Below are 41483 nucleotides of genomic sequence, written 5' to 3'. Positions count from 1 at the left end.
CTCCCAGGTTCCTGATGTGTGGTCGGCGCGTCGTTGGTTCATGTCGCCGAACAGTGACCACCGTCCGCCTCGTCTCAGCAGGGTGCTGAGAATCCACCACTCGGCAGGGCGAATGTCCTGCACTTCGTCGACGATCAGATGCTGGTATCTCCCCTTGTTGCCGCAGAGGTCGATAGACATGCCGATTCCAGCGAGGAAGAGTAGGTACGACTTGTCGCGGCGGGCGCCGACGTAGTTCCGGGCCTCTGCCAACCACGCTCGGTGCTGTTCGTCGTCGAGTCGGTCCGCGACAGATCGATCCGTTCGGCAGGCGTCGATGATGCCCTCGGCGACGATCTGCATCCGTCGTTTCCTGTCAGACACACGGGAGAGGTCTGCCTTGAGGCGGCGAGCTGTCTCGTTGGCGAGAACCACGTTCTTGGCGTCGCTGTGGAAATAGCGCTCGTCCTTGTGGTGCAGTGGGTGGTCGAGCCTGCCGGAGAGTTCCCGGATGAGCCTTTGCATGCTGATGACTTCGACGCCGTGGGCGCCGATGTCGTCGAGCACCTGTCGCACGTACGACGCCCAGGCGTCGGTGGGTCCGACCAGCCCGACACTGGTCAGTCGAACGTGGGCCTGGCTCGGGTCGCGATCGTGGTCGAGGTGTGTGAGATATGCAGCCCGGTGGGTGGCGACGATCGTCTTGCCGGTGCCGGGGTGGCCTTGCACGGCGAGGTGTTCGGTCGCGGGCGAGGTGACGAGGCGGTGTTGGTCGGGCTGGAGTGTTCGCAGGACTGAGTGCAGGCGATCCGAGCGCGGCTTCGCGATCTCCTCCATCACGAGGCCACGAGCCCGCAGGCGATCCGCGGCGGGCGGAGTCGGGGCGGTGGGCGCTCCCACAGGCGGCGGCTCGTTCCTTGGCGGTTCGGCCTCGATCGGTTTGTGTGGGGGTTCGGGCACGTCCTCAGTTCGGCGCTGGCTCGGCGGTGCTGCAGACGTGATCGTAGGCTCCTCGGGTCTCGGCGGATCGCCTGCAGGGTCGACGTCGGGGGTATGAATGGGGGGAGTCGGCTCGGTTGTGGTCGCCGGATCGCCGTCTGGGGCGCGGCGCGCGGGGGGTCGGGCGACATCGAGAGTCCGGGATCGTGACGCGAACACAGTCGCCGCGTCGGCGCTCGGTTCGACGTCATCGCGGAAGTCGACGATGACGTCGCCGTCGTGTCGGAACCTTCGCCCGGCGAGTCGGCGGCGCGGGTCGGGGTCGTGCCAGGACGAGTCGCGTCCCGCGAAGAGCAGCCTGGCCGACTTGGCAATCCAACTGATCACCACTGCTTGATCCAACTCGGTGTAGTAGTCACCGACGTAGAAGCTCGCCCCGAGATCGGGGTCCTCGTAGTCGAGCGCCACGCGCCCGGTCAGCGGCCCGATTGAGGCCCGAGCCGACCCTGGGATCCTGGGAGTGGACGCTGACCAGATGGTGTTCCTCGGTGTCGACACGCCGTGGGCCCTGTCGAGGAAGGATCTTTGTTGGCGCTTGGCCTTGTGGAGGTATTCCTCGTTGACAGCCTGCTCGGAGTTGACTTGGTCTTGCCGCCATTGTGAGGAGGTCACGGTGACACCTCCAGTGCACAGAGCGCGACGTATTCCAGTTCAAGTGATCCCGTCCGCGCCTCTTCGAGTCTCTGCAGGGCTTGGCTGCGGCGGTAGTCCTGGGTGCGGCGCTGGCTCTCGAACAGGTGGATGGTCGCCGGTTGCCCCTCGGCTCGAAGGGTCTGGATGCGCTTGTCGATGTCGGCGACCCTCCGGTCGAAGGACTCTTCGATGCTGATCCGTCGCGCCGAGATCATTCTCTCGTTGTCGGCTCTGCGCCGTTCGTCCTCAGCGGTGTGGCGTCTCTCCAGTTGGCTGCGGCACACGAGCACGTGACGTTCCCCCCAACCGTTGGCGGGTCGGCTTGAGGGGTTGAGTGCCGCCTCGGCGAGCGCGGCGAGCAGCGCGTCGCCGGGTGCGGCGCCGATCGAATGCCCGGCGCGGTCGGTGGCTGCGGTCCAGAGTTCGGCTGCGGGGCGGACGCCGTTCCAGCGAGCAAGCGCGACGAGGACCAGGTAGTCGCCCGCCTCAATGTCAGATGTCTCGATCCCGAGCGCGCCGAACCGGGTCTGCCCGCTGGCGGGTGTGCGCAGCGCGGCGCGCACGAGCGGGTGGTTGGCGTTGAGCAGGTCGGCCCCTCGGCGCCGAGCCGTCTCCTGGTCGAGGCAGAGCGGAATGTCCATCTCGTTCTGCAGGAGGGTGCACAGCGTCGCGATCTCCGACGCCGATCGCTCGCCTCCTGCCTGGACGCCGAGCAGATTCTCCGCAAGTTCAGCGTTGCCGCGGACGTGGAGCCACAGGGGCCTTCCAGCTTCGTCGGTCCGGCGACAGGCCGCCCCGGGTGCGGTTGCCGCCCAGTCCTCCAGGAGCCAGACGAGTTCCGGCTGTCCGACATATCGTCCGCTGCGGATCACGTCTTCGGCGAATCCGTCCACCTCGGCGTTGTCGAGCACATTGAGGGAATCCGCCGCGTCCTCGACCTCGGCGCGGATCCTGGCTTTGTGCTCGAACGCCGCGAGAGCCTCGTCGAGCCTTCTGTCGTGTTCGGCGGGCGACAGCGCGAAGTCGAACATCGCGTGGCGGATACGCGGGAGTTCTGACCGGAGGATCGGCTCGAGTTCGCCGATCGACTCTGTGAACACGCCGATTCGGTCGTGGACGCGCTCGATGATGTCGGTCTCGATGGTTCCGGGTGTGTGGAAGTTGAGGACGTAGATCTTCTCATTCTGTTGGCCGAAGCGGTCGATCCGGCCAATTCGCTGCTCAACCTCCATGGGGTTCCAGGGAAGGTCGTAGTTCACGACCGCTCCGCAGAACTCGAAGTCGAGGCCTTCGCTGGCCACCCGCGTGGCGAGCATCACGTCGAACTCGCCGTCTCGGAACCGCGCCATCGTCGAGCGACGTTCCCGCTGCGGCACGCCGCCGTGCAACTGGCCCGTCCGGTGGTGGCCTGCGAGGCGGTCATGCAGATAGGCGATCGTGTGGCGTGAAAACGTGAAGACCAGCACCTGTCTGCCCTGTTCGACGATCTCGTTCAGCGCTCCCAAGAACTCGTCGAACTTGGTGTCCACAGTTCCTAAGTGTCTGGCGGCGTCGAACACCTCAGGGGGAAGATCCTCCCAAGCATCTGCGTCAACACGATCAGCGCCCAACTGATCCGCTGCCTCCTCCAAAGAGGGCAACGAGTCGCCGATAAGCCCGTCCTCGTCGACGAGTCGTTCGAACGCCCCTCGGGCGGCCCGCTCCAGGACGTGGCTCTTGGTCGCCTGCAGGCACGACCCCGCCAGCCGCAGCGCCATCTGGCCGATGAAGTACACATGCATGTCGCGGGCCGCGGCACGCTTGAGCTGCCAGTCGTGGATCGCCTTGTAGAGGCGGCGCTCCGCGTCGGTCAACTCGACCTCCTCGATCCTGGGTTCCCGCATCGTCTTGTCCTCGTCGATCTCGGCCTTGCGGGTCCGCGTGATCACCGTGGAGAGCGTGTTGAGTTCACCGAACAGGCCCTTGGCCTCGGCGATCTGCGCGGGACCCAGTTGCTCGCCCTCGAAGAGTGCTTCAAGCCGCCGGTACTCCGAGCGCGCCGCCACCACACCTCCATACCGCAGGTCGCCGATCTCGCGCAGTCGCTCCCTGCGTTGGAGGTTCGACACGCTGCGATCAAAGAGCGACCTGGCGATGTCGTTCAGCACGGCGTTGGGCTCGAGTTGCGTCCGCAAGACGTATCGATCATCGAAGTCGTCCGGGCTCAGCAGCCGCAAGAGGTTGAACAGGTCATCGTTCCCGAGGTTCAACGGCGTCGCGGAAAGGAACAGGAGCACCTCCGCCCACTCGCTCAGCAGGCTGCCCAACGCGTAGCTGCGCGTCCCGAGGTTCCGCAAGGCGTGCGCCTCATCTACAACGATCAAGTCGAACCTCGGAGCGAGATCGTTCATCCGCTCCAAGCCGTCCCAGACCCGCAGCCGCTCAAGAGAGCACACAGCCCGGAACCTCGCCGGAATCCGATCCGACGCGGCACGCTCCAGAAGCTCATCAAGCCCCTCGGCATCAAGACGATCGACCTCGAAACCGAAACGCTCGGACATCTCGTCGCGCCACTTCTCCACAAGCCCCGACGGGCAGACCACCAAGACCCTGTCGGCCTCTCGGCGAGCGTCGAACTCCGTCCACACAAGTCCCGCCTCGATCGTCTTGCCCAACCCCACCTCATCGGCCAACAGCAGCCGGCGCCGGCCAGTCCGGAGCATCTTGATCACCGGACGGAACTGGTAGGCCCGAAAGACAGTGCGGCTGGCCCGGAATGAAAAGACCGTGTCCGTGAGATGCTCAGCCAGCTTCTCCCGCGTCAACGTCGCGGCAACGCCCCGCATACCGCCAGGCGGCCGAGAGACCCACTCCAACGGATCGCCCTCAACCACCACCGGCGCGAGAGAACTCTCCAGCACCTCACGGATCCGGCCGTCCAACCGCACCGTGTACCGCCACGACCCGGCGCTGAAACGCCGCGAACGCACAACCGTCTCCCGATTACCCGGGACAACCACCACATCGGCGTGCACCTCGAACCCCGGTTCCGGGATCGGATCCGCCTCCACCCAAAGATGCTCGAACCAATCGCGGGCACACTCCAGAGAACTTGAAGCATCAGGGGTGCAATTCCCACGAGTAGGACTCGCCGGAGATTCGCCACCGGTGACGAGCATCACCCCATTTCCGTCACTCAACCGGAACCGGTAATTCCCCCGCGCCAGCGAGACAGGCCCATCTCCCTCGGAACGATGACGGCACTCCGCGACGGCCTCGAAGCCCGTTGGAAGACCCTCACCAGCATCCAGCGGCTCGCCCACCAGAAGGAACCGAGACGCATCCGCCTCAGCCAAGAACGTCGCCGCCGCCGACAGCGCAGGGTTGTACTCGAAGTCGTGCTGCAGAGACATCACTCACCCCGTCCGAGTGGGGGGAGACTAGAGGAGTCGCCGCCGAAAGCGCGCGGCCCGAATCCTCCGGTGCCCGTCGGGTTCGACCATGCCGCGAGAAGGCGCCAAGCAACAGAGAAGGCCATGCTGGACCTCGCAAGCCTCGGGCGTTGATCGACCAGATACGCCGAGCGTGCTGACGGCGCGAGACACCGGGCAACCTCTTGGAGGAACACCGAGCCTGTCGCGCTCCCCCGAGAGGGGTGCCCCGCTCTCGTCTCTCTACGTTCCGCGTCGCTCGAAGTCAATCACCGCCAGTTCCTTGTAGATCGACCCCCAGACCGCCGGAGATCGACCCGAAGCATGAAGGTCGCGCCCTGTTGAGTCCCAGTGTTCGTAGAACGTTCGCAGCAGTTGGCCTCCTGCGAGTGCCCAGAGTTCCATTACTTCCTCAAGTCCGCTCCGCCATTTCACCGGCTTGTATGCGCCGTGTGGCGTTCCGGTGGCGTCCTGTGTCAGCAGTAGGCGGAAACTCGCGAGGATGGGGAACACGGCGGGGCGCCGGAGGCGTTTCCGGGAACGATCGCCGTTGAGGAATGTGAACGAGAAGTCTGGCCTTCCGGTCTTGGCGACCTCGACCATCTCCAGCCGACCGTACTTGCCGCCGGATCCCGAGAATCCTCCGACCTGTTGCCAGCGGTCCTCGGAGTCGAACGAGATCCAGTCGTGCAACTGAAGAACGTCGCGGACGATCGGCGTCAGCCGGCGGTATCTGTCCGGATCGGTCTGGAACCGGTCCAGCATCGACTTCTTGCGCCGATACGCGTCAACGGGATGGCTTGTGCGGCCCGGGTAGCTCTCGATGTCGAAGCAAGAGATGATGGCAATCAAGTCGACGACGTCCACGTCGCCGCTGTCGCCTTCGTGCCAGGCAACGTTCTCGCTCCAGCCCTCAGCGGCTAGTTCATCCTTCAGGAACTGGAACTCCCTGTTGAGATCGAGCAGCGACTTCGCCTGCACCTGCATGCTCGTGTTCCGACCACCGGCGATCTCAGTCACGAGAGTCTCGGTGCGAAGCCCGGTGATGACCTCAAGCTTGAGATATTCATTCTCGGGGATCGCATCGTCCTCGTTGGCCTTTTGCACGATCTCGTACGAATGCCCCCCGTCCACGATCCCGTAGATGCCATCGTCGGGGAAGTGAAGCTCGAAGACGTCGAGCCCGTCATCTCGAGGGTCGCCCACCTTCGTCACGGTCGAGGCGACGATCGTGATTCCCCGATGCTTGAGGTGGAAGCTCCCATCAACGCTGTCATCCTCTTGGCGAAGAGACTGGGAGATCGCCCGGTAGACCGGACGGTTGATGTTCGGATCCCTCGGATTCGCATCCAAAGGCAAGCCAGACGGCAACTCACTCGCTGGAACCAACATGTAGTGAGTCTCGGCCCCAGGGAAATTGGGGTCAATCATGCGCCGCGACCACTTCGCGGCAACCTGAACGGAGCGATGATTCATCGCATCACCTTTCTGTCGTAGTGCCCGCTGCCGCGGACCTCCGTGTACTTGCGCCACTCCCAACAACCGTCGAGGCAGCGAGGCAACTGTAGCAGCCCTCAACTGTCGCGGGCAACACCGTGGTGGACCTCAAGGCGCGGTCTTCCACGTCATGGTGTTGGGTGCGGAGCGCATGGCCCAAGCCGCCGTGGCGGCTCGAAGCCCCGCGAGTCCGCTGTAGTGGGGTTTCGAGTGTGGCCGGATGTGACCGTCGCGCCAGAGCGCGGACTTAGACAGCTACGGCAACCTCGTGGACATGGCCGGGTCCGAAAATCAGGTTATTGCGCCGGGCGCGTGCCATGTCGGAATACCGCGCGGCACAGGGCGGGCTGTACATGATGAGCAGGACAGCGTCATCGCCGGTAGCACCCCGGGAGCAATGGATCGTGGCAGCCCATTCAGGCAGCAGCGGCAGATGTGAGCCGGCGCCACTTCCCCTGAACGCCTCCTAGTGTCCTGAGCCGGAAGTTCGCCTGAGGTGTCCGGCGAGGTCAGCAAGCCTCTCAACAGCGGTTTCGCGCCAAGGCGAACGGTTGACGCCACACCATATCCTCATGAACTTGGAACTCAGGACACTAGATTCGTCGCTTGCACCGTGGGCGTGGCCAGCGGTGAAATCGCCATCAACTACCTCGACGTGAGCGATAGTCAAAGTGGTGGTGAGATCCCACCGGCTTACCATATTCGCAGATCAGAGGCCATGTGGGTGCTGGTCTGGGGTGTCGGAGGGGGGACTTGAACCCCCACGCCCTTAGCGGGCACATGGCCCTCAACCATGCGCGTCTACCAAATTCCGCCACTCCGACGGGGATGCCGGTCTGCGCCGGCTCAGGTGTCCATCATGAGGGCGAGTGCCAGCGTGACGAAGCCGAAGATCAGCGCCGCCACGATCGTGATGCGGTCCAGGTTCTTCTCGATGACCGTGGAGCCGGCCGCCGAGGCACCCAGGCCGCCGCCGAACATGTCCGACAGGCCGCCGCCGCGGCCGCTGTGCAGCAGCACCAGCAGCACGACGCCGACCGTGGTCACGACGTGCAGGACGAGCGCCATGATGAACATCGCAGGAACGATACCAGCGCCTAACGGCCGTACGGTCCGGCAAGCCCAAGACCCTACGGTTCGCCGCTGACTGGATCCCGGCCTTCGCCGGGATGACGTGGCGTCACGCCAGTGCTCGCTGTCAGGTCGCGAGGCGGTACTGCACGATGCGGGCGAAGTCGTCGGTGTCGAGGCTGGCACCGCCCACCAGGGCGCCGTCTATGTCGGGCTCGGCCATGAGGTCGGCGGCGTTGACCGGCTTCACCGAACCGCCGTACTGGATGCGCACGCCTTCCGCCGCGGCCGCGCCGAAGGACTCGCCGATCCGGCGGCGGATCTCAGCGCAGACCTCCTGGGCGTCGCCGGGGCTCGCCACCCGGCCCGTGCCGATGGCCCAGACCGGCTCGTAGGCCACCACGAGACCGGCCGCCTGCTGGCGCGTGAGGCCGCCCATGCCGGCGGTGAGCTGACCCAGCACCACCTCGGCGGTGGCACCGGCCTCCCGCTGCTCGAGCGTCTCGCCCACCGCCAGGATCGGCGTCATGCCATGGCGCAGCACCGCATGCACCTTGCGGTTCACCCCGTCGTCGGTCTCGCCGAACAGCGCCCGCCGCTCGGAGTGTCCCACGATCACGTAGCGCACCTGCAGCCTGGCCAGCATCGCCGGGGACACCTCCCCGGTGAACGCGCCGGAGTCCTCGTCGTGGCAGTGCTGGGCCCCCAGCAGGATGGGGATGTCGTCGATGTCCAGCACCGTCTGCACCGAGCGCAGGTCGGTGAACGGCGGGTGCACGCACACGTCGACGGCCGCGTAGTCGGCGTCGCTCAGGGCGTACGACAGCTTCTGCACCAGGCTGATGGCCTCGAAATGGTTGAGATGCATCTTCCAGTTGCCGCTGATGAGCGGCCGGCGAGCACTGGTCACGGCTGCACCTCCTGGTCGAACCGGCGGGTCCCGCCAACGATGTCTACAGCGTTCGGAGCGGCGTCGTTCACGGCCAGCGTTGTCGGACCGGAGCATGCTGTGCCTGGATTCCGGCCTCCGCCGGAATGACATTCATACTGTTCGGTGTCCCCGACGGGCAGTGGGTCTGACCCTCCGGAATGCTGGCTGTGGTGCCTTGTTCTCGATCTGTCGGCTCGTTGCCGGTCGGGGACGCGCACCGACCGGTCGGACGGACGTGACCTCATAGGAGCTTCGATCCAAGCGTCGTGAATGTCCTGTCCGCCGTCCCGGCCGGTGGCGCCCCGATCCGTCGAGCTCGAAGGAGGGCCGCACCATTATGTCCGAGAAACGCACCGAGGTCGTCGGCGGGGTCGACACCCACCGCGATGTCCACGTCGCCGCTGCGGTCGACGCCGCCGGGGCGCTGCTGGGGACGGCGTCGTTCCCCGCCGACGCCGCCGGCTACGGCGAGCTGGCCGCCTGGCTGGCTTCGTGGGGCCGCCCTCGCTGCGTCGGCGTGGAGGGCACCGGCAGCTACGGCGCCGGCCTGGCGCGCCACCTCGCCGCGGCCGGCGTCCGGGTGGTGGAGGTGAACCGCCCGAACCGCCAAGAGCGCCGGCGGCGGGGCAAGTCCGACACCGTCGACGCCGAGACCGCCGCCCGCGCCGCGCTCGCCGGCCACGCCACCGCCGCGCCCAAGACCCACGACGGGCCGGTGGAGGCGATCCGCATGCTCACCGTGGCGCGCCGGGGCGCCGTCAAAGCCCGCACCCAAGCCGCCAACCAACTCCACGGCCTGCTCACCACCGCCCCCGAGGAGCTGAAAGACCACCTCAGGGGCCTGCGCGGCGGCGCCCTCATCGACGCCTGCGCCACCCCGGCGCCCGCCGGCGGCGCCGACGCCATCCCCGCCGCGGCCACGACCGCGCTGGGCAGCCTCGCCCGGCGACACCAAACCCTCAGCGCCGAGATCGCCGCCCTCGACGGCGAACTCCGCGCCCTGTGCGCACAAGCCAACCCCGCCCTCCTCGCCGCGACCGGCGTCGGCCCCGAGACCGCCGCCGCCCTGCTGACCGCCGCCGGCGACAACCCCCACCGCCTCCGGAGCGAAGCCAGCTTCGCCGCCCTCTGCGGCGCCAGCCCCATCGCCGCCAGCAGCGGCCGAACCACCCGCCACCGCCTCAACCGCGGCGGGAACCGCCACGCCAACAGCGCCCTCTGGCGCACCGCCACAGTCCGCCTCCGCTGCGACCCCCCCCCACCCAGGCCTACGCAGCCCGCCGCCGCGCCGAAGGCAAAACCACCCGCGAAATCATCCGCTGCCTCAAACGCCACATCGCCCGCGAGATCCACCGGCCCCTCACCGACCCCCCACCGGTCCCCCACGGCGGCGACCTCCGCCGCCGGCGCACCCAAGCCGACATCACCCTCACCGCAGCCGCCGAAGCCATCGGCTGCCCCGCCAGCCGCCTCAGCGCCCTCGAACGAGGCACCCACCACAACGCCGCCCTCGCCAACAACTACCAACACTGGCTCACCCAAAACACCCCTTGACAAACATAGGAGCATCGAGGCGCGGCCAGCATGACGCGGCGGGATGAGGCCCGATTACGGCATCCCCGGATCGAGCCGGGCGGTGACTGGATTCCGGCCTCCGCCGGAATGACAGGAGGGGCCGACATCCGGGCCGGGGCCGACATCACGGGCCGGGGGCTAGCACGGCAGGTCCGTTGCTGCTGGCCTTCGGTCAGTCACGTTCCTCCACCTCGTGGGTCGGCAACGACAGGCGCTCGGCGGATTCGCGGAGCGCGGCCAGCCCCGGCAGGTCGCCGTGCTCCAGCAGTTCTAGCGAGGCCCCGCCGCCGGTGGAGAGATGGCCCACCGAACCGGTCAAGCCCAGCGACGCCAGCGCGGCCCCGCTGTCGCCGCCGCCCACGACCGTGCGGGCCCGGGTCTCGGCCAGGGCCTCGGCGACGGTGATGGTGCCCGCGGCGAAGCGGGGATCCTCGAACGCGCCCAGCGGGCCGTTCCAGAAGACCGTCCCGGCCTCGGCGATCGTGTCCGCGAAGAAGGCTGCGGTGCCCGGGCCGATGTCGGCGCCCAGCCAGCCGTCGGGCAGGTCGGCACCGAATTGCCGCACCGCACCGCCTGCGGGTGTGTCGCCGAGCCGGCCACCCGGACCCAGGCCCACCAGATCCTCCGGCAGGTGCAGCGGGGACCCGCCGTCGAGAAGCGCCCGGCAATCCGCGAGGTGGTCGGGGTCGAACAGCGAGTCACCGATGCGATTCCCCGAGGCCGCCAGGAACGTGAAACACATCGCACCACCGACCAGCACGGCGTCGGCCATGGCGCACACGGCCCTCACGACCCCCAGCTTGTCGGCAATCTTGGCACCCCCCAGCACCACCACGAAAGGCCGCCGCGGCGCCGTCCGCAGGCTGAGGATCTCCGCCACCTCGACCAGCATCAGCAGTCCGGCGGCGCTCGGCAGCCGCCGTGGCGATCCCACCACCGAGGCGTGGGCGCGATGGGAGACGGCGAAGGCGTCGTTGACGAAGACGTCATGGCCGGCGACGAGACGCTCGGCCAGCGCCGGATCACCCGCCTCCTCCCCCGGGTCGAACCGGAGGTTCTCGAGCAACTCGGCGCCCGGGGCCAGCTCGGCGAGACGACGGCGGACCGGCGCCATGTCGAAGACCGGATCGGGCCGACCCCCGGGGCGGCCCAGATGGCTGCACACCGTCACTCGGGCGCCCACCTCGTGCAGCGTCCGGATCGTCGGGACCACTTCGCGGATGCGGGTGTCGTCGCCGACCTCGCCGCCGTACAGCGGCACGTTCAGGTCGGCGCGCAGCAACACGCTGCGCCCATCCAGGTCGCCGAGGTCGGGAATCGTCGGCAGCCTCATCACACCGGGACCGGCAGGTGTGGGCATCGGCCGCTTCGTGCAACTGCGGGCGGTTCGTGCGTCCGATGGATCCCGGCCTTCGCCGGGATGACGGCGCGGCGTACCGGGCTCACGCGGCGTGCCGGGGTGACGAGAGGAGAACCGCTTCCAGGGAGAATCGAGATCATTCGGCCGCCGCTAGGAGACTGCTGAGCAATGCTCCCGACACCCCGACACGTCATTCCGGCGAAGGCCGGAATCCAGGACCTGGCCACCCGACCGCCGCTGCCCGTGGATTCCTCAGCACCCGATGCGCCCGACCAGGTCGACGAGGCGGTTGGAGTAGCCCCACTCGTTGTCGTACCAGCCGCAGACCTTCACCAGCGTGCCACCGGCCATTGTCAGGCCGGAGTCGAGCACGCACGACGCCGGCGAGCCCACGATGTCGCTGGACACCAGCGGCTCGGTGGAGTATTCCAGCACACCCTCCAGCGGTCCCGAGGCGGCGGCCGCGGCGAACGCGGCGTTCACCTCCTCGGTGGTCGCCGGCCGCTCGAGCGTGGCCGTGAAGTCGGTGAGCGATCCGTCCGCCACGGGGACCCGCAGGGCGATGCCGTCGAGACGGCCCTGCATAGCGGCCAGAACCAGGCCCGTGGCCCGGGCCGCGCCGGTGGACGTGGGGATGATGTTGACGGCCGCCGCACGGGTGCGCCGCAGGTCGCCGTGCGGTCCGTCCACGAGCATCTGGTCGCCCGTGTAGGCGTGCACGGTGCTCATGAAGCCCTGCGTGACCCCGAAGGCGTCGTCCAGCACCTTGACCATCGGCACGAAGCAGTTGGTGGTGCAGGAGGCGTTCGACACGACGCGGTGACTGTCGGGGTCGAAGGAGTCGTCGTTCACCCCCACCACGAATGTGGCGTCCACCCCGCTCGCCGGAGCGGAGATCACCACCCGCCCGGCGCCGGCGCTGAGATGGGCGGCGGCCTTGTCGCGGCTGGTGAAGAATCCGGTCGACTCCACGACGACCTGCACCCCGAGATCACCCCACGGCAGAGCAGCCGGATCGCGCTGCGCCAGGACGGGGAGCACGTCACCGTCGATGGCGATGCCGGCATCGGCGAGGGTGACGTCCCACGGCGCCGGGCCCAGCACCGAGTCGCGCCGCAACAGGTGGGCCATCACCTCCCGGCTGCCCAGGTCGTTCACCGCCACTACCTCGATCCCCGCCTCGCGTGCGCGCAGGGCACGGTAGAAGTTGCGTCCGATCCGCCCGAAGCCGTTGATTCCCACCCGCACCGTCATGTGGATCCCTCCGTCGTGTTCCGTCCCCGGCACCGACCGAGGCACTTTCCGGGGCACCGGCGCGCCGCCGGCTCTCAGCGTTGCAGATCGCGGTGCTGTACCTGCGGATCGAATCCGAGTCCCCGCAGAGCACTCGCGGCGTGCTCGGCCAGACACACCGAGCGATGCCTTCCCCCGGTGCAGCCGAACGCCAGTGTCAGGTAGGTCTTGCCCTCGGCCTCGAATGCCGGCAGCAACAGCTCGTAGAGCTCCTCGAGACTCCGGGCGAACCGTTTCCCGAGATCGCTCCCGATCACGTACTCCCGCACCCGGGCGTCGGTCCCGTCGAGCGGCCGCAACTCCGTCTCCCAGTGCGGGTTCGGCAGGAAGCGGCAGTCGAAGACCATGTCCACGTCCGCCGGCAGCCCGTGACGGAAGCTGAACGACAGCACCCGGGTCGTCAGGAGGCGGGAACCGGCGTCGCCGATGAGGCGCACGATCCGCTCGCGCAGTTCGTGCACGTTGGTGTCGGAGGTGTCGATCACCACGTCGGCGTCGGCCCGCAGCCCGCAGAGCGACTCTCGCTCGGCCTCGACGGCCTCCTCCACCGAACCCCGCACGGCGAACGGATGCCGGCGCCGCGAGCCCTCGTAGCGCTGGACCAGCACCTGCGTGCGCGCCTCGAGGAACCACAGCCGCACATCGCTGTAGTGCGGTGCTCCCTTGGCGGCGGCACGGAGATCCGCCACGGCCGGCCCGATCTCCTCGGAGTAGCGCTCGGTGCCCATCGTGAGGCAGAGCCGGTCGATGCTCGGGCCCGCCAACTCGATGACCTTCGGAATCAACGACGGCGGCAGGTTGTCGATCACGAAGAACCCCAGGTCCTCGAGGCAGTTGGCCGCCTCCGATCGCCCCGATCCGGACAGCCCGGTGATGACGACCAGCACGCCCCGAGCCTACCGAGCCGTTCAGGAGTGGAACTTGGCGTGGACCGCCGCGGCGACGGTGTCGGGCAGCCAGCTGAGAGCTTGCAGGTCCTCCAGGGAACTCGCCTGGACGGCGCGCACGCCACCCAGCTCGGCCACGAGCCGCTTGCGTCGCGCCGGGCCCAGACCGGCGATGCCGTCGAGTGTCGACGTGGTCATGCGCCTGCCGCGCAGCTGGCGGTGGTAGGCGAGGGCGAACCGGTGGCTCTCGTCGCGGATGCGCTGCAGCAGGTACAGGGCCTCGGACTGCCGGGGAATGCGCACCGCCTCGGGCTGGTCGGGCACGAACACCTCCTCGAACTGCTTGGCCAACGCCGCCGCCGGGATCTCCCCCGCCAGGCCCAGGCGCAGCAGCACCCGCTTGGCCACCCCCAGCTGTCCGAGGCCGCCGTCCACCAGCAGCAACTGCGGCGGGTAGGCGAAGCGGCCCCGTTCGGCGGGCGGCAGGTGGCGGCTGTCGAGGTAGTTCCGCAGCCGCCGCTCCAGCACCTCCTCCATGGCCGCCAGATCGTCGTTGCCGGTGACGTTGCGGAGGCGGAACCGGCGGTACTCCGACTTGCGGGGCAGAGCATCCTCCATGACCACCATCGAGCCCACGTAGTCCTGCCCCCCGAGGTGGCTCATGTCGTAGCACTCGATCCGCAGCGGCGCCTCGGGGAGCCCCAGGTACTGCTGCAGCTCGTTCAGCGCCCGGGCGCGGCTGTTGTGGTCGCTCGCCCGCTTCAGGCGGTGGCGCTGCAGCGAGTCGGCGGCGTTCTGGCGGGCCGTCTCGGCGAGGCGCCGCTTGGTGCCCCGCTGCGGCACCCTGATCTGCACCTTCGAGCCCCGCAGGCTCCCCAGCCAGGCGGCGTACATGTCCTCGGCAGCGGGCAAGTCCGGGACGAGCACCGCCTTCGGATACCCCAGCGGGTTCTCCTCGAAGTAGATGCGCTCCAGCACCCTGCCCATCAGTTCGGGACCCGAGAGATCCTCCGCCCGGTCCACGATGAAGCCGCGCTGGCCCATGACCCTGCCCTTGCGCACGAAGAACACCGAGACGGCGGCCTCCAGCTCGTCGGAGACCATGCCGAACACGTCCGCGTCCTCGGCCCGGGAGCCCACCATCTCCTGGCGCTCGATGGCCTTGCGGACACTGGCCAGACGATCGCGGAGACGGGCCGCCTTCTCGAAGTCCAACCCCTCGGCGGCGGCGGCCATGTCGGCCTCGAGACGTGCGGTGATCTCGTCGGTGTCGCCGCCCAGGAAGTCCAGGAGTTCGGCGATCAGGTCGTCGTAGGGCTCCTTGTCGATCTCCCCCACGCAGGGTCCGGCACACCGCTCGATGTGGTACAGCAGGCAGGGCCGGCCGAGCCGCTGATGATCGGCGAACTTGTTGTCCGAGCAGGTGCGGATCGGGAAGGTGCGCAACAGCAGATCCAGGGTCTCGCGGATGGCGTAGGCGTGGCCGTAAGGACCGAAGTAGCGGTTCCCCTTGCGCTTGCGCCCGCGCACCACCATGGCCCGGGGCCACTCGTCGACCAGCGTCACGCACAGGAACGGGTAACTCTTGTCGTCCCGGTAGCGCACGTTGAAGCGCGGCTGGTGACGCTGGATCAGGCTGTACTCCAGCAGCAGCGCCTCGACCTCGTTGGCCACGGTGATCCACTCCAGCGACGCCGCGACGGCCATCAGCTGGGCGGTTCTCGGCGTGAGCTGCGCCGGACTCTGGAAGTAGCTGCCGACCCGGCTGCGCAGCGACTTGGCCTTGCCGACGTAGATGATCCGCCCGTCGCCGTCGAGGAACTGGTACGACCCGGGGACATCGGGGATGGTCGCGGCAGGCGGGCGCTCCAGCACGCCCTCATGGTACGAGCGGCGAGTTGGTGACCCGGATCGTCCGCCCACCGGAGCGATTCGCCGCGGATCACAAGGCCGGCTCCACGCCCGTAGCAGCGCAGGCCATCTGCCGATCAGATAAACTAAAATATCAATAAAACTATTAAGAATATATAAAATATTGGATCTCGGTGTTCATCCCCGGTCCGTCGGATAGGCTGGGCGAGCACGGTTAGGCCGACCAAACGAGGAGAGCCTGGTGGGAATCTTCAACTGGCCGCTCCGAATCGCGGACATGGACGACCAGCGAACAGCCGACGTCGAGGCGACTGTCGACACCGGAGCCTTCTACACGCAGTTGCCCACCTCCCTCCTGCGCGAACTCGGCGTCAAGCCCCTCTTCAAGCGCAGACTGCAACTCGCCGACGGGCGGCTCATCGATGCGGACATCGGCGAAGCGCGGGCAACTATCGACGGCGAAAGCGTCACGACCTTGGTGGTCTTCGGGGAGGACGGATCCCCGCCCCTGCTGGGTGCCTACACCCTCGAGGGCCTCGCCCTGACGGTGGACCCGATCGCCGAGCGTCTCGTCCCCAGAGAACTGACCCTATACGCGCGGTGCGCCGCCTGACGCAACCACTGCGGAGCCGCGCCGCTAGCCGCCGGCTTCGAGGCGCACTCGGTCGGCGGCGAAGGACTCCACGTCGTCGTAGTCCGAGAGGGTCAGCTCGCCGGAGATGCGACCTTGGGCGATCACGTAGACCCGGTCGGCGACCTCGAAGATCTCGGCGTCCTCGGTGCAGTACAGGACGACGGCCTCGCCGTGGCCCTCCATCCCCGGGAGCCCCAGCTGACCTTCCGGATCGGCGTACTGGCGCAGCAGCCGGTAGATCTCGGACTTGCTGCCCACGTCGACGCCGCGCGTGGGTTCCTCCAGGACCAGGACCTTCGGGCGGGTGGCGGTGGCCGCACCGATGACCACCTTCTGCTGGTTGCCGCCGCTGAGCGATCCCATCGGATCGTCCACCGAGCCGGCCTTGACCTGGAACTGGTCGGCGAGGTGCTCGGCCGCGTCCCGCATCGTCCGGGGATGCAGCAACCCCAGCCGGTCACTGATGTCGACGGTGAGGCGGGACAGCAGGTTCTCGCCCACCGAGAGGTTGAAGAAGAGGTTCTCGGCCCGGTTCGCCCCCACGAACCCCACCTGCTCGGTGGCGGCCTTGGTGCTCTTGCCGTCGCCGTTCGTCTCGGTGGTGCTGTCCACGCCGACTTGCAGCGTGCCGGTCGCCGGGGCGAAGCCCGCCAGCGAGTGGACCAGTGCGCGGGCCCCGGATCCCTCCACACCGGAGATGGCCACGATCTCGCCGCGTCCCACCGACATGTCGATGTCGGAGAATCCGCCGTCGCGGTGCGTCCAGCCCGAGAGCCGCAGGGCGACCGGACCGTCCTCGCTGTCGGCTCGCGCCGCGGCGGCACCTTCAGAGAAAACCTCGCCGCCATCCACCGCATCTCGCGACACGCCGACGACAAGCTCGCGGGCGACCCGTTCCTCTGTCAGGTCGTCGCCGGTCAAAATCACCCGGCACTGGCCGTCGATGATCATCCCCACCCGGTCGGCATGCACCACCAGTTCGTGCAACCGGTGCGACACCAGGATCACCAGGCGCCCGGAGTCGGCCAGGTCGTGCATACGGCGGAAGAGATCCTCGGACTCCTCCTCTGTCAGAGCCGAGTTGGGCTCGTCGAACAGGAAGATGCGGGCATCCTGCGCCAGGGCGCGGGCGATCTCGGTGCGCTGTTGCGCCGCCAGGGGGAGATGCTCGAGAGGCGTGTCGGTGTGTGCGCTCAGACCCATGTCCGCCAGCAGTTCGGACTCGGCGGCATCGATGCGCCGGTTCAGGATCTTCCTGTGCTCCCTGCCGACGAGCAGGTTCTCCGCAACCGTCAGGTTCAGGAAGACCTGCGGCTCCTGGTGCACGATCGTCACCTGGGCGGCCAGATCCGCGGCGTCGCGCTCGGCGCCGTCCAGCAGGACGCGTCCCCGGTCGGCGATCACCTCGCCCGCCAGCGTCTTGACCATCGTGCTCTTGCCCGAACCGTTGGGCCCCGCGATGCCCAGGATCTCGCCGGGCTGCACGGTGATGTCCAGCCCGTCGAGCGCGACGGTGTCGCCGTAGCGCTTGTGCAGCCCCTCGATGACGATGCTCTCGCCGGAGACCACAGCCGTCATCGCCTGCTACTCACCTCAGGAGACCGAGTCGCCTGCCCAGATCTCGCAGTCCGGCGCCCAGCGACTCGCTCCGCTGGCGACTCCGCGTCCACTGATCCAGCACGACCGCGCCGATCGTGACCGTACCCAGCCACATCTGCTGCACGAACGCGCCTGTTGCGTTGAGGGCCAGGCCGTTGGAGATGACGGCCAGCAGAAGGGCGCCCAGGAGGGTGCCCGAGACGGTGCCGCGCCCTCCCGACAGGCTCGCACCGCCGACGATGACGGCCGTGAACACCGGGAACAGGTAGACGCCACCCTGGTTGGGCTGTACCTGGGAGATGAAGGAGAAGTCCAGCAGGCCACCCACGGCCGCCATGACGGCGCAGATTATGAAGGCCAGCGTCTTGTAGCGGCGGACGGGCAGCTTGGCCAGAACCGCCGCCTGCTCGTTGCCGCCGATGGCCTTCATCCTGAAGCCGAACACGCCGCGCGACAGCAGGATGCCGAACACGATCGCGAAGCCCGCCAGCCAGACCACCTGGAGTGGGAAGCGGCCGGGCAGCGCGTAGTTGCTGGCCAGCGCCCGGAAGAACGTGTACTCGGCGGCGTCGACGTAATCGCCGCCGCGTACCTGCCATTCCTCCGGGTCCGGCGGCAGTTTCTGCGCCAGGATCGGCGTGTTCCTGCTGATGAGCAGGGTGAACCCGAAAACGAGTGTGTTGGATCCCAAAGTCACGATGAACGACGGAACCTTGACCACGTTCACGAAGAAGGAGTTGAACAGGCCCACGCCGATGGCGACGGCGAATGCAACCAGGATCCCGATTGCGATGTGATAGCCGAGTTCGACCCACATCTTCCCCATGACGACGGCAGAAAGAACCGCCAGCGCAGAGAACGACAGGTCGATCTCACCGACCAGGAGAACGACCAGCAGACCGAGGCCGATGATGCCGAGCACGCCCATCAATCTGATCATCACGACCAGGTTCCCCGTCTTGAGGAACAGCCAGTCCGACCAGACGGCGAAGATGAACCCCGCGATGACGACCGCCGCCAGCAGCCCGCCGACGCGCTGCAGGCCCAGCCCCCCGAGCCGCGGGAGAACCCGGCCGCGAGGCTCCTCGGACACCGTGTTCCCTGCGTCGTTCGTGTCGTTGCTCACGCGACTTCCCCCTGGGTGATCAGCCTCGGGAACGTCGTGATGGGAGGAGGGATCCGATCCCTCCTCCCATCACATGGATGTCAGAGTGCTAGCCGCCGAGGATCAGGTCCAGGTCGCGGCGTGCCGCCTCGACCTGCTCCTTCTGGATCGGGAGCAGCGTCTGGGTGTTCGGCAGGATCCGGCCGTTGGCCAGGAACTCGGCGCAGGCGATGGCGCCGAAGCCGGCCTGCTCCGACCAGCGCTGGTCGAGCGCCGCCACCTGGATGCCCCGCTCGACGCCGTCGAGCTGGCCGTAGCTGACGTTCCAGCCGATCGTGAACACCTCGCCCTCGCGGCCACCGTCGATGATCGCCCGGTTGGCGTGCTCGGCGCCGATGTCCACGTTCTCGATGAAGTCCAGCTCGGGGTTGCCGACCAGGATCGCCGAGTAGTCGTCGTAGCTGATGCCCGGGTCGTAGCCGCCGCCGCCGACCTGGATCCCGTTCTCGGGAGTGGTCAGGAACTCGGCGTCGGGGAGCAGTTCCAGGATGCGGTCGTAGAACCCCGTCATCCGGCCCTGGGCCCAGAACTGCGTCGGGTCACCGCCGGAAACCATGAAGGTGTCCCACTCGTACCCGTTCTCCCGCATGAACTCCACGGAGAGCTCCGCGGCCTGGCGGCCCTCGTTGTACGGCACCTGGGTGAAGTTCGTGAACTCGTTGCCGTTCGTCGTGAGGCCCACGGTGAACACGGGGATGCCGTCGGCGAGGAGCCGGTTGGTGAGCTCCGTGAAGGAGTTGGAGTCAGCCGGCTCGATCGACAGGCAGTCGACCTGATCGACGGCGACCTGCGCCTCGATCTGGGCGATCTGCTCCTGGATGTCGAAGGGAGACGTCACCGGCGCCACGACCGTGAAGTTCATGGGGTAGATCCGGTAGGCGTCCTGCTGCGTGGCCCGGAAGCCCGCCTCGTACTGGTCGGAGAACAGCGCGATGCCCGAGGACTGGTAGGAGAACAGGTAGTTGACCGGCTCTCCGGTCCGGATCTTGCGGGCGATGCGCTCGTTCAGCACGAAGTCGCTGCCGTCCCTGAGGACATGCGTGAACGGCAGGTCGCCACCGGCCTCGGTGGCGGCCGCCTGCGCGGCTGCGAGCTGGTCGGTTGCGAATTCGAGCGCCTCCTGGGCGGCAGTGGCCTCCTCGCCCGCGGCCTCGGCCTCGGCCTGCGCCGCGGCTGCCTCGGCCTGCGCCGCTTCGGCCTCAGCCTGTGCGGCGGCTGCCTCGGCCTGCGCCGCGGCTGCCTCCTCCTGCGCCTGCGCGGCGAACGCCTGCGCCTCCTCGGCCGTCGCCGACGCGGCTGCCAGGGCCGCTTCTGCGGCGGCAACAGCCTCGACGTTGCCCTCGGCGGTGGCCTGTGCCAGATCCGCCGCCGCGCTGGCCGCGTCCGCAGCGGCCTGCGCTGCGGCGGCAGCGGCGTTGGCGGCCGCTGTCTCGGCCTCGAGGGCGTCCGCCCTGTTGTTCGCCGCGGCAGCGTCGGCCTGCGCGGCCGCCGCGTCCGACTGTGCCGCTGCCGCGTCGGCCCGGGCCGCCTGGGCCTCGGCAAGCGCGTCGTCAGCCGCACTCGTGTCGGCGCACGACGCCGCCAGTACGGCCAGCGCGGCCAGCAGCGGAATCACGAGCCAACGGCTCTTGCGTCTACGTGTCATGTGGTCTCTCCCCCTGTGGGTTGGGTCGTGGTGAGGCACCTTCCGGATCGTTGCGGTCCGGCCGGCGCCCGCGCTTATGGAACTGGCACGCGCGGTTTCCCGAGGCACCGTAACGGGAACATTCAAGTACACCGCCGGCCAGCGGGCAAACGGCCGGACAACGCGTTCGATTCCGACGGCAGGCGCTGCGGCCATATCGTTGCCCGATGGTCATCGAACGCCAACTGGTCAATGCCGCGGGCTTCAACCCGTACGTTGCCCTTCCCTACGAGTTGCGCATCCTCGACTTCGAGTCCGCGATGCAGGACGTTTACGACTTCTTCCACGACGTCAACGTCCACCTCACCGGCAAGGGACTCGGCCGGCTCGAGGACACACTCAGAAAGGCGAATCTGTCCGGGACGCTCTCGGACATGCTGACAGCGAGCTTGGCGACGCACGCCCGGACTCTCGTGCAGAACCGGTACCACAACGGGCACCCCGATCTCGTCGTGCAGGGCGTCTATCCCAACGACGCAGTGAAGTCAGGAGAGAAGGGCGTCGAGGTCAAATCAACGCTGAAGAAGGGCGGAGCCGTCGACACGCACGGTGCACGCGAGCAATGGTTCTGTGTCTTCGTCTACCGGATCGACAACGAGACCGAGCCCGCGGTCGAACGAGAACCCTTACAGTTCACCGAGGTGTACCTCGCCCACGTCACACCTGATGACTTCCGGCGGAACGAGCGCGGCGAACTGGGGACTCGTACAGCCACGCTTCACCAAGCCGGCGTCGGCAAGCTACGCCGGGGCTGGGTCTACCTGGACCGGGCGGTGGGCGGTTCCGCCTCGTAGTCGCGCAGCAGGGGGATCGCCCCCCTGGCGAGTTCCACGTACGCGGCGTCGAACTCGATGCCGATGCTCTCGTAGCCGACGTGCTCGGCCGCGGCCAGCGTCGAGCCCGAGCCGGCGAAGGGGTCCAGCACGATACCCGTTCCCAACGGCAGGATCGCCCGCACGACCTGGCGCAGGAACGCCTGCGGCTTCAGACTGGGATGCGGGGCCAGCCGCCGCTCGGCGGGCCGGGTCGGCGCCGAGGCGATCACGTCGGCGAACGGCTGCTCCTCGGAGATCCGCCGAAGCCCGCCCGTGCCCCATTCGCTGAGATTGTCCCGCACACGCCCCCGGACCGGCTTGCGGAACAGCAACCAGGGCTCCCAGCGGGACCGCGGCATCACCGTCACGCCGGGGAACTCCTCGTGGGCGTTCTTCGGCCGGTCGCCGCCGCGCATGGTCATCACGAGGCGCACGACCTCGCCGCGGCGCTCGAAGCCCTCTCCGCAAACAGCCGCCGCGACGTGATGGGAGACAAGGGGATTCGAGGCGACCAGAACGTGCGCTCCCGGCACCAGCACCGGCAGCAGCAGCCCGGCCCAGCGCCCGAAGAAGCACCGCAGACCGCCGATGTCGGCATCGGTGAGGGTCGTGAACCGCGGCACCGGAGAACGCCGGTGGCCGTCGAAGGCCGGCGGCAGACGCCACACCCCGCCGCGGCCGTTGCGGAGCTTCTCCTGCTGGAGGGCGCTGTACTCCACGAGCCCGTACGGCGGGTCCGTCACCACCCCGTGCACCGACTCGACGGCGCGCCCCGCCAGCCAGTCCAGACAGTCGGCCCGGAACAACAAGGCGCGACCGCACCGGACAGCCGGCGACCCAACCGGCGCGGCGCCGACGCGCTCGAGCGTCTCAGGCGACCCGACAGACGCCACGTCGCACCCGCTCGAAGGGCTTCCCGTCGCCGGCGTTGAGGTTGAGATAGCTACGGACCGACGAGGCCGGGACCCCGCCCCCCAATCGAACGGCAACTGCTGCACAGATCTCCCTCACAAGAAGCGGACCGCCGGCCTCCGCGAGAGCGCGCTCGATCGCGTCACGCACCTCGCCCGGTCGGCGCCGGCGCGCCGGATTCCTGGGAGAAGCCACCGGCATGCGCGCAACATAGACGTCCAGACGTCGCAGAAGGTGGACCGTCGCGCGCCATCGCCGCTGCGAGGCCCCGAGCGCGTCCTGCTGGTCGCGGCCACCGAGGATATCCAGCTTGCCCGGAGCCGGCACCAACCCCCCATGCCGCCCAACCCGACATAGGGGCCTTTCGGTCGGTCTTGGGCGATGTGGAGGTTCTCGACGTCAATGACAAGTCCTGTGGGCCGCTGGTTGCCGTTGTGCTGGTGCCATAGGCTTCAGAGCCGGCGGTTACGGCACAGGCGAGTGACATCGTCCCAGCGCCTTCACGGCCGGCGATGGGTTCGCGACGAGCGACCGGAGCCGCGGCATGGACCATAGGCCCACTGTGAAGAGCAGTCCGCACGATCCCGGCGGCGGCACGGGGAACGCCGGCGCCCCCGGTGGCTCGGTCGGGGTGCGGCGCCGGGGCCGTTCCGCCGGCGGCGGCCGCAGCCGCCGGTCCCCCTACGCCGCCGTCACCGCGCTGGTGGCCTCGGCGTGCCAGTGGCCGCCCGGTGTCGCCGACGACCCGGTGCTGGCGGCTGTGCTCGGCGGGGGCTCGGTGCAGGCCCGACCGCCGGGCCGGGTGCCCGACGGCGACGGCGGCGGGGTTCTGGTCGACCGCGTCTACCTGGAGCCGCGGGCGCGACTCGCTGCCGGCGGGGCGGTGGAGGTCAGCGCGCGGGTCAACGCCACCGCCCTGAACTGGCAGCCCCAAGACCACCTCTTCGACTACCCCAACGCCACCATCGGCGACTGGTGGACCAGCACACCCATCGGCCCCGCCGAGACGGGCGTCTCCACGGTGCGCATCCAGGCCCACCGCGTCGAGGGCGGGAAACTCGAACTCGCGCTCCTCACCGCCAGCGGAACCACAGCCCACCCACGCGAAACGCAGCTGGACTACGCCACCCTCGGCGCAGACGATTGGGCCTACGCCACACCCGTCGTGCTCACTGCCGCCGGCGAACCCGCGCCGACCGCGCCTCTCGGCGACGCGGACCGCGGCAGGTTCGTGGAAATCAGCGTGGGATCCCGGAGCGTGTGCGGGCTGCGCGGCGACCTCACGATCCACTGCTGGGGAAGCAACAGCGGAGGGCGGGCCTCACCGCCCCAAGGAACCTTCATCGCCCTGGAATCCGGTATCCCCTGCGCCATCCGCACCGACGGAACAATGACGTGCTGGGGCGAATTCAGCGGCAGTCGGGCGGGGCCGTTCATCGCCCTCAGCGGAGGCTGCGGAATCCGCCCCGACGCCCGACTCGACTGCGGCACATCCGACGACGCTCCCGACGGCCACTTCACGACGATCACATCGGGGGACACATACAAATGCGGTGTACGGCTGGACGGCGCGGTGAGTTGCTGGGGTCAAGCGTTGGTCTGGGGGCACAATTACCATGGAATGCTCGACCCTGATCCGCCCTCGTGGCCCGACGACCCGCCGGGCGGGAGGTTCTCGGCGGTGTCCGCCGGCCGGCAGCACACCTGCGGCATCCGCCCGAACGGCGCAGTCGAGTGCTGGGGCGACGACTATGGAGGCCTGTCCTCCCCTCCGGCGGGCGAGTTCGTGGCTCTCAGCGCCGGCAAAGCACACAACTGCGGACTGCGAGCCGACGGCCGCGCCGCGTGCTGGGGAGGCGCCATCCACACTCTGGCCGAATATGCGCGACCCGAACGCGACCCCCCTGCTGCGCCGTCGGGAACGTTCACGCAGATCGCGTCGGACCGCGAGCGCACCTGCGGGCTGCGCACCGACGGCAGCGTCGACTGCTGGTATCCCACGGCTCACGAGCCGCGCGAAGTGTTCCTGCTGGACTTCACGAGCGAACCCGACCACTTTCTGTGGGGTGACGCTCGCTGGTGGCCGGTCTACGACACCTCGCACGTACCCGCGGGGACTTTCGGCCATCTCGCGCCGGGAGGCCGCCATGCGTGCGGCCTGCGCCTCGACGGCTCGGTGGCCTGCTGGGGCAACGACCACCAAGGCCAAGCCACCGCGCCGGCCGGGACGTTCGACGAGCTCAGCGCCGGTGGGAGGCACACCTGCGCGCGACGCGCCAACGGCACCGTCGCCTGCTGGGGCGACAACACCCGCCGACAGACCGACCCCCGACGGTGCCTACACGACCATCACCGCGAGCAGATTCGGCACCTGCGCGCTCCGCCCCACCGGTACCGTCGCCTGCTGGGGCCTCACCATCCGAGACGAAACCGACAGCCCACACACCGCCCCCAGCGGCACCTTCACCGCCATCGACGCCGGCACCCGACACACCTGCGGCATCCGCCCCGACCGAACCCTCCACTGCTGGCCCCCCCACGGCAACAGCTTCGGCGACTACATCGAGAACGACTTCACCCTCTGGAGCACGTACATCTGGGACCAATGGCGCGACTCCCGCGCCGACCCCCTTCCCGGGCCGTTCACCGCTGTCAGCGCCGGCGCCTACCACACCTGCGGCATCCGCCCCGAGGGGACCATCGACTGCTGGAGCGCCAACGAACCCCGCACCCCATAGACAGCCTCAGTCCGACGATTTACGCCAGCACGCGGCGCAGGAAGCGGCCGGTGTGGCTCTCTTCGTGCTTGGCCACCAATTCGGGGGGGCCTTCGGCCACGATGCGGCCGCCGCCGTCGCCGCCCTCGGGGCCGAGGTCGATGATCCAGTCGGCCGTCTTGATGACGTCGAGGTTGTGCTCGATCACCAGGATGGTGTTGCCGGCGTCGGTCAGCCTGCCGAGCACCCCGAGCAGCTTGCGGATGTCGTCGAAGTGCAGGCCGGTGGTGGGCTCGTCCAGCAGGTAGATGGTGTGGCCCGTGGAGCGCTTGGCCAGCTCGCTGGCCAGCTTCACCCGCTGCGCCTCGCCGCCGGAGAGGGTGGGCGCCGGCTGGCCGAGGCGGATGTAGCCCAGGCCCACGTCCACGAGCGTGCGCAGGTGCCGGGCGATGGCCGGCTGGTTGGCGAAGAACTCCAGCGCCTCCTCGCACGACATGGCCAGAACCTCGGCGATGTTGCGTCCCTTGAACGCGATGTCGAGGGTGTCGCGGTTGTAGCGGGCGCCCCCGCAGACCTCGCACGGCACGTACACGTCGGGCAGGAAGTGCATCTCGATGCGGATGTTGCCGTCGCCCGAGCAGGCGTCGCAGCGGCCGCCGGACACGTTGAAGGAGAACCGCCCCGGCAGGTAGCCCCGCACCCGGGCCTCGTTGGTGCGCGAGAACAGCTTGCGGATGTGGTCGAACACGCCCGTGTAGGTGGCCGGATTGGAGCGTGGCGTGCGACCGATGGGCTGCTGGTCGATGTTGATGACCTTGTCCAGCGCCGAGACCCCGTCGATGCCGCGGTGGCGCCCGGGCACCATCCGGGAGCGGTACACCTTCTGCATGAGCGCCCGGTAGAGGATGTCGTTCACGAGCGTGCTCTTGCCCGAGCCCGACACCCCGGTCACCGCCACGAAGCAGCCCAGGGGGATCTCCACGTCCAGGTCGTCCAGGTTGTGCTCGCGCGCCCCGCGCACGACCAGCCAGTCGTCGCCGGGCGGGCGGCGCAGCAGCGGGACCGGGATCTCGCGCTCCCCGCTGAGGTACTGCCCGGTGAGCGACTCCTCGTTGCGCAGCAGCGCCTCGACGGGGCCGCTGTGCACGATGTCGCCGCCGTGGCTGCCGGCGCCCGGCCCGATGTCCACCACATGGTCGGCGGTGCGGATGGTCTCCTCGTCGTGCTCGACGACGATCACCGTGTTGGGTAGGTCGCGCAGCCGCAGCAGCGTGTCCAGCAGCCGGGCGTTGTCGCGCTGGTGCAGCCCGATGGAGGGCTCGTCCAGCACGTACAGCACGCCCACCAGGCCGCTGCCGATCTGCGAGGCCAGCCGGATGCGCTGCGCCTCGCCCCCCGACAGCGTGCCGGCCGAGCGCGCCAGGGTGAGGTAGTCCAGCCCCACGTCGAGAAGGAAGCCCAGCCGGGAGCGCAGCTCCTTCAGCACCTGATCGGCGATGAGAGCGTCGCGCTCGCTGAGCCGGATCTCGTCGAACAGCCTGGCGGCGTCCCGGATGGACAGCGTGCAGACGTCGTCGATGTTGCGCCCGTCGATGGTGACCGCCAGCGGCAGGGGACGCAGGCGTGCGCCGCCGCAGTGGTTGCAGGGCACCTCGCGCATGTAGCCCTCGATCTGCTGGCGGCGGTTGTCGGAGCCGGTCTCGGAGTGCAGGCGCTGGAGATTCGGGATGACGCCCTCGAAGCGGGCGTTGTAGCTGCGGGTGCGACCGTAGCGGTTGCGGTAGCGCACCTGCACCCGCCGGCCCAGCCCGCCGTACAGGAAAACCTTCTGCGAGGCGGGGGCGAGCGTCTCCCAGGGGGCGCCGAAATCCTCGCCGAGTTCCTCCGCCGTGGACTCCAGCAACCGTTCGTAGTACTGGCTGTGGCCGCTGCTCCAGGGCGCGAGCGCTCCCTCGGCCAGGCTGAGCGACGGGTCAGGCACCACCAGGTCGGGGTCCACCTCGAAGCGGGTGCCGAGACCGTCGCAGTGCGGGCAGGCACCGTAGGGCGAGTTGAACGAGAAGTTGCGCGGGGCCAGTTCCTCGAAGGACTTGCCGTCGCTGGGCCGGGCCAGGTGCTGGGAGAAGGTCAGGACCTCGCCCGGCTCCACGTCGAGCGCAAGCTCAGGGGACGCCCCCCCGAGCGACACCACCTCGATCTGCACCACGCCGTCGGCCAGTCGCAGCGCGGCCTCCACCGAATCGGTGAGGCGCCTCTCGATCCCCTCCCGGCAGACGAGCCGGTCCACGACCACCTCGATGTCGTGCATCTCGTAGCGGGCCAGATCCAGGCGGGGCCGACCCTCGGCGTCGGTGCCGGCCACGTCGGCGAGTTCGTACAGCTCGCCGTCGACGCGGGCCCGCACGTACCCCTCCGCCTCCAACTCCGCCAGCAGCGTCTCGTAGGTGCCCTTGCGACCCCGGACCACCGGGGCCAGGACCTGGAAGCGCGTGCCGGTGGGAAGGCGCAGCACCCTGTCCACGATCTGCTGCGGCGTCTGGCGGACCAGCGGCTCGCCGGTCTCGGGGTCGTGCGGCACCCCCACGCGGGCGAACAGCAGGCGGAGGTAGTCGTAGACCTCGGTGATGGTGCCGACGGTGGAGCGCGGGTTCCGGGAGGCACTCTTCTGGTCGATGGAGATGGCCGGCGAGAGCCCGGCGATGAAGTCCACGTCGGGTTTGTCCATCTGGCCCAGGAACTGCCGGGCGTAGGCCGAGAGCGACTCCACGTAGCGCCGCTGGCCCTCGGCGTAGATCGTGTCGAACGCCAGCGAGGACTTGCCCGAGCCGGAGATGCCCGTGAAGACGATGAGGCGATCCCGCGGCAGTTCCAGGGTGATGTCGCGCAGGTTGTGCTCGCGCGCTCCCTGTATGACCAGCCGATCGCTCATGGGTCCAGCGTAGGTGCCGGAGCGCCGCACCGGAGGTGTCCCCGGCTGTGGAAAACCTGGTGAAAACCGCTGTTGCTCAGGCGCCGACGGCGTGGGCCCCGGCGATGTCGCGCATTTCCCGGCGCAGTTCGTTGATCTCGTCGCGCAGGCGGGCCGCGTACTCGAAGCGCAGGTCGGCCGATGCCGCCTGCATCTCCTCGGTAAGCGCGGCGATCAGCCGCGGCAGATCGTCGGTCGAGACGTCGAGGCCCTCGGCAACGCCGGCCACGCCACGGCGCCCGCGCCGCTCGTGTCGCTGGCGCTGCGGAACCGGCGCCGTCTCCTCCGGGCGGATGAGCGCCAGGATGTCGGTCACGGCTTTGCGGATCGTCTGCGGGCTGATGCCGTGGGCGGCGTTGTGGGCCTGCTGGCGGGCCCGGCGACGGTTGGTCTCCTCGATGGCCCGGCGCATCGAATCGGTGACCACGTCGGCGTACATCACCACCTCGCCGTCGACGTTGCGGGCGGCGCGGCCGATGGTCTGCACCAGCGAGGTCTCGCTGCGCAGGAACCCCTCCTTGTCGGCGTCCAGGATCGCCACCAGCGACACCTCCGGCAGGTCCAGGCCCTCGCGCAGCAGGTTGATGCCCACCAGCACGTCGAAGTGCCCGAGCCGCAGGTCGCGCAGGATCTCGATGCGGGCCAGCGTGTCCACCTCGCTGTGCAGGTAGCGCACCCGCACGCCCATCTCCAGCAGGTACTCGGTGAGGTCCTCGGCCATCTTCTTAGTGAGGGTCGTGACCAGGACCCGCGCCCCGGCGGCCACCCGCTGGCGGATCAGCTCCTGCAGGTCGTCGATCTGACCCTTCGTCGGCTTCACCACCACCTCGGGATCCACCAGCCCGGTGGGGCGCACGATCTGCTCCACGACGCGGTCCGACACCGACAGCTCGTAGGACCCGGGCGTGGCCGACAGGAACACCACCTGGCCGACCCGCCCGAAGACCTCGTCGAAGGTGAGCGGCCGGTTGTCCGCCGCCGAGGGCAGGCGGAAGCCGTGCTCGATGAGGGTCAGCTTGCGGCTGCGGTCGCCCTCGTACTGCCCGTGCAACTGCGGCACCGCCACGTGCGACTCGTCGATCACGGTGAGGTAGTCCTCGGGGAAGTAGTCCAGAAGGGTGAACGGGGCCTCGCCGGAGCCTCGCCCATCGATGGGCGCCGAGTAGTTCTCGATGCCGTTGCAGTAACCGAGTTCCTGCAGCATCTCCAGGTCGTACGTGGTGCGCATGCGCAGGCGCTGCGCCTCCAGCAGCCGCCCCGTCGACTCGAAGTACCCCAGCCGCTCGGCCAGCTCGCCTTCGATGCGCCCGACCGCGGCCTGCAGGCGCTCGGGGGTGGTCACGTAGTGGCTGGCGGGAAAGAGGATCATCTCGTCGAGGCTGTCGAGCCGCTCGCCGGTGACCGGGTCGAGCACGGTGATCCGCTCCACCTCGTCACCGAACAGGCCCACACGGACCACGTTCTCCTCATAGGCGGGGCGTACCTCCAGGGTGTCGCCGCGCACCCGGAAACGGCCCCGCGCCAGGTTGGTGTCGTTGCGCTCGTACTGCATGTCCACGAGGCGCCGCAGGATGGCCCGGTGGTCGTAGGACTCGCCGGTGCGCAGCACCAGCAGCTGGTTCTGGTACTCGTCGGGCCCGCCGAGGCCGTAGATGCAGGACACCGACGCCACCACGACCACGTCGCGGCGGGTCAGCAGCGCCGAGGTGGTGGAGTGCCGCAGCCGCTCGATCTCGTCGTTGATGGAGGCGTCCTTCTCGATGTAGGTGTCGCTGGCCGGCATGTACGCCTCGGGCTGGTAGTAGTCGTAGTAGGAGACGAAGTACTCCACCCGGTTGTGCGGGAAGAACTCCCGCAGCTCGTTGGCCAGCTGGGCGGCGAGCGACTTGTTCGGCGCCAGCACCAGGGTCGGCCGCTGCACCTGCTCGATGGTCCAGGCCATGGTGGCGCTCTTGCCCGAGCCGGTGATGCCCAGCAGCGTGAGGAACCGCTCGCCGCTGCCGATGCCCTCGGACAGCCCGGCGATGGCCGCCGGCTGGTCACCGGCGGGCCGGAAGTCGGCCACCATGCGGAACGGCGTGTGGCGGCGCGAGGCTACGAGGTCGGCGCGCGGGGTCACGAGACGACCCTAGCCAGCGCTCGGGTCCCGGAGCAGGCGTCTACCCGGCGGCAGGGCCCCGCAGCGAGCCGATCCACGTCCAGCAGCGGTGCACCTGCTCCTCCAGCTGGCCGAGCGTGCCGTTGTTGTCGATCACGAAGTCCGCCAACCCCAGACGCTCGGCGCGGGTGGCCTGACGAACCAGCCGTGCCCGCGCCTCGTCCGCCGTCAGGCCGCGCCCCGCCACGAGGCGCTGCACGGCGGTCTCGGGTTCGACGTCGACGACGACGACGCCCGCCAAGCCCTCCCGCCGCTCGGGCCCCGCCTCGGCCAGCAGCGGGATGTCTGCCACGATCACGGCGTCGCTGCCGGCCAGTTCCCGGCGTCGGGCCGCCATCTCGGCGCGCACCGCCGGATGCACGATGACGTTCAGCGCCGCCAATTCGTGCGGATCCTCGAAGACGAGAGCGGCAACGGCGCCGCGGTCCAAGTGCCCGTCGGGCCGCAGGATCGAGGGCCCGAAGTGCGCCACCATCTGCTCGAGCACGGGGCGACCCGGTTGCTGCAGTTCGGCCACGATGGCATCGGCGTCCAGCAGGACGGCACCCCGCTCAACCAGTGCGGCGGCAACGGTGGACTTGCCGGAGCCGATGCAGCCGGTGAGGCCGACCTCGATCATCGAGCGCCGGCCGCGTCGCCCTCAGGCAGGGGCGACGGCCTCGTAGGTCTCGGCCGCTTCCGCCTCGTCGCCGAAGTCCTCGGCGGCCTCGGCCGGCTCGCCCTCTGCCTCGATGCCCAGGTAGTTGCCCTCCTCGTCGAAGGCATGCTCGCCGAAGGCCTCCTGGAACTCGGCCGACACCACGCCGCCCTCGGCGGCCTGCTTGATGGACAGGCTGATGCGCCGGCGCTGGAGGTCGATGTCGATGATCTTCACCCAGAGCTCCTCGCCGGGCGTGACGACCTGCTCGGGCACCTCCACGTGGTGCGCCGACATCTCCGAGATGTGGGTGAGCCCCTCGATGCTCTCGCCCACCTGCACGAAGGCGCCGAAGGGCACCAGCTTGGTGACCCGGCCGTAGACCAGCTCGCCGACCCGGTGGGTGGCGGCGAACTCCTGCCAGGGATCCTGCTGGGTGGCCTTCAGGGAGAGGCTGATGCGCTCGCGACTGGGATCCACCTCGAGCACCTGCACGTCCACCTCGTCGCCCACCGAGACGACCGAGCTGGGGTGGTCCACGTGGCGCCACGACAGCTCCGAGACGTGCACCAGGCCGTCCATCCCGCCGAGGTCGATGAAGGCCCCGAACGGCACGACCGAGGAGACGACACCCCGCCGGACCTCGCCCGGCTTCAGGTTGTCCAGGAACTCCTCGCGCTGCTCCTTCTGGGTCTCCTCCAGCCACGCCCGGCGCGACAGCACCACGTTGTTGCGGTTCTTGTCGAGTTCGATGATCTTGGCCTCCACCTTGCTGCCCACGAAGGGCTGCAGGTCACGCACCCGCCGCAGGTCCACGAGCGAGGCGGGCAGGAAGCCGCGCAGGCCGATGTCCACGATGAGCCCGCCCTTGACAACCTCGATGACGGTTCCCGAGACGACCCCGCCGGCGGCCTTGACCTCCTCCACGTTGCCCCAGGCACGCTCGTACTGGGCGCGCTTCTTGGACAGGATGAGGCGACCCTCCTTGTCCTCCTTCTGCAGGACGAGGGCCTCCACCTCCTCGTGGATCGCCACCACGTCGCCGGGATCCGCGTCGTTGCGGATCGAGAGCTCGCGCGACGGGATGACCCCTTCGGACTTGAAGCCGATGTCGATGAGCACCTCGTCGTTGTCGATCCGCACCACGCGGCCGACCACCATCGTGCCTTCCTCGACAGTCACCACGCTGGCGCTGTAGGCGGCAGCCAACGCCTCGTCGTCGAGGTCGTTGACCGCTATCTCCCGCGGCTCGTACGCCTCGGTCATCTCGTCGGCGGTCTCGGAGGCGGGTTCCTCCGCTGGGGGGCTCTCTGCAGAAGCTGACGGCTCGGGTGTCTCTTCAGCGGGAGTTGGTTCGGGGGTTGAGTCGTCGGATACGGACAGGTCAAGGTCGGGGTCGGACACGGATTCTCACTTGTTCGGTGGACAGGGCTGGACGACGCGAGCCGTCGAGGTGGGGCCGACCGGCCCCGGATAGCAGGAGCAAGGCTAACAGCACGACCACCAACTGCAATCTGTCCCCCGAGCGGCGGGGAGCGCTGCTCAGGCCTTGGCCGCAGCCCAGGTGGTGCCGAAAGCCAGGTCCACCACCAGCGGGACCCGCAGGTCGCAGGCGGCGGCCATCTCGTGGCGAACCAGGTCGGCGGCGGCACTGCGCTCGGCGTCGGGCACCTCCAGGATGACCTCGTCGTGGACCTGCAGGATGAGCCGGCTGGCCATGCCGTCGCGCTCCAGGGCGCCGTCGATGTGCACCAGCGCGACCTTGAATATGTCGGCCGCGAGACCCTGGATGCCAGCGTTCTTGGCCTGGCGCTCGCCGGCCTGGCGCACCCGGAAGTTGTCCGAGCGGAGTTCGGGGATCGGCCGCCGCCGGCCGTAGAGCGTCTCGGTGTAGCCCAACTCCCGGGCCCGGGCCACGGCGGTGTCCATGTAGTCGCGCACCGCCGGGAAGGCGCCGAAGTAGGCGTCCAGGATGACCTGAGCCTCCTCGGTGGGGATCGACAGGCGCTGGGCCAACCCGTAGGACTCCATGCCGTAGGCCAGGCCGTAGGACACCATCTTCGCCTTGGATCGCAGTTCGGTGGTCACCTCAGCGGGCGCGACCCCGAAGACTCTCGCCGCGGTGGCCGTGTGGATGTCCTCGCCCGCCTCGAAGGCGGCGATGAGCCCCGGGTCGTCGGCCAGGTGGGCGATGCAGCGCAACTCGATCTGGTTGTAGTCGGCGATCAGCAGCAGAGTGCCCGCGGCGGGCACGAACACCTCGCGGAAGGCGCGGCCGGTCTCGGTGCGCACCGGGATGTTGTGCAGGTTCGGCGCGTCGGAGGAGAGCCGGCCGGTGCGGGCCACCGTCTGGTTGAAGGAGGCGTGGATGCGGCCGGTGCGCGGGTCCACTTCGGCCGCCAACCCGTGCCCGTAGGTGGAGCGCAGCTTCTCCACCTCCCGGAAGGCCAGCAGGTGCTCCACGATGTCGTGCTCGCCGCGCAGGCGCTCCAGCGTGGCGGCGTCGGTGGAGTAGCCGGTCTTGGTCCGCTTCTGGGGCGGCAGGCCGAGGCGCTCGAAGAGCACCCTGGCGAGTTGCTGGGGGGAGTTGACGTTGAACTCCTCGCCGGCGTCGGCCACGACCGCGGCGCGCAGCCGCGTGGCCTCCTCCTCGAGCTCGCGGGTGAGCGTCTCGAGGCCCGCCCTGTCGACGCCCACGCCGCAGTGCTCCATCCGCGCCAGCACCCGCACCAGCGGCACCTCGATCGTGTCGTGCAGCGTCTCGGCGCCGCCGTCGCGCAGCTCGGCGCGCAGGGGTTCGGCCAGGCGGGCCGCGGCCAGGGCCTCGAGCGCGGTGCGGGTCCGGAGCGCCTCGCCGGTCTCGGGGAATGCCAGCCGTCCCTGCGTCTCCTCCTCGGCGCCGTCGCCGGCCAGAGCGCAACCGGCGTAGCGCGCCAGCAGGTCCCCGACGGGATAGTCGGACTGCGAGGGCTCCAGCAGGTAGGCGGCGATGGCGGTGTCCATTCTCAGCGAGCGGACATCGATGCCGATCGCCAGCAGGCTGCGCATCAGGTCTCTGGCGTCGTGCGCCACCAAGCCGGGCGCGCCCTCGCCGAACAGACCGCTGAGCACCTCCCCCAGCGCCCCGTCGCCCAGGAGGTCTCCCGGAATCCACACCGCGCTGCGGGCGGCATCGCCCTCATCGGCCCGCGACGACGGATCGGCTGGACCGTCGTCGGCACCGATGAGGGCCAGTCCCTCGAACTCCGACCGGCCTCGCCGGCCGCGCCACGCCCCCGCGACGGCCAACCAACCGCTCTGCGCCAGGGCGGCGATGCGCGCCACGGCGCCCGAGACGTCTCCGGGCTGCTCCACGGCGACCTCGAGCACCTCGGCGTCCGCCTCGGGCGCGAACTCCAGGCCCAGGGCCTCGCCCAGCCGCCCCAGCAGCGAGCCGAACTCCAGGAACTCGAACAGGCGGAGGATCTCCTCGGTCGCCGACGGCGTCACGGCCAGGTCGCCGACGGTGACGGGAAGGTCCAGATCGCGCCGCAGTTCCATGAGTTCACAGTTGAGGCGAACGGCCTGCTCCGCCTCCTGCAGCGAGTCCCGCAGCCTGGGGGTTTGCACGTCGAGATGCGCGTAGATCCCGTCGATGCCGCCGTGGGCGTTGACGAGCCGGGCAGCCGTCTTCTCCCCCACGCCGTGCACGCCCGGGAGGTTGTCGGAGGTGTCGCCGCGCAGGGCGGCATAGTCCACGTAGCGGGCGGGCCGCACGCCGGTGCGCGCCTCGATGCCCACCTCGTCGTAGCGCACGTGGTCCGACATGCCCCGGCGGGGGTACAGCACCGTGACGTGGGGGTCGGCCACCAGCTGGAAGGCGTCGCGGTCCCCCGTCACCACGGCCACGTCCAGGCCCTCGTCGGCGGCCTCGGTGGCGAGGGTTGCCAGGATGTCGTCGGCCTCGAAACCGGGTGCCTCCACGGTGCGCACCCCCAACACCTCCAGCACCTCGCGCAGCAGGCCCAGCTGCTCGCGGAAGATCTCCGGCGGCTTCGACCGGTTGGCCTTGTAGCTGTCGAGGCGCTCGTGACGGAACGTGGGGCCGGGCAGGTCGAACGCCACCGCGACCCGCTGCGGTGCGTGGTCGCGCAGCAGGTTCACCAGCATCGAGGTGAAGCCGTACACGGCGTTCGTGACCTGTCCGGAGGCCGTCTTGAGGTCTTCGGGGAGCGCGTGGAAGGCCCGGTAGGCCAGGGAATGCCCGTCGATGAGCAGCAGGCCGGTCACGGGTTCAGGCGGCGGCGGGCGACGACGCGAGCACGCCGCGGCGCCTCACCGCCCCTCGTCGGCGGGCTTCGAGGCCACCGACAGGGTGCCCGCCAGCAGATCCTCGGCCACGGCGCGCATGGGGCGCCGCTGGTTCATGGCGGTGCTGCGCATGAAGGCGAAGGCGTCGTCCTCGCGGAAGCCGTAGTTGTCCATGAGCACGCCCTTGGCTCGCTCGACGATCTTGCGGGTCTGGAGTTGCTCGGCATAGTCGGTCGCCTCGGCCTTCAGCGCTTGCGCCTCGCCGAAGCGAGCCAGGGCGATCTCGATGGCCGCCACCAACTCGCCGGCCGCGAAGGGCTTGACGAGGTACGCCAGGACGCCCGACTGGGCGGCCTGCGCCACCAGCTCGCGCTGGCTGAAGGCGGTGAGCACCAGCACCGCGCAGAGACGCTCGTCGCTGATCGCTCGGGCCACCGCGAGGCCGTCGTTGCCCGGCATCTTGATGTCCAGGATGGCCACATCGGGACGCAGCTCGCGCACCAGCGCCAGCGCCTCGTCGCCGCGCCCGCTGTCGGCGACCACCTCGTAGCCCTCGGCGGTGAGGGTCTCTTTCAGGTCCAGGCGGATGATGGCCTCGTCCTCGGCGATCAGGACGCGCGTGCGCGTCCCGACGGTTCGCTCAGCAGTCACGGGTTCCTCCTGCTCGAGAGGCGGTCCAGCAGATCGTCCAGGCGTTCCTCCAACTGGGAGATCTCCGCCTGGAGGCGGTCACGGTGACCGGTCATCGCCGCGGCGTGGCGTGCTGCGGTGCGCAACTCGCGGTCGGCGACCGGCGTCTCCGACACCAGCGACCGGAGATGGGCGTCCGCCTCGGAGTCGCTGAAGTGGACGAGCTGCTCCTCGGCCACCAGCAACTCCTGGCGGCAACGCGCCAGCCGGCGCGACACCTCGGTGATGCGCCGCCGAATCACGACGCCGGGCAGGACAGCGAGGGCCACACGGACATTTTAGAGGCGCGCCGCGGTCGCCCTAGAAGGTCTTCTCCACGAAGCGCTCCAGATGCCGCAGCGTGCGCACCTCGAAAGTGCCGTCGCAGTGAGTGCTGTACTCGCTCATGATGGAGTCGCCGGTGTCCCAGTACGAGCACGGCTCGGGGTTCAACCAGAAGACCCGCCGGGCCTTGCGGTGCAGCTCGCGCATCACCCAGGACCCGGAGGCGTGGTAGTTGCTGCGGGCGTCGCCCAGGATCATGACCGTGGTCTTCGGGCCGACCGACGCTCCGTAGCGGTCCCAGAACACCCCTAGGGCGTGGCCGTAGTCGGAGTGGCCGTCCACCCACACCACGTCCGCGGAGGTGTTCACCCTGTGCACCGCCTCGGTGATGTCCTCGCTCGTCTCGAAGAGGTTCGTGACCTCGTCCAGCCCGTCGATGAAGACGAACGAGCGCACCTTGGAGAAATGGCTGCTGATGGCGTACACGAGGTGCAGCGTGAAGCGGGCGAACGCCGCCACCGAGCCGCTGATGTCGGCGATGACCATGATCTCGGGCTTGGCGGGGCGCTTGTAGCGGAAGCGCGGCTCGGCCGGGACGCCGCCGTAGCTCAGCGACTGCCGGATGGTCCTGCGGAAGTCCAGCACGCCCCGCCGGGTGTGGCGCCGCCGCCGGGACAGGCGCGCCGCCAGCTTGCGGGTCAGCGGGTGGATGGCCTTGCGCAGTGCCTCCATCTCCTCCCGCGTGGCGTGCATGAACTCCACGTCCTCGGGAAGCGGCTTGCGCAGCGTCCGGGCCATCGCCTCGGGGCCGCGGTCGGCCACCAGGCGGCGCCGGATCTCGGCCTCCACCTCCTTGCGCAGTTGATCGATGCGCGACTCCAACTCGTCGCGCTCGAGACGCTCCTCCAGCGGCGTGAGAGGTCGTTCGGCCTCCTGCTGGATGGTCTCCAGGAGCCGCGCCAGCAGGTCGTCCAACCCCAGGTTGCGCAGCGTGCGATAGAGGTAGTAGGTGCCGCCCACCGGCCGGCCCGGCTCCATGCCGGCGTAGCGCTGCACGGCCCGCCAGGCCACCGCCCGCAGCTGCGCCTGATCGCCGCGCAGCAACGCCGCGAACAGCAGCCGGGCCAGATCCTCGTCGCTCAGCGGCTCGCCGCCGGGCAGGCCCTCCGGGCGGGGATCCAGCAGTTCGGCAGGATCCACGTCGTCGGCCCAGGCACCGTCGCCGGGCTCGTACTCGGCGCCGCGCAACGAGAAGTAGACCTCGAAGACGGTCTCGAAGGCCCGCCAGTGGGCGTGGTGCTTGACCAGCGTGGCGGCCAGGGCGAACTTGAACGCCTCGCGGTCGTCGAGCGGGACGTGGCGCACCGCCTCCATGGCGTCGAGATGCTCGGTGAGGCTCACCGGCAGGCCGGCGCGACGCAACTCCGCGATGAAGCCGCCGAGCAGCGCCAGAAGCGGGGACTCGGCGGTCCCGGCTCCGGTCGGGGGCGCCTGCGCCGTCACGGTCGGCCCCGGGCTGCGGGCCGCCGCACGGTCAGCACCTGCGCCGCGGCTCAGCGCGGCAGGCCGGAACTCCGGGCGTCGCCGGCGGAGAACTCCTTCAGGGCCTTCTCGATGTCGCTGCGATACTTGAGGAGCGTGTGGACCGTCTCGGCAGCCGTCTCGGCGTCGACGTGCTCGACGCCGAGGAGCACCAGCGTGCGCGCCCAGTCCAGGGTCTCGGACACCGACGGTGCCTTCTTCAACTCCAGTTGGCGCACCGAACGGACGATGCGTGCCACCTCGTCGGCCAGGCTCTGGCCGATGTCGGGCACCTTGGTCAGGACGATGTCCCGCTCCCGCTCCAGGTCGGGATAGTCGATGTAGAGGTACAGGCAGCGGCGCTTCAAGGCCTCGGAGAGTTCGCGGGTGTTGTTGGAGGTGAGGAACACGAGGGGGATCTGGGTGGCCTCGATGGTGCCCAACTCCGGGATCGACACCTGGTAGTCGCTCAGGATCTCCAGCAGCAGGGCCTCGGTCTCGACCTCCACGCGGTCCACCTCGTCCACCAGCAGCACCACGGGCTCGCTGGCCCTGATGGCTTCCAGCAGCGGCCGGGTGAGTAGGAACTCCTCGGAGAAGATGTCATCGGACACCTCGTCCCAGGTCTGCGACTCCGCCTGGATCCGCAGCAGTTGCTTCTTGTAGTTCCACTCGTAGAGCGCCTTGGCCTCGTCGATGCCCTCGTAGCACTGCAAGCGGATGAGACGGGCCCCGCACATCTCCGCGGTGCTCTTGGCCAGTTGCGTCTTTCCCGTTCCCGCCGGTCCCTCCACCAGGACCGGCTTGGCCAGCCGGTCCGCCAGGTAGACGACACCGGCGATGCCCTCATCGGCCAGGTACTGCACGCCGTCGAGCCCGTCCCGGACCACGCCGACGCCGGCGAAGCGATGACCCATGGATCGTCAGGCTACGGGACGCCGGCGCGAGCCAGGCAACGGGCCTCAGGGGCGCCGGCCGGCCCAGAGGCGGCGGCGCAGCGGGAGCAGCAGGTGGCGGGCAGCCGGTTGGCCGCAAAGGTTCGCTACTAGCAGATACAGCGCCCCGGTGGCGACCAGGCAGACCGGCGCCGTCAGCAGGTGCGGGGCCCCGGACAGGGACCGCATCAGCAGGAAGCCGACCACCCCCGCCGCCACGGCACCCGGCAGGAGCCGTCCCGCCAGCCGACCGAAGGGCGGGCGCAGCCCCAGCGTGCGGTGGATCCGCCGGCGCAGCATCCCCAGCTCCAGCCAGGCGGCGACCGCCGCGGCCAGCGCCAGGCCGACCGCCCCGAGCCGGCGAATGTCGCCGGCCTGGCGGATCTCGCTGTCGAGGAGCCAGAAGGCCGGCAGATCGCCCAGGCGCCTCAGCTCGCCGTCGATCACCGCCACCCGGTCGAGCTGGATCATGAGCACCAAGCCCCCCAGCGCGGCGAAGACCAGCCGGACCGCGGCGATCCGGGCGGGGCCCTTGGTGTCGCCCGCGGCGTAGCAGGTGTTCTGCAGCAGGCGGGAGAGCCCCGCGGCCACGATGCCGAGGCTGTACGCCGCCAGGACCAGCCAAACGACGTAGGTGTCATCCGCGGTGAAGTTCACCCTCTGGTAGAGGGCCCCCACGATGGACCGCCCGAAGATCACGAACGCCACGAGGGCGAAGACCAGGAACAGCAGCACCCTGGCGGCGCCGACCACGAGGCGCTCGTGCATGCGCTCGCGGCTGTCCTGCTCGCGGGCCATTTCGGGCAGGTCGGCAGCGGCCACCGAGAGGGCGAACACGCTGATGGGCATGAGGTACAGCACCTGGGCGCGGTCCAGGTAGGCGATGGCGCCGGTGGCCAGCAGCGACGCCAGGATCACGTCGACGTAGCTCGAGATCGTCACGACACCGCGGCCCGCCACCGCCGGTCCGAACCGCCGCGCCACCTCGCGCACGCCGTGCAGGCGCAGCCGCAGGCTGACGCGCAGGCGCGGCACCAGGGACACCACGACGGGGACCTGGACGGCGAACTGCAGAGCACCGCCCGCCAGGACGCCCCACGCCGCCGCCTCGGCGATCCCGGTCTCGGCCAGGCCGGCGATGCCGGCGGCCGCCACCGCGCCCACGATGGCCACGTTCCACAGCACCGGCGCCACATACGAGAGGAAGAAGCGCCGGTGCGCGTTCAGCACGCCGAGGCACCAAGCCGCCATCACGATCAGGCCGATCCCGCCGGCCATGATGCGGATCAGCACGACGGTGAGTTCGTGCCGGGTGCCCGAGAACCCCGGAGCCACGATCCAGGTGAGCGGCTCGGCCAAGAAGATCGCCAGCAGCACCAGCCCGCCCGTGAGCACGGCCAGCAGACCCGCGACGGCCCCGGCGAGTCGTCCGGCCCGCTCCTCGTCGCCCTCTCCGAGCACTTGGGCGTACACGGGAATGAACGCTGCCGACAACGCTCCCTCGCCCAGCAGGTTCTGGAGCAGCTTGGGGATGCGCAGGGCGGCCCCGAAGGCATCGGCGGAGGCGCGCGTGCCCAGGAACGCCCCCAGGACGACCTCGCGCGCCACGCCCGAAAGGCGCGACAGCACTACACCGGCCCCGACCAGGGTGGCGCTGCGACCGCTGCGGCGGCGGCGCGCGCCGAAACCCCCGAATCCCGGCTCGCCGTCCCCCTGCAACGGTGACCGGTAGAATCCGCTCACGGCAAGGAGCGTAATCAGCGCCGCTCAGAGCACTCGGGAGGCACACCCGTCGCCTCGGCGACTCCTACGACGAGAGCACCTCCCGGGCGGCTGTCCGGCGAGGTCTTACCGCCACCAGGCACCCTGCTCCCAGGTCGTCACCCCTGTCGTATGTTCGTCACGGCTCGTCGTACTCGTCGTCGATGAGTTCCACTGTGATTTCCTTGTCTCGGCCCGAGGACCAATGCACGAAGAGGGCTATGGAGCCGAACACTCCCAAGATGATAGTGAAGATGTTGAAGAACAAGAGCCCACAGAACGAAAGCCATCGATACTCGCGTAGCTTGTCGCTACGGTAACTCAGCGTGATTGCGGCGAAGCAAAACGCCATGGTCGAACTGTATATGAGAAAGCCGATATACCTCAACACATCGCTCTGCCACCCCGTCGGATCGACTCCCCAGGCGGTCGGAACCGGGTGGGTCTTCAGGCCGAAGAGTTGCAGACCGAAGACCGAGGTGAGGGGAAGAACAAATACGCCGACCGTATATCCCACGAGGGCGAGGGTCCGAACATCGCTGTCGCGAGCGACATTCCAACTTCCGGAAGCTATCCAGCGGTCCCAGCGCCGAACGGAGCTGGCTACAGCCTTGGGGCTAAATCGGCCCAAATCGTTGGGCCTCACGGGGATGTTCTGCGACAAACCGGGATCGCGCAAGCGCATGGAAACGAGCGAAACCAAATATCTCTTCGACTTGCATGGCAGTCACCAGTTTCTCAATAATATAGCCACCGCCACAACCATATTAGTGGCCAACCCGAGCGGAGGAAGCATTATACCAGCCAGTGCATACCGACGATACACCGTCTTCTCCCGTCGCCTTGAACGCAAGGCAGCAACGCCGGGAACGGCGGGTATCACACTCGGGCCGAGCAGGGCAAGAAGGGTGCCGTCAAAAAAGCGGGTGCTCTGACCGGAGTTGTAGCTTTCGGGATCTTCGTACTCGATCAATCCTGAGGATTCGAGCAATACCCATGCGGCCATGCTCAGATACGCCCCCAGCGATATGATCGCGAGGCTGAAGCTGGTGAGAGCGACTCGTTTGAGCCGCCCGGGTTTGGCGTCCACCCAGCGGGTCGGGACGACCCGTGTCCGGCGAACCCTCGGCGGGGGCGGCCCGCCGCCCTGTCCGAGACCTTCCCCGGCCCTGGTCGCGCCACCGTCGGCCGGCGGCTGCTCCGGTGACATCATTGCTCGCACCCGG

At 69.0% G+C, this 41483-nt stretch carries 27 protein-coding genes, 1 tRNA gene and 2 pseudogenes; 4 read left to right on the top strand and 26 right to left on the bottom strand.

The window, feature by feature from the left end; translation table 11 throughout:
• The 6 genes from OXG55_17150 to tpiA form a co-directional block, all read right to left on the bottom strand.
• Nucleotides 1–1590, bottom strand: a 1590-nt coding sequence (locus tag OXG55_17150) for an AAA family ATPase (protein ID MCY4104964.1), incomplete at its 3' end; no start/stop codon positions are given.
• The gene (locus OXG55_17145; protein ID MCY4104963.1) at nucleotides 1587–4661 is read right to left on the bottom strand and encodes a helicase-related protein; all 3075 of its coding nucleotides are present in this window, start codon (nucleotides 4659–4661) and stop codon (nucleotides 1587–1589) included. The genes OXG55_17150 and OXG55_17145, both read right to left, overlap by 4 nt.
• 603 nt (nucleotides 4662–5264) lie before the next feature.
• Nucleotides 5265–6497 carry an AIPR family protein gene (locus tag OXG55_17140; protein MCY4104962.1) on the bottom strand — a complete coding sequence of 411 codons (1233 nt, stop codon included), beginning with the start codon at nucleotides 6495–6497 and terminating at the stop codon, nucleotides 5265–5267.
• 759 nt (nucleotides 6498–7256) lie between these two features.
• Nucleotides 7257–7342, bottom strand: a tRNA-Leu gene (locus tag OXG55_17135).
• A gap of 22 nt (nucleotides 7343–7364) precedes the next feature.
• Nucleotides 7365–7595, bottom strand: a complete 231-nt coding sequence (gene secG, locus OXG55_17130) for a preprotein translocase subunit SecG (protein MCY4104961.1) — start codon at nucleotides 7593–7595, stop codon at nucleotides 7365–7367.
• 121 nt (nucleotides 7596–7716) lie between these two features.
• On the bottom strand, nucleotides 7717–8499 hold the full coding sequence (tpiA, locus tag OXG55_17125) for a triose-phosphate isomerase (protein MCY4104960.1): 783 nt from the start codon (nucleotides 8497–8499) through the stop codon (nucleotides 7717–7719).
• 358 nt (nucleotides 8500–8857) lie between these two features.
• On the opposite strand from tpiA, the pseudogene OXG55_17120 reads away from it, so the two are divergent.
• A pseudogene (locus tag OXG55_17120) lies at nucleotides 8858–10074 on the top strand (IS110 family transposase).
• A gap of 193 nt (nucleotides 10075–10267) precedes the next feature.
• On the opposite strand, the gene OXG55_17115 reads toward OXG55_17120, so the two are convergent.
• The 4 genes from OXG55_17115 to uvrC all read right to left on the bottom strand — a co-directional run bounded on the left by OXG55_17115 (nucleotide 10268) and on the right by uvrC (nucleotide 15510).
• Nucleotides 10268–11428, bottom strand: a complete 1161-nt coding sequence (locus tag OXG55_17115; GenBank protein ID MCY4104959.1) for a phosphoglycerate kinase — start codon at nucleotides 11426–11428, stop codon at nucleotides 10268–10270.
• A 279-nt stretch (nucleotides 11429–11707) separates the two neighbouring features.
• Nucleotides 11708–12709 carry a type I glyceraldehyde-3-phosphate dehydrogenase gene (gene gap, locus OXG55_17110; protein ID MCY4104958.1) on the bottom strand — a complete coding sequence of 334 codons (1002 nt, stop codon included), beginning with the start codon at nucleotides 12707–12709 and terminating at the stop codon, nucleotides 11708–11710.
• 74 nt (nucleotides 12710–12783) lie between these two features.
• A complete protein-coding gene (rapZ, locus tag OXG55_17105; GenBank protein MCY4104957.1) occupies nucleotides 12784–13635 on the bottom strand; it encodes an RNase adapter RapZ in 852 nt (283 codons plus the stop codon).
• A 21-nt stretch (nucleotides 13636–13656) separates the two neighbouring features.
• Entirely contained in the window at nucleotides 13657–15510 is a 1854-nt protein-coding gene (gene uvrC / locus OXG55_17100; protein MCY4104956.1) for an excinuclease ABC subunit UvrC, read from the bottom strand.
• A 238-nt stretch (nucleotides 15511–15748) separates the two neighbouring features.
• Between uvrC and OXG55_17095 the strand changes: the two genes are divergently transcribed.
• Complete coding sequence (locus tag OXG55_17095; protein ID MCY4104955.1) at nucleotides 15749–16120, top strand: aspartyl protease family protein; 372 nt, start codon at nucleotides 15749–15751, stop codon at nucleotides 16118–16120.
• A gap of 24 nt (nucleotides 16121–16144) precedes the next feature.
• On the opposite strand, the gene OXG55_17090 is transcribed toward OXG55_17095, so the two are convergent.
• The 3 genes from OXG55_17090 to OXG55_17080 all read right to left on the bottom strand — a co-directional run bounded on the left by OXG55_17090 (nucleotide 16145) and on the right by OXG55_17080 (nucleotide 20550).
• Nucleotides 16145–17719: a sugar ABC transporter ATP-binding protein gene (locus OXG55_17090; GenBank protein ID MCY4104954.1), complete on the bottom strand. Its 1575-nt coding sequence runs from the start codon at nucleotides 17717–17719 to the stop codon at nucleotides 16145–16147.
• A 10-nt stretch (nucleotides 17720–17729) separates the two neighbouring features.
• A complete protein-coding gene (locus OXG55_17085; protein ID MCY4104953.1) occupies nucleotides 17730–18866 on the bottom strand; it encodes an ABC transporter permease in 1137 nt (378 codons plus the stop codon).
• Nucleotides 18867–18954: 88 nt separating this feature from the next.
• Nucleotides 18955–20550, bottom strand: a complete 1596-nt coding sequence (locus tag OXG55_17080; protein MCY4104952.1) for a substrate-binding domain-containing protein — start codon at nucleotides 20548–20550, stop codon at nucleotides 18955–18957.
• 206 nt (nucleotides 20551–20756) lie between these two features.
• On the opposite strand from OXG55_17080, the gene OXG55_17075 reads away from it, so the two are divergent.
• Complete coding sequence (locus tag OXG55_17075; GenBank protein MCY4104951.1) at nucleotides 20757–21383, top strand: hypothetical protein; 627 nt, start codon at nucleotides 20757–20759, stop codon at nucleotides 21381–21383.
• On the opposite strand, the gene OXG55_17070 is transcribed toward OXG55_17075, so the two are convergent.
• On the bottom strand, nucleotides 21347–22297 hold the full coding sequence (locus tag OXG55_17070; protein MCY4104950.1) for a DNA methyltransferase: 951 nt from the start codon (nucleotides 22295–22297) through the stop codon (nucleotides 21347–21349). The two genes, OXG55_17075 and OXG55_17070, sit on opposite strands and share 37 nt — an antisense overlap.
• A 1640-nt stretch (nucleotides 22298–23937) precedes the next feature.
• Here OXG55_17070 and OXG55_17065 point away from each other — a divergent pair.
• Nucleotides 23938–25002: pseudogene (locus OXG55_17065) on the top strand (RCC1 domain-containing protein).
• Nucleotides 25003–25073: 71 nt separating this feature from the next.
• On the opposite strand, the gene uvrA reads toward OXG55_17065, so the two are convergent.
• From uvrA to OXG55_17005, 12 genes are all read right to left on the bottom strand, one after another.
• Nucleotides 25074–27962 (bottom strand): excinuclease ABC subunit UvrA, encoded by a 2889-nt coding sequence (gene uvrA, locus OXG55_17060; protein ID MCY4104949.1) that lies wholly within the window; start codon nucleotides 27960–27962, stop codon nucleotides 25074–25076.
• A 76-nt stretch (nucleotides 27963–28038) separates the two neighbouring features.
• Nucleotides 28039–30069 (bottom strand): excinuclease ABC subunit UvrB, encoded by a 2031-nt coding sequence (gene uvrB, locus OXG55_17055; protein MCY4104948.1) that lies wholly within the window; start codon nucleotides 30067–30069, stop codon nucleotides 28039–28041.
• A gap of 91 nt (nucleotides 30070–30160) precedes the next feature.
• Nucleotides 30161–30778 carry a dephospho-CoA kinase gene (gene coaE, locus OXG55_17050; protein ID MCY4104947.1) on the bottom strand — a complete coding sequence of 206 codons (618 nt, stop codon included), beginning with the start codon at nucleotides 30776–30778 and terminating at the stop codon, nucleotides 30161–30163.
• A gap of 21 nt (nucleotides 30779–30799) precedes the next feature.
• The gene (rpsA, locus tag OXG55_17045) at nucleotides 30800–32062 is read right to left on the bottom strand and encodes a 30S ribosomal protein S1 (protein ID MCY4104946.1); all 1263 of its coding nucleotides are present in this window, start codon (nucleotides 32060–32062) and stop codon (nucleotides 30800–30802) included.
• A gap of 276 nt (nucleotides 32063–32338) precedes the next feature.
• Complete coding sequence (gene polA, locus OXG55_17040; protein MCY4104945.1) at nucleotides 32339–35065, bottom strand: DNA polymerase I; 2727 nt, start codon at nucleotides 35063–35065, stop codon at nucleotides 32339–32341.
• A gap of 45 nt (nucleotides 35066–35110) precedes the next feature.
• Complete coding sequence (locus OXG55_17035) at nucleotides 35111–35737, bottom strand: response regulator (GenBank protein ID MCY4104944.1); 627 nt, start codon at nucleotides 35735–35737, stop codon at nucleotides 35111–35113.
• Nucleotides 35734–36045 carry a hypothetical protein gene (locus OXG55_17030; protein ID MCY4104943.1) on the bottom strand — a complete coding sequence of 104 codons (312 nt, stop codon included), beginning with the start codon at nucleotides 36043–36045 and terminating at the stop codon, nucleotides 35734–35736. Before OXG55_17030 ends, OXG55_17035 begins: the two co-directional genes overlap by 4 nt.
• Nucleotides 36046–36076: 31 nt before the next feature.
• Nucleotides 36077–37543, bottom strand: coding sequence for a VWA domain-containing protein (locus tag OXG55_17025; protein MCY4104942.1), 1467 nt, complete (start codon nucleotides 37541–37543; stop codon nucleotides 36077–36079).
• 50 nt (nucleotides 37544–37593) lie between these two features.
• Nucleotides 37594–38478 (bottom strand): MoxR family ATPase, encoded by an 885-nt coding sequence (locus OXG55_17020; GenBank protein ID MCY4104941.1) that lies wholly within the window; start codon nucleotides 38476–38478, stop codon nucleotides 37594–37596.
• Between the two features lie 45 nt (nucleotides 38479–38523).
• Entirely contained in the window at nucleotides 38524–40239 is a 1716-nt protein-coding gene (gene murJ, locus OXG55_17015; protein ID MCY4104940.1) for a murein biosynthesis integral membrane protein MurJ, read from the bottom strand.
• 157 nt (nucleotides 40240–40396) lie between these two features.
• Nucleotides 40397–40942 (bottom strand): hypothetical protein, encoded by a 546-nt coding sequence (locus OXG55_17010; GenBank protein ID MCY4104939.1) that lies wholly within the window; start codon nucleotides 40940–40942, stop codon nucleotides 40397–40399.
• 42 nt (nucleotides 40943–40984) lie between these two features.
• Nucleotides 40985–41483: hypothetical protein (locus tag OXG55_17005; protein MCY4104938.1), on the bottom strand; the 499-nt coding region annotated here is incomplete at its 5' end.

Source organism: bacterium (genome assembly GCA_026708055.1).
In the GTDB taxonomy this organism is placed as follows: domain Bacteria; phylum Actinomycetota; class Acidimicrobiia; order Acidimicrobiales; family CATQHL01; genus VXNF01.
Note: the sequence above shows the minus strand (reverse complement) of the source record. Positions and strands in the feature narration are given on the sequence as shown.

Coding starts and splice junctions, on each gene's coding strand:
- uvrA (MCY4104949.1), bottom strand. CDS start 27,962: ATGAGCGATCGGCTGGTCATACAGGGAGCGCGCGAGCACAACCTGCGC.
- secG (MCY4104961.1), bottom strand. CDS start 7,595: ATGTTCATCATGGCGCTCGTCCTGCACGTCGTGACCACGGTCGGCGTC.
- rpsA (MCY4104946.1), bottom strand. CDS start 32,062: ATGACCGAGGCGTACGAGCCGCGGGAGATAGCGGTCAACGACCTCGAC.
- OXG55_17115 (MCY4104959.1), bottom strand. CDS start 11,428: ATGAGGCTGCCGACGATTCCCGACCTCGGCGACCTGGATGGGCGCAGC.
- OXG55_17080 (MCY4104952.1), bottom strand. CDS start 20,550: ATGACACGTAGACGCAAGAGCCGTTGGCTCGTGATTCCGCTGCTGGCC.
- OXG55_17010 (MCY4104939.1), bottom strand. CDS start 40,942: ATGCGCTTGCGCGATCCCGGTTTGTCGCAGAACATCCCCGTGAGGCCC.
- coaE (MCY4104947.1), bottom strand. CDS start 30,778: ATGATCGAGGTCGGCCTCACCGGCTGCATCGGCTCCGGCAAGTCCACC.
- gap (MCY4104958.1), bottom strand. CDS start 12,709: ATGACGGTGCGGGTGGGAATCAACGGCTTCGGGCGGATCGGACGCAAC.
- OXG55_17140 (MCY4104962.1), bottom strand. CDS start 6,497: ATGAATCATCGCTCCGTTCAGGTTGCCGCGAAGTGGTCGCGGCGCATG.
- OXG55_17075 (MCY4104951.1), top strand. CDS start 20,757: ATGGTCATCGAACGCCAACTGGTCAATGCCGCGGGCTTCAACCCGTAC.
- uvrB (MCY4104948.1), bottom strand. CDS start 30,069: ATGGTGGCCGACTTCCGGCCCGCCGGTGACCAGCCGGCGGCCATCGCC.
- OXG55_17090 (MCY4104954.1), bottom strand. CDS start 17,719: ATGACGGCTGTGGTCTCCGGCGAGAGCATCGTCATCGAGGGGCTGCAC.
- OXG55_17020 (MCY4104941.1), bottom strand. CDS start 38,478: ATGGGTCATCGCTTCGCCGGCGTCGGCGTGGTCCGGGACGGGCTCGAC.